The 55,952-nt window shown below is 65.3% G+C and carries 50 protein-coding genes and 2 riboswitches (1 of these 52 cut by a window edge); of the genes, 16 read left to right on the forward strand and 34 right to left on the reverse strand.

Annotation, left to right across the window (positions count from 1 at the left end):
• Nucleotides 1–508, forward strand: the final stretch of a protein-coding gene (locus ABC383_RS21135) for an alpha,alpha-trehalose-phosphate synthase (UDP-forming) (RefSeq protein WP_413016930.1). 1,751 nt of this gene lie to the left of the window's left edge; 508 of the gene's 2,259 nt are visible here — the last part of the coding sequence; its start codon lies beyond the left edge, outside the window; it ends in the stop codon at nt 506–508.
• Between the two features lies 1 nt (nt 509).
• Here the strand turns inward: ABC383_RS21135 and ABC383_RS21140 are convergent, their stop codons facing one another.
• Nucleotides 510–962 carry a DUF6647 family protein gene (locus tag ABC383_RS21140; protein WP_413016932.1) on the reverse strand — a complete coding sequence of 151 codons (453 nt, stop codon included), beginning with the start codon at nt 960–962 and terminating at the stop codon, nt 510–512.
• Nucleotides 963–1,152: 190 nt separating this feature from the next.
• On the opposite strand from ABC383_RS21140, the gene ABC383_RS21145 reads away from it, so the two are divergent.
• A complete protein-coding gene (locus ABC383_RS21145) occupies nt 1,153–1,521 on the forward strand; it encodes a hypothetical protein (RefSeq protein ID WP_413016933.1) in 369 nt (122 codons plus the stop codon).
• Here the strand turns inward: ABC383_RS21145 and gph are convergent.
• From gph to ABC383_RS21185, 8 genes are all read right to left on the reverse strand, one after another.
• Nucleotides 1,505–2,206, reverse strand: coding sequence for a phosphoglycolate phosphatase (gene gph, locus ABC383_RS21150; RefSeq protein WP_413016935.1), 702 nt, complete (start codon nt 2,204–2,206; stop codon nt 1,505–1,507). The two genes, ABC383_RS21145 and gph, sit on opposite strands and share 17 nt — an antisense overlap.
• A gap of 1 nt (nt 2,207) precedes the next feature.
• Entirely contained in the window at nt 2,208–4,211 is a 2,004-nt protein-coding gene (gene tkt, locus ABC383_RS21155) for a transketolase (RefSeq protein ID WP_413016937.1), read from the reverse strand.
• A 9-nt stretch (nt 4,212–4,220) separates the two neighbouring features.
• Entirely contained in the window at nt 4,221–5,105 is an 885-nt protein-coding gene (locus ABC383_RS21160) for a phosphoribulokinase (RefSeq protein ID WP_413016938.1), read from the reverse strand.
• A 17-nt stretch (nt 5,106–5,122) separates the two neighbouring features.
• Nucleotides 5,123–6,196: a class 1 fructose-bisphosphatase gene (locus tag ABC383_RS21165; protein ID WP_413016940.1), complete on the reverse strand. Its 1,074-nt coding sequence runs from the start codon at nt 6,194–6,196 to the stop codon at nt 5,123–5,125.
• 218 nt (nt 6,197–6,414) lie between these two features.
• A complete protein-coding gene (locus ABC383_RS21170; RefSeq protein ID WP_413017390.1) occupies nt 6,415–7,173 on the reverse strand; it encodes an HAD-IA family hydrolase in 759 nt (252 codons plus the stop codon).
• The gene (cbbX, locus tag ABC383_RS21175; protein WP_413016942.1) at nt 7,161–8,126 is read right to left on the reverse strand and encodes a CbbX protein; all 966 of its coding nucleotides are present in this window, start codon (nt 8,124–8,126) and stop codon (nt 7,161–7,163) included. The genes ABC383_RS21170 and cbbX overlap by 13 nt, the downstream gene beginning before the upstream one ends.
• Nucleotides 8,127–8,140: 14 nt before the next feature.
• Nucleotides 8,141–8,563 carry a ribulose bisphosphate carboxylase small subunit gene (locus tag ABC383_RS21180; RefSeq protein ID WP_413016943.1) on the reverse strand — a complete coding sequence of 141 codons (423 nt, stop codon included), beginning with the start codon at nt 8,561–8,563 and terminating at the stop codon, nt 8,141–8,143.
• Nucleotides 8,564–8,615: 52 nt separating this feature from the next.
• On the reverse strand, nt 8,616–10,079 hold the full coding sequence (locus ABC383_RS21185; RefSeq protein ID WP_413016944.1) for a form I ribulose bisphosphate carboxylase large subunit: 1,464 nt from the start codon (nt 10,077–10,079) through the stop codon (nt 8,616–8,618).
• A 174-nt stretch (nt 10,080–10,253) separates the two neighbouring features.
• Between ABC383_RS21185 and ABC383_RS21190 the strand changes: the two genes are divergently transcribed.
• Nucleotides 10,254–11,165 (forward strand): LysR family transcriptional regulator, encoded by a 912-nt coding sequence (locus ABC383_RS21190; RefSeq protein WP_413016946.1) that lies wholly within the window; start codon nt 10,254–10,256, stop codon nt 11,163–11,165.
• A 141-nt stretch (nt 11,166–11,306) separates the two neighbouring features.
• Here ABC383_RS21190 and ABC383_RS21195 read toward each other — a convergent pair whose 3' ends face one another.
• The 12 genes from ABC383_RS21195 to ABC383_RS21250 form a co-directional block, all read right to left on the reverse strand.
• Nucleotides 11,307–11,483: a transposase gene (locus ABC383_RS21195; protein WP_413016948.1), complete on the reverse strand. Its 177-nt coding sequence runs from the start codon at nt 11,481–11,483 to the stop codon at nt 11,307–11,309.
• A complete protein-coding gene (locus ABC383_RS21200) occupies nt 11,480–11,680 on the reverse strand; it encodes a hypothetical protein (RefSeq protein ID WP_413016950.1) in 201 nt (66 codons plus the stop codon). The genes ABC383_RS21195 and ABC383_RS21200 overlap by 4 nt, the downstream gene beginning before the upstream one ends.
• A gap of 170 nt (nt 11,681–11,850) precedes the next feature.
• Nucleotides 11,851–12,063 (reverse strand): hypothetical protein, encoded by a 213-nt coding sequence (locus tag ABC383_RS21205; protein WP_413016952.1) that lies wholly within the window; start codon nt 12,061–12,063, stop codon nt 11,851–11,853.
• A gap of 124 nt (nt 12,064–12,187) precedes the next feature.
• Nucleotides 12,188–12,883 carry a hypothetical protein gene (locus ABC383_RS21210; RefSeq protein WP_413016954.1) on the reverse strand — a complete coding sequence of 232 codons (696 nt, stop codon included), beginning with the start codon at nt 12,881–12,883 and terminating at the stop codon, nt 12,188–12,190.
• Nucleotides 12,880–13,674, reverse strand: a complete 795-nt coding sequence (locus ABC383_RS21215; RefSeq protein ID WP_413016956.1) for an N-acyl homoserine lactonase family protein — start codon at nt 13,672–13,674, stop codon at nt 12,880–12,882. Before ABC383_RS21215 ends, ABC383_RS21210 begins: the two co-directional genes overlap by 4 nt.
• Nucleotides 13,671–14,330, reverse strand: a complete 660-nt coding sequence (locus ABC383_RS21220; RefSeq protein WP_413016958.1) for a cysteine hydrolase family protein — start codon at nt 14,328–14,330, stop codon at nt 13,671–13,673. Before ABC383_RS21220 ends, ABC383_RS21215 begins: the two co-directional genes overlap by 4 nt.
• Nucleotides 14,323–15,234, reverse strand: coding sequence for a DMT family transporter (locus ABC383_RS21225; protein WP_413016960.1), 912 nt, complete (start codon nt 15,232–15,234; stop codon nt 14,323–14,325). Before ABC383_RS21225 ends, ABC383_RS21220 begins: the two co-directional genes overlap by 8 nt.
• Nucleotides 15,234–16,247 (reverse strand): fatty acid desaturase family protein, encoded by a 1,014-nt coding sequence (locus ABC383_RS21230; RefSeq protein ID WP_413016962.1) that lies wholly within the window; start codon nt 16,245–16,247, stop codon nt 15,234–15,236. Before ABC383_RS21230 ends, ABC383_RS21225 begins: the two co-directional genes overlap by 1 nt.
• Nucleotides 16,248–16,280: 33 nt before the next feature.
• On the reverse strand, nt 16,281–17,312 hold the full coding sequence (locus ABC383_RS21235) for an ABC transporter substrate-binding protein (protein WP_413016964.1): 1,032 nt from the start codon (nt 17,310–17,312) through the stop codon (nt 16,281–16,283).
• Nucleotides 17,313–17,361: 49 nt separating this feature from the next.
• A riboswitch (guanidine-I (ykkC/yxkD leader) is annotated at nt 17,362–17,474 on the reverse strand.
• A gap of 226 nt (nt 17,475–17,700) precedes the next feature.
• Complete coding sequence (locus ABC383_RS21240) at nt 17,701–18,417, reverse strand: cytochrome b/b6 domain-containing protein (RefSeq protein ID WP_413016966.1); 717 nt, start codon at nt 18,415–18,417, stop codon at nt 17,701–17,703.
• A gap of 55 nt (nt 18,418–18,472) precedes the next feature.
• Nucleotides 18,473–21,127, reverse strand: a complete 2,655-nt coding sequence (locus ABC383_RS21245) for a cation-translocating P-type ATPase (protein ID WP_413016968.1) — start codon at nt 21,125–21,127, stop codon at nt 18,473–18,475.
• Nucleotides 21,128–21,433: 306 nt separating this feature from the next.
• Nucleotides 21,434–22,783 carry an MFS transporter gene (locus ABC383_RS21250; protein ID WP_413016970.1) on the reverse strand — a complete coding sequence of 450 codons (1,350 nt, stop codon included), beginning with the start codon at nt 22,781–22,783 and terminating at the stop codon, nt 21,434–21,436.
• Between the two features lie 156 nt (nt 22,784–22,939).
• Between ABC383_RS21250 and cyoA the strand changes: the two genes are divergently transcribed.
• Genes cyoA through ABC383_RS21285 form a run of 7 tightly spaced genes read left to right on the forward strand, consistent with a single transcriptional unit; the run spans nt 22,940 to nt 29,751 of the window.
• Entirely contained in the window at nt 22,940–24,022 is a 1,083-nt protein-coding gene (gene cyoA / locus ABC383_RS21255) for a ubiquinol oxidase subunit II (protein WP_413016972.1), read from the forward strand.
• The gene (cyoB, locus tag ABC383_RS21260; RefSeq protein WP_413016974.1) at nt 24,006–26,000 is read left to right on the forward strand and encodes a cytochrome o ubiquinol oxidase subunit I; all 1,995 of its coding nucleotides are present in this window, start codon (nt 24,006–24,008) and stop codon (nt 25,998–26,000) included. The genes cyoA and cyoB overlap by 17 nt, the downstream gene beginning before the upstream one ends.
• A 7-nt stretch (nt 26,001–26,007) precedes the next feature.
• Complete coding sequence (gene cyoC / locus ABC383_RS21265) at nt 26,008–26,637, forward strand: cytochrome o ubiquinol oxidase subunit III (RefSeq protein WP_413017392.1); 630 nt, start codon at nt 26,008–26,010, stop codon at nt 26,635–26,637.
• On the forward strand, nt 26,634–27,062 hold the full coding sequence (gene cyoD, locus ABC383_RS21270; protein ID WP_413016976.1) for a cytochrome o ubiquinol oxidase subunit IV: 429 nt from the start codon (nt 26,634–26,636) through the stop codon (nt 27,060–27,062). The genes cyoC and cyoD overlap by 4 nt, the downstream gene beginning before the upstream one ends.
• Nucleotides 27,059–27,895, forward strand: coding sequence for an SURF1 family protein (locus ABC383_RS21275; RefSeq protein ID WP_413016978.1), 837 nt, complete (start codon nt 27,059–27,061; stop codon nt 27,893–27,895). Before cyoD ends, ABC383_RS21275 begins: the two co-directional genes overlap by 4 nt.
• Nucleotides 27,879–29,225, forward strand: coding sequence for an ATP-binding protein (locus tag ABC383_RS21280; protein WP_413016980.1), 1,347 nt, complete (start codon nt 27,879–27,881; stop codon nt 29,223–29,225). The genes ABC383_RS21275 and ABC383_RS21280 overlap by 17 nt, the downstream gene beginning before the upstream one ends.
• Entirely contained in the window at nt 29,215–29,751 is a 537-nt protein-coding gene (locus tag ABC383_RS21285) for a response regulator transcription factor (protein ID WP_413016982.1), read from the forward strand. Before ABC383_RS21280 ends, ABC383_RS21285 begins: the two co-directional genes overlap by 11 nt.
• 41 nt (nt 29,752–29,792) lie before the next feature.
• On the opposite strand, the gene ABC383_RS21290 is transcribed toward ABC383_RS21285, so the two are convergent.
• From ABC383_RS21290 to ABC383_RS21300, 3 genes are all read right to left on the reverse strand, one after another.
• Nucleotides 29,793–30,260 carry an Lrp/AsnC family transcriptional regulator gene (locus tag ABC383_RS21290; protein WP_413016984.1) on the reverse strand — a complete coding sequence of 156 codons (468 nt, stop codon included), beginning with the start codon at nt 30,258–30,260 and terminating at the stop codon, nt 29,793–29,795.
• A gap of 478 nt (nt 30,261–30,738) precedes the next feature.
• Nucleotides 30,739–31,182: a YaiI/YqxD family protein gene (locus tag ABC383_RS21295; protein WP_413016986.1), complete on the reverse strand. Its 444-nt coding sequence runs from the start codon at nt 31,180–31,182 to the stop codon at nt 30,739–30,741.
• A gap of 89 nt (nt 31,183–31,271) precedes the next feature.
• Nucleotides 31,272–33,116, reverse strand: coding sequence for an AI-2E family transporter (locus tag ABC383_RS21300; protein WP_413016988.1), 1,845 nt, complete (start codon nt 33,114–33,116; stop codon nt 31,272–31,274).
• A gap of 276 nt (nt 33,117–33,392) precedes the next feature.
• On the opposite strand from ABC383_RS21300, the gene ABC383_RS21305 reads away from it, so the two are divergent.
• The gene (locus ABC383_RS21305) at nt 33,393–34,310 is read left to right on the forward strand and encodes a YihY/virulence factor BrkB family protein (protein WP_413016990.1); all 918 of its coding nucleotides are present in this window, start codon (nt 33,393–33,395) and stop codon (nt 34,308–34,310) included.
• An 83-nt stretch (nt 34,311–34,393) separates the two neighbouring features.
• Here the strand turns inward: ABC383_RS21305 and ABC383_RS21310 are convergent, their stop codons facing one another.
• Entirely contained in the window at nt 34,394–34,897 is a 504-nt protein-coding gene (locus tag ABC383_RS21310) for a hypothetical protein (protein ID WP_413016992.1), read from the reverse strand.
• Nucleotides 34,898–34,909: 12 nt separating this feature from the next.
• Complete coding sequence (locus ABC383_RS21315; protein WP_413016994.1) at nt 34,910–37,027, reverse strand: leucine-rich repeat domain-containing protein; 2,118 nt, start codon at nt 37,025–37,027, stop codon at nt 34,910–34,912.
• A 144-nt stretch (nt 37,028–37,171) separates the two neighbouring features.
• On the opposite strand from ABC383_RS21315, the gene ABC383_RS21320 reads away from it, so the two are divergent.
• Nucleotides 37,172–37,504 (forward strand): hypothetical protein, encoded by a 333-nt coding sequence (locus ABC383_RS21320; protein WP_413016996.1) that lies wholly within the window; start codon nt 37,172–37,174, stop codon nt 37,502–37,504.
• 60 nt (nt 37,505–37,564) lie between these two features.
• Here ABC383_RS21320 and ABC383_RS21325 read toward each other — a convergent pair whose 3' ends face one another.
• Nucleotides 37,565–40,915: an EAL domain-containing protein gene (locus ABC383_RS21325; RefSeq protein WP_413016998.1), complete on the reverse strand. Its 3,351-nt coding sequence runs from the start codon at nt 40,913–40,915 to the stop codon at nt 37,565–37,567.
• A 722-nt stretch (nt 40,916–41,637) separates the two neighbouring features.
• Between ABC383_RS21325 and pepA the strand changes: the two genes are divergently transcribed.
• Entirely contained in the window at nt 41,638–42,474 is an 837-nt protein-coding gene (pepA, locus tag ABC383_RS21330) for a flocculation-associated PEP-CTERM protein PepA (RefSeq protein ID WP_413017000.1), read from the forward strand.
• A 138-nt stretch (nt 42,475–42,612) separates the two neighbouring features.
• Here pepA and ABC383_RS21335 read toward each other — a convergent pair whose 3' ends face one another.
• The 4 genes from ABC383_RS21335 to ABC383_RS21350 form a co-directional block, all read right to left on the reverse strand.
• Nucleotides 42,613–43,950 (reverse strand): HD-GYP domain-containing protein, encoded by a 1,338-nt coding sequence (locus ABC383_RS21335; protein WP_413017002.1) that lies wholly within the window; start codon nt 43,948–43,950, stop codon nt 42,613–42,615.
• 308 nt (nt 43,951–44,258) lie between these two features.
• A complete protein-coding gene (locus ABC383_RS21340; protein WP_413017004.1) occupies nt 44,259–45,464 on the reverse strand; it encodes a polysaccharide pyruvyl transferase family protein in 1,206 nt (401 codons plus the stop codon).
• Between the two features lie 37 nt (nt 45,465–45,501).
• Nucleotides 45,502–46,644, reverse strand: coding sequence for a zinc-binding dehydrogenase (locus ABC383_RS21345; protein ID WP_413017006.1), 1,143 nt, complete (start codon nt 46,642–46,644; stop codon nt 45,502–45,504).
• Between the two features lie 44 nt (nt 46,645–46,688).
• Entirely contained in the window at nt 46,689–47,906 is a 1,218-nt protein-coding gene (locus ABC383_RS21350; protein ID WP_413017008.1) for an MFS transporter, read from the reverse strand.
• 139 nt (nt 47,907–48,045) lie between these two features.
• A riboswitch (FMN riboswitch) is annotated at nt 48,046–48,242 on the forward strand.
• Between the two features lie 165 nt (nt 48,243–48,407).
• On the opposite strand from ABC383_RS21350, the gene ABC383_RS21355 reads away from it, so the two are divergent.
• Nucleotides 48,408–48,911: a 6,7-dimethyl-8-ribityllumazine synthase gene (locus tag ABC383_RS21355; RefSeq protein WP_413017010.1), complete on the forward strand. Its 504-nt coding sequence runs from the start codon at nt 48,408–48,410 to the stop codon at nt 48,909–48,911.
• A 293-nt stretch (nt 48,912–49,204) separates the two neighbouring features.
• Here the strand turns inward: ABC383_RS21355 and ABC383_RS21360 are convergent, their stop codons facing one another.
• A complete protein-coding gene (locus ABC383_RS21360; RefSeq protein WP_413017012.1) occupies nt 49,205–51,310 on the reverse strand; it encodes an Ig-like domain-containing protein in 2,106 nt (701 codons plus the stop codon).
• Between the two features lie 570 nt (nt 51,311–51,880).
• Between ABC383_RS21360 and ABC383_RS21365 the strand changes: the two genes are divergently transcribed.
• Nucleotides 51,881–53,182, forward strand: a complete 1,302-nt coding sequence (locus ABC383_RS21365) for a diguanylate cyclase domain-containing protein (protein WP_413017014.1) — start codon at nt 51,881–51,883, stop codon at nt 53,180–53,182.
• A gap of 30 nt (nt 53,183–53,212) precedes the next feature.
• Here the strand turns inward: ABC383_RS21365 and ABC383_RS21370 are convergent, their stop codons facing one another.
• Together ABC383_RS21370 and ABC383_RS21375 are read right to left on the reverse strand one after the other, a co-directional pair.
• The gene (locus tag ABC383_RS21370; protein ID WP_413017016.1) at nt 53,213–54,535 is read right to left on the reverse strand and encodes a type II toxin-antitoxin system HipA family toxin; all 1,323 of its coding nucleotides are present in this window, start codon (nt 54,533–54,535) and stop codon (nt 53,213–53,215) included.
• A complete protein-coding gene (locus ABC383_RS21375; RefSeq protein ID WP_413017018.1) occupies nt 54,536–54,790 on the reverse strand; it encodes a helix-turn-helix domain-containing protein in 255 nt (84 codons plus the stop codon).
• A 299-nt stretch (nt 54,791–55,089) separates the two neighbouring features.
• Here ABC383_RS21375 and ABC383_RS21380 point away from each other — a divergent pair, with 299 nt between their 5' ends.
• Nucleotides 55,090–55,875 carry an enoyl-CoA hydratase/isomerase family protein gene (locus ABC383_RS21380; protein WP_413017020.1) on the forward strand — a complete coding sequence of 262 codons (786 nt, stop codon included), beginning with the start codon at nt 55,090–55,092 and terminating at the stop codon, nt 55,873–55,875.
• Nucleotides 55,876–55,952 lie beyond the last annotated feature (77 nt).

Raw genomic sequence — 55,952 nt, forward strand, 5'->3', positions numbered from 1 at the left:
GTACCAGAATTTCGAGGCCAGGGTGCGGCAGCTGACGCAGCGCATCAACCAGCGTTTCGGCAGCGGCAGCTACCTGCCCATCATCCTCAAGGCCGAGCATCATGAGCAAAACGAGGTCAACCGCTACTACCGCGCTGCCGATGTCTGCATGGTCACCAGCCTGCACGATGGCATGAACCTGGTCGCCAAGGAGTACATCGCGGCGCGCGATGATGAACAGGGTGCGCTGATCCTGAGCCAGTTCACCGGCGCGGCAATGGAATTGCATGCGGCGCTGATCGTCAATCCCTACCACATCGAACAAAGTGCGGAGGCGCTGTACCAGGCGCTGGTGATGCCAGTGGCCGAACAGAAGGCGCGCATGCGCAGCATGCGCACGCTGGTGCGGGACTTCAACGTCTATCGCTGGGCTGGCCGCATGCTGCTCGATGCTTCCCGCCTGCGCCAGCGCCAGCGCGTCATGTCGAGCATTCACGCCCACGGCGGCCGGTCGGTGCGCATCGACTGATTCAGGGCGGCGCCTCCGCCGCCGGCTCGCGCGGGCAACGGGAAAACCGCAGCATGCTGCCTTGCCGCGCCGGCCGGTTGTTCTGCCGCAGATACCGGTTCTGCACGTCATACGCCTGCTCCTCGCTCTGCAGCACTGCGGTGCAGGACGTGAAGCCGGCGCTGCCGGTCTGCTTGAACTGCAGCACATGCACCATTTCATGTACGAGGAAGGAAGCGTCCACCGGATCGTCGAAGTCCAGCTTGTCATCGGCGACGATGCGGTAGCGCTGGGTGTCGAAGGCCGCGATCAGCCCGGCGCAGCGCACCGGCGCGCTGCTGCACACGGTCTTGTTAAGTTCGGCGCGCGGCAGCAGCAGCACCGGCGGCAATTGGCTGACATGGATGCCGGGCAGCCCGGACAGCTGTATTGCCACGCTGAGGAGCTGGGTGAGAAGTTGCTGGCTGGGATCCATGGATATTCCCTGGACGAGGATATGGTCAATCCAATGTAGACCACAAAAGACGTTTCCACACGCGCAGCGGTAACGCGGTGATGATCCAGTCAAGCCTGCATGCTGCGCTGCCGCTTGCCGGTAAGATGGCGCAAACCTTGCATGGTACTTGCCGCCGGGCCGTGATCCCGGCATTCCAGGAGGAAAATGCATGAAGGCACTCATCTTCACTGTGACAACGATGGCGGCCTGGCTGACGCTGGCGCCGCTGGCTCATGCGCAAGCCGACGAGCCGAGCGAGTCCGACATCCGCGCTCTGGCCGAGCGTGACGTGGCCCGCGCCAACATGCCCATCGTCGAGTACCACCAGCGCCTGGGCAAGGGCGATGTGCCGCCGGACATGCTGGTGAAGCTCCATGCGGCGCGCAAGAAGGGTTGTCAGCCAGCCACCGAACTGCAGAGATGGCAGTGCGAGGTGCAGATGGAAATGACCGTGCCCAACGGCGGCTTCCGGTCCAGCACGGTGCTGCTGCGCATTGCCAGGAACGGCGATGGCTGGACGGCTAGCCGCTTGCGCTGACCGTCGTCTCAGGCTGTTTTAGCAACGCCGGCAATTCGTCGAGCGAATCGATGTAGCGGTTGCAAGGCGCCGCATCCGGCGCAGCGCCGTTGTGATAGCCGTAGCGCACCAGATACACCGGCATGCCGGCCCGGCCCGCGGCCCTGGCGTCGACGCCTGAGTCGCCCACCATCACGCACTGCGCGGGCTGCGCGCCGAGACGGCGGCAGGCAGCCAGCAGCAGCGCCGGATGCGGCTTGAGCGGCAGCGCGGGGTCGCCGCAGGCTACCGCGTCGAAGCAGGGCGACAGGCCCAGCGCATCGAGCAGCGGCTCGGCGTAGGGCCGCGGCTTGTTGGTCACGCAGGCCAGCGCATAGCCCAGTCCGCGCAGCATGGTCAGACCCTGCAGCACGCCCGGAAATACCGTGCTGTGGCGGCCGTTGCAGTCGAGGTAGTGACGCTCGAACATGGCAAGGGCGCTGCGTTCATCTGCTGACCCGGCGCCCGACGCATGGGCCAGCACCTGGCGCACCAGATGGCCCACGCCCCAGCCGATGAAGCCGCGCACTGTCTGAAGCGGCAACGGCGGCGCGCCTATCTGCGCCAGCATCCGGTTTACTGCCGCAGCGATATCCGGCGCGCTGTCTATCATGGTGCCGTCCAGGTCGACCAGCACGGCCTGTGGCCGCTTTTCCATGGCAAGCATCTCAGTCTCCCAGCAGCGCCTGCGCGCTGGCGGCGATGTCGGCCGGCGTCAGCCTGAAATAGCCATACAGCGCGCCGGCCGGCGCCGATTCGCCGAAACGGTCGATGCCCAGCGCCACGCCGCTGTCGCCCACCATGGACTGCCATAGCCAGGTAATGCCGGCTTCGACGCTGACCCGCGGCACCCCAGGCGGCAGCACGGCATCGCGCCAGTCCCCCGGCTGCGCATGGAACAGTTCGACGCAGGGCATGGACACCAAACGCACCCGGTAGTCCTTGTCCCGCAACAGCGCGGCAGCCTCGGCAGCAATCCCCACTTCCGAGCCGGTGGCGATCAGCACCAGTTGCGGTTTGTCGCAGTCCTGCAGCACGTAGCCGCCGCGTGCGATGCCGGCGATTTGTGCCGCATCGCGGGCAAAGGGCTGCAGCGCCTGCCGCGACAGGGCCAGGCAGGTCGGGCCGTCCTCACGCCCGATTGCAGCGCGCCAGGCAGCGGCCGTCTCGACGCCGTCGCAGGGTCGCCAGACGCGGTTGCCCGGGATCAGGCGCAGCGTGGCCAGATGCTCTATCGGCTGATGGGTCGGACCGTCCTCGCCCAGGCCGATCGAGTCATGGGTCAGCACATGGATCACCCGCTGCTTCATCAGCGCCGCCATGCGGATCGCATTGCGCGAATAGTCCGAGAAGGTCAGGAAGGTGCCGCCGTAGGGGATGAAGCCGCGATAAAGCGCCATGCCGTTCATCATCGCCGCCATGCCGAATTCACGCACGCCATAGCTCAGGTAATTGCCCGCGCCGTGATCGTTGACCCGGACCGACGCCGGCACATTGGTCAGGTTCGAGCCGGTCAGGTCGGCCGAGCCGCCGAACAATTCCGGCAACAGCGGGCTGATGGCTTCCAGCACCAGCTGGGAAGCCTTGCGGGTCGCCACTTTCCTGCCCAGTTCGCCGGGCGCCGCCAGCAGCGCATCGAAGCAGTCATCGATGCCGGCAGGCAGTTCGCCCCGGAGGCGGCGCAGCAACTCGGCAGCCAGCGCGCCATGCTGCGCCTGGTAAGCCGCGAAGCTTGCATTCCATTGCGCTTCCAGCGCGGCGCCGCGGCCGCGGCCATCCCAGGCATCGGCCAGTTCCTGCGGAATGGCGAAGGGCGGATGCGGCCAGCCGCCGAGGTCGCGCATTGCCTGGATTTCCTCCGGCCCGAGCGGCGCGCCATGCACATCGTGGCCGCCGGCCTTGCCGGGCGCGCCGTGGCCTATCGTAGTCTTGCAGCAGATCAGGATCGGCGCTTCCCGCTGCGCCCTGGCCGCATGCAGCGCAGCATCGATGGCCGCGGCGTCATGGCCGTCGACATCCGCGATCACATGCCAGCCATAGGCGCGAAAGCGCTGCGGCGTGTCGTCAGTGAACCAGCCGGCCACGTCGCCGTCGATGGAAATGCCATTGTCGTCATACAGCGCGATCAGCTTGTTTAGCTTCAGCGTGCCGGCCAGCGAGCAGGCTTCATGGCTGATGCCTTCCATCAGGCAGCCGTCGCCCAGGAACACATAGGTATGGTGGTCGATCAGGTCGAAGCCCGGCCGGTTGAACTGCGCGGCCAGCATTTTTTCAGCCAGCGCCATGCCGACCGCATTGGCCAGGCCCTGGCCGAGCGGCCCCGTGGTGGTTTCGACGCCGGGCGTGACGCCATGCTCCGGATGGCCAGGCGTTCTTGAATGGAGCTGGCGGAAGCGCCTGATCTCTTCCACCGGCAGGTCATAGCCGGACAAGTGCAGCAGCGCATACAGCAGCATCGATGCATGGCCGTTGGAAAGCACGAAGCGGTCGCGTCCCGGCCAGTGCGGATTGGCCGGGTTGTGCCGCAGGTGGCGGCGCCACAGCACTTCGGCGATGTCGGCCATGCCCAGCGGCGCGCCGGGATGGCCCGAGGCGGCCTGTTCGACCGCGTCGGCGGCCAGGAAGCGGATGGCATCGGCCGCGTTCGCGGCCACTTTGTCGGGTGCGTTCATCGCGGTCTCCTAGAGTTGGTTCATTGCGCGCTTCTTGCGCTCCATCATCCGCCAGATGAAGGGGGTGAAGATCAGCTGCATCGCCAGCTCCATCTTCCCGCCCGGCACCACGATGGTATTGGCACGGGACATGAAGGAATCCTTGACCATGTTGAGCAGGTATTGAAAATCGATGCCCTTGGGGTTGGCGAAGCGGATCACCACGAAGCTCTCGTCCGGCGCCGGGATGTCGCGCGCAATGAAGGGGTTGGAGGTGTCCACGCATGGCACCCGTTGGAAGTTCACATGGGTATGCGTAAATTGTGGGCAGATGTAATTCACATAGTCGGGCATGCGGCGCAGGATGGTGTCGGTCACGGCTTCGGTCGAGTAGCCGCGCTTGGACTTGTCGCGCCACAGCTTCTGTATCCATTCGAGGTTGATCACCGGCACCACGCCGATCAGCAGGTCCGGATGCCTGGCGATGTCGATATCGCCGTGCACCACCGCGCCGTGCAGGCCTTCGTAGAACAGCAGGTCGGTGCCGCGCTCGATCTCTTCCCAGGGCGTGAAGGTGCCGGGCTTCTGGTCGTAGGGCGCGGCCTCCTCGGCGTCGTGCAGGTATTTGCGGCGACGGCCGGTGCCGCTTTCGCCGTAGCTGCGGAACAGGCCCTCGAGTTCGGCGAACAGGTTGGTGTCCGGCCCGAAATGGCTGAAGTTGCGGTCGCCGGTCCGTTCCGCCTCGATCTGCCTTTCCTTCATTTCCTCACGGTTGTAACGGTGGAAGCTGTCGCCCTCGACGATAGTGGCGCTGAGGTTCTCGCGCCGGAAGATGTTCTCGAAGGTGCGGGTCACCGAGGTGGTGCCGGCGCCGGAGGAGCCGGTGATGGCTATGATGGGATAGCGTTCTGACATGATGCCTCCGGGTGGTCTCAGGCGGGGGTGCGGAACAGGCTGCGCTCGCAGAACAGCGGCTCGGGCAGCTCCATCGGCGGCGGCGCGTTGTGATAACGCTCGATCAGCTCGACCTCGTGGCGCGAGCCGAAGATCAGGCCGACCCGCTGGTGCAGCGCGGAGGGCGCCACATCCATCACCGGCTGGCGGCCGGTGCTGGCGCGGCCGCCAGCCTGCTCGATCACGAAGCCGATCGGATTGGCTTCATACAGCAGGCGCAGCCGGCCGGGCATGCGGCTGTCCTTGCTGTCGCGCGGATACAGGAAGACGCCGCCGCGCATCAGGATGCGGTGCGCCTCGGCCACCATGGAGGCAATCCAGCGCATGTTGAAGTCGCGGCCGCGGCTGCCGGTGCGGCCGGCCATGCATTCATTCACGTAGCGCTTCACCGGCTCTTCCCAGAAACGGCTGTTGGAAGCGTTGATTGCGAATTCGCTGGTGTCGGCCGGCACGCACAGGCGCGGATGGGTCAGCATGAACTCGCCCAGCTGCGGGCAGAGCGTGAAGCCGTTCACGCCATTGCCCACGGTCAGCACCAGCATCGTGGTCGGGCCATAGATCGCATAGCCGGCCGCGACCTGCCGGGCGCCGGGCTGCAGGAAGTCGCGCTCTGTCACAGGCTGTTCCGTTTCCGGCGCACGCAGCACCGAAAATATGCTCCCTACCGATACATTCACGTCAATGTTCGACGAGCCGTCCAGCGGGTCGAACAGCAGCAGATAGCGGCCCTTCGGGTAGCAATCCGGTATTTGATAGGGTTCATCCATCTCCTCAGAAGCCATGCCGGCCAGGTAGCCGCCCCAGTTGTTGCCTTCGATGAACAGGGCGTTGCTGATCAGGTCCAGCTTCTGCTGGGATTCGCCCTGCACATTGACCGCCCTCGCGTCGCCCAGCACACCGCCCAGCGCGCCGGCGGCAACCTTGCGGGCGATGCGCTTGCAGCACAGTGCGACATTGAGCAGCAGGCTGTTGAAGTCGCCGCTGGCGCCGGGAAAGCGGCGCCGTTCCTCGATCAGGAACTGGGTCAGGGTGATGCGCATGTCCGGGTTCATCTTCTGTCTCCTGTTGTCGTTTTCTGTCGGGAAAGCACCTGCCGTCATGACCACCATCCTCGCCAGGCGCGGCAGCCGTAATCAGGAACCATGCCCAGCGTCCGGTCCAGATGGTCCGAATGCTGGCTGGCTTCCGGATCCAAGGTGATGACGTCGGCCCCAGTCGCGCGAAGTCGGCCGACAGGATGGAGGGCGCAATGCGAATCGGGGCGCCCATCTCAGCTGGCCTCGAACAGGGTGCCTTCATGCCAGCGCGTCAGCGCCGCCAGGTCGACCCAGCGGTGGTCGGCGCCGGGAATGCGCTGTGCCAGCGGATGCGCGGGGTCGCCAAGATGCGGCAGCACCAGCAGCGCGTCGCTGAAGGAGTGCAGCGCGGTGTAGGCGGTGGGCGTGACGATGGCCGGGATGCCGGCCGCGCTTGCGGCGGCGAGGCCATTCGCGGAATCCTCGAAGGCAATGCAGCCATAGCCCGGCAGGCCCAGCGCATGCAGCGCGGCGAAATACACATCGGGCGCGGGCTTCTTGCGCTGCGTGGTGCCGGCGTCGCAGACCGCGGCGAACAGCCGGCGCCAGTTGCGGCCCAGCGGTTCGCGCAGCAGCGCGTCCACATTGACCGGCGTGGTAGTGGTGGCGATCGCCATCGGCAGGCCGGCCTGTGCCGCCTCGGTGATCAGCCGCTCGACGCCGGGCCGCAGCGGCAGCCTGCCGCCGCTGACCTGCGCTTCATAGATGCGGGTCTTGATGGCATGGATGCGGTTGATCGTCTCGCCGCTTCTCGCCGCGTGCAGCGGGTCCAGGCTGCGCCAGTAATGGGCGATGCGCTCCTTGCCGCCGGCCACGTCGAGCAGCCTGGTGTAGAGCGCTTCCGACCAGTGCCAGTCGAGTCCGGTCTCGGCAAACGCGGCATTGAAGGCGGCGCGATGCGCGCTCTCTGTGTCGGCGAGCGTGCCGTCCACATCGAAGATCAGGGCTTGCAGCATGATGTCTCCTGTGCGCTTTCCGGCAGCGCCGGGTTGTCTGCAAACACCCGGCTGGCCAGCAGGTCGGGCGCGGTGATGGTGACCAGCGCCTCGTCGTCGATGTCGCCGCCGGCGGCCAGCAGGCGCGATGCGTGGCGCAGCCTGGCGCGGTCCAGCGCATTGCGTACGCTGCGCGCGTTGGCGAAATGCGGCATCGTCATGCGCCGCTGCAGGTACTGGCGGAACACGTCCCCGGCCTGGTCGTCGAAGCGGTACTGCATGTCTTTCAGCATCAGCTCCGCGATGCGCTCCAGCTCGCCGGCGCCGTAGTCCGGGAAGTCGATATGGTGGGCAATGCGCGAGGACATGCCGGGGTTGGACTCGAAGAAACGGTCCATCCTGTCCTTGTAGCCGGCCAGGATCACCACCAGGTCGTCGCGCTGGTTTTCCATGATCTGCAGCAGGATCTCGATCGCTTCCTGGCCATAGTCGCGCTCGTTTTCCGGCCGGTACAGGTAATAGGCCTCGTCGATGAACAGCACGCCGCCCATCGCCTTCTTCAGCACCTCGCGGGTCTTGGGCGCGGTGTGGCCGATGTACTGGCCCACCAGGTCGTCGCGGGTCACCGCCACCAGATGGCCGCGCCGCACATAGCCGAGCCGGTGCAGGATCTGCGCCATGCGCATGGCCACCGTGGTCTTGCCGGTGCCGGGATTGCCGGTGAAGCACATGTGCAGGCTGGGCGGGGAAGCCGACAGGCCGCGGTCCTGGCGCAGCCGGTCCACCAGCAACAGCGCGGCAATGTCACGAATGCGCGACTTCACCGGCGCCAGCCCCACCAGCTCGCGTTCCAGCTGGGCCAGCAGGTCGGCGATGCCGGAAGCGGCCAGCGCGGATGCCAGGGAGCCCGGGACGGCGGCATCCGTCTGCGCCGGCGTGTGGGGTGCCACGGGCGTGTCGATCACGGTCATGATGCCTCCCTGGCCTATTGATAGCGCGCGCCTTCCGGCTGCGACTGGGTGGCATAGCTCTCGATGCTGTAGCGCATCGAGCGGCCGTTGATCTCCTGCCGCACCAGCCGGAAGCCGGGCTCCCGCTGCGGCCGCTGGACGATGAAGGACAACACCACGCTCTCCACCGTATGGGTGGAGTCGAAGGCGGTGACGCGGATGTAATGGGCCGGATAGGTCTTGCGGCAGCTGTTCAACTCCAGCATGATGCCGGCCGCGTCGTGCAGGTCGAACATCGGGTTGCCGAACATTTCCCAGTAGACGTTGCGCGGATGCGGGTCGTCGGTGTATTCAGTGCCGACCGCCCAGCCCCTAGCCAGGCAGTAGTCGAGCTGCTTGATGATCTGCTCGTCGGAAAGATCGGGTAGGAAGGAGAAGGTGCCTTGGGTGATGCGCATGATGTCCTCTTTCGTTGGGTTCCTGGTGTCGTGCAGTCGTGCCGGTAGTTAGTCAGGCGACCGACGCGGTGGGCACGAAGTCCGAGCTGTCGGTCGGCGTGTAGTTGAAGGTGATGTCGCCCCAGGTGTCGAGCGCCGCCTTCAACGGGCTGCACCACCTGGCGGCCTCGCGCAGGATGTCCGGCCCCTCGTTGCGGATGTCGCGGCCTTCATTGCGCGCCAGCACCATCGCTTCCAGCGCCACCCGGTTGGCGGTGGCGCCGGCCTGTATGCCCTGCGGATGGCCGATGGTGCCGCCGCCGAACTGCAGCACCACGTCGTCGCCGAACAGGTCCAGCAGCTGGTGCATCTGGCCCGCATGGATGCCGCCCGAGGCCACCGGCATCACCTTGCGCAGGGCGGCCCAGTCCTGGTCGAAGTAGATGCCGCGCGGCAGGTCGACCGTGGTCTTCGCGTCGCGGCAGACGTTGTAATAGCCCTGCACCGTCATCGGGTCGCCTTCCAGCTTGCCCACCGCGGTGCCGGCATGGATATGGTCCACCCCGGCCAGGCGCATCCATTTGGCGATCACCCGGAACGACACGCCATGGTTCTTCTGCCGGGTGTAGGTGCCATGGCCGGCGCGGTGCAGGTGAAGGATCATGTCGTTCTGGCGGCACCAGTGAGACATCGACTGGATTGCGGTATAGCCCACCACCAGGTCGATCATCACGATCACCGAGCCCAGTTCCTTCGCGAACTCGGCGCGCCGGTACATCTCTTCCATGGTGCCGGCGGTGATATTGAGATAGCTGCCCTTGATCTCCCCGGTGGCGGCCGACGCCCGGTTGACGCCGTCCATCACGCACAGGAAGCGGTCGCGCCAGTGCATGAAGGGCTGGGAGTTGATGTTCTCGTCATCCTTCATGAAGTCCAGGCCGCCCTTCAGTCCTTCGTACACCACCCGGCCATAGTTGCGGGCCGACAGCCCGAGCTTGGGCTTGGTGGTGGCGCCCAGCAGCGGCCGGCCGAACTTGTCCAGCCGCTCGCGCTCGACCACGATGCCGGTCGGCGGGCCGGCGAAGGTCTTGATATACGCCACAGGGAACTGCATGTCTTCCAGCCGCGCCGCCTTCAGCGGCTTGAAGCTGAACACATTGCCGATGATGGAGGCGGCCACATTGGTGATCGAACCTTCCTCGAACAGAGACAGGTCATAGGCGACGTAGCAGAAGTACTGGCCGGGGTTGTTCGGCACGGGATCGACGCGGTAGGCCTTGGCGCGGTACATGTCGCAGGCAGTGAGCCGGTCGGTCCAGACTACGGTCCAGGTAGCGGTGGAAGATTCGCCGGCCACTGCGGCAGCGGCCTCGATCGGGTCGACGCCGTCCTGCGGCGTGATGCGAAACAGCGCCAGCACGTCGGTCTCCTTCGGCTGGTAGTCGCTGTCCCAGTAACCCATCTGGGCATATTTCAGCACGCCCGCCGAGTAGCGTTTCTTCTGGTCCGTAATTTGCTGCAGCTCACTTGCACCCATTGCCATCTCCTGTACGCGGCTTGCGCCTTTTGTGAATGTTTCGGGGCCGGGGCTTGCGGCAGCACAACCGTCATGCCGATTGGTCCGCAGGTCCGTTGAAGCCAATGTACAAGGGGCATTCGATAAGGTCTAATCAACAATGCGAGTCCACGCATCAGGAAAAACTGATACATCATGCGACGCTATACCCTGAGGCAACTCGACACCTTCCTGGAGGTGGCCCGCAGCGAATCGGTTTCGCGCGCCGCAGACCGCCTGCATGTAACCCAGCCGGCGGTATCGATGCAGTTGCGCCAGCTGGAGGAAAGCCTGGGCCTACCTTTGGTGGAAGTCATTGGCCGCCGTGTGCAACTGACCGATGCAGGGCGCGAGGTGGAGCGCTGCGCGGCTGCGGCGCTGGCACGCCTGAAGGAGCTGGACGATCTGGTGGCCTCCCAGCGTGGCTTGAAGCATGGCAAGGTCGACCTTGCAGTGGTCAGCACCACCAAGTACTTCATGCCGATGCTGCTGATGCGGTTTCGCAAGAAGTTTCCCGACATCGCGATCACGCTGCAGATCCATAACCGGGAAAGCATGATGAAGCTGCTGGCGCGCAATGAAATCGACCTGGTGATCATGGGAAGGGCGCCGCAGGGGCTGGACTGCTGCTCCACCGAGTTCGCCACCAATCCGATGGGCGTGGTATGCGCGCCCGACCATCCGCTGTCGCGCCGGCGCGGCGCCGCGATGTCGGTGCTTGATGGCCAGGACTTCGTGGTGCGGGAGCAGGGCTCGGGCACCCGCAGCACGATGGAGGCGGTTTTCGCCGAGCATGGCGTCACGCCGCGAGTAGTGATGGAGATGCCCAGCAATGAAACCATCAAGCAGGCGGTGATGGCCGGCATGGGCATGGCCTTCCTGTCGCTGCGCACGGTGCGCCATGAGCTGGCATCGGGTCACCTGGCCTTGCTCGACATTGTGGGCTTGCCGGTGATACGGCAGTGGTATGTGACCCACCTCGGGGCAAGGCGGCTGTCGCCTGCGGCCGAGGCGCTGAAGGGTTTTCTGGTGGAGGAGGCGGCGGCGCTGGTGAAGGTGTGGGCATGAGGCCGGGGAGCATGTCCAGACAATCCGCGCCCTTACAAGTTGCAGCTTTTTATGGGGCAACATCCGGCAGGGCATTGCACATAGGGGAGCCGCTGAGTTGCGGTAGCAGTAGCACTTGCCGTTGCCGTTGCTTGTGAAGCGTCAGTTGCCGTTGCCGTTCTCGAACCAGCGGAAGAATGACTCGATGCTCCATCGATAGCGGTACGCCAGCGCAATCAGATCGGCGGGCATTTGCAGTTGGTCCGTCAGCAATACCAGGCGACTGGTACCGGTTTGTCCACTCCGTTCTTGTAGCAGCGACTCATGGCGCCTCGTCATGGCTTCACACTCATGCCACGCATTGCAGAAATTTTGCAAAGTACCTGTAAAGGAATACTTTCACACTCTCTGCGCTCCACCCAGGCCACGTTTGCTTCGGCGACATCAGCACCGAGTTGGTAGCGCAGCCGAATGAAAGCAAAACGCGACGGCGGCGAATAGTCGCCGCCGTCGCGTTTTGGGCTACGGTCAATCATCAATCAGCAGCGGGCCATCTGCTGCTTCAGGCAACAGGCTGAGGACTCCGCTTCCTGCAACAGTATTTCCAACGGTACTTCAACGATACGTCAACGGTATCTCGACGACTGCCCGCCATGCAGGGCGGGCTGCAGGCAGGCGACGCCGCGCTGCCTGCTTTGCAGTTTAATTACTTCGCGTCCACCAGCATGGCGCGGACCTTGGCGACATCCTTGGCGCTGATGCGGCCGACGTCCGGAATGGCGCGGGTCATCGCAAAGCTCTGCTGCAGCATCGCGAAGAATTCCTTGGCGGAGAAGCCGGCGCCAGCCTTGGCTGCCTTGACGGTACGGGTAGCGGCAGGGGCGTTGAAACCAGCGTGGGAGTGAGTGATAGCGGTCATGTTGTTCTTCCTTAACTTGCGTTGTCGATGGGAAGAATATAGGCCTTACCTATCACTATTTCCAATTCCCATGTGTGTTAACAATTATCATGGAAACGTATATGACTCTGTCGCTGGTTCTTGCTCAGAAGTTAGGAAGGAGCATAACGCTCCCTTCCAGCCAGGGCAAGGTGGAATGCTGTACGGTCCAGCCTATATCGGTTATTTTCACCAGTGATATCTCGAAGTCGAGCAGCGCGGTTGCCTGCGCGTCGCCGGCGGCCATCACGGCTTCCAGGGACGTGCCCGCCGGCAATCCGTCAGGCCAGCAAGCGCGGCGCGGAACGACGCGCATCGCCCACCCGCCCGCGCGCAGCAGCAAGGTGCCGTTGGACGGATCATGCGCCAGAACCATGGTGTCCCGATCGCTGCCGGACAGCCGTTCCCAGTGTTCCAGGTAATCGTCGTGCAGGCCGGTTTCCACCAGAAGCTCGCCATCCAGGCGCAGCGCGCCGGCATCGGGCGACGATGCCGGCGGCTGGAAGTCCGCCAGCCTGTGCCAGCGGCAGATGTCGGGCCCGGCGCCGGTATCGACTTCGGTCAGCCCGTGGAATCCCTGCTGCCTGGCCAGGAAGAGTCGCTGCACCTGACTGCATTGCGCCAGCGAAGTAACGCCGTCGAACGACGGGCGGCCGGCGGGAATGCGGATGTCGGCATGCCAGTGTTCCGTCTGCAGCCAGTAGACCGTGCTGGCGGTGTCGCGCAGGCTGCCGGCCTGCAGCAGCGTGCGGCGCCACAGGCCGCGGTAGCGCGCCGGCACCGGCAACATCGCCGGCCTCATTCGTGGCATCCCGGAAAGCGGCGCAGGCCGTTGTAGAAGGCCATGTCGTGGTTGGGCCAGATCACGCCGCCCTGTTCCCGCGCCAGCGCCTTCAACTTGCGGATGCTGTCCTCGGCCTGGGCATAGCCGCCGCGCCAGCAGCCGCCGGGCGCGACCTCGTCCTCGATGTTCTCGGTCAGGTCGGCGGCGTCGCCGGCCAGGATCACCGGCGGGCCTTTCGGCAGTTCGATCCACATCGACATGTGGCCGGCGGTATGGCCGGGGGTGGCGACGGCGCGCACGCCGCCGGCCACCTGGTATTCGCCGTCCTGCACGCAGAACGGGCCGTGACCGCGGAAGTCGTGGGTGAAATACACGCCGTCCTCGCCGCTGTCAGCGGCGTCGAGTTCGGCCTGCTGCACATGCACCTCGGCGCCGCAGCCGCAGGCGCGCAGCTCGCCCAGGCCGCCGGCATGGTCGAAATGCAGGTGGCCGATGAAGATCAGGTCGATGTCTGCCGGCGCCAGTCCCATGCGCGCCAGATGCCGCGGCAGGCGCTGTTCAGGCGCCATCTCGGGCGCGCCGAATGCGAAGGTGGCCGGATCGTAATAGCGCGCCCGCAGCGCTGGGTCATGGATCTTGCGGTAGTCGCAGCCGACGTCGTACAGGATGCGGCCGTTGGGCGTTTCGATCAGGTAGGCGAGGATAGGCGCTTCGATCATCTGGCCCATGCCGCGGCCGTGGGTGGAGATCGACTTGTCATAGCGATGGGTCGCGGTCAGCAGCGGCCAGATACGGTTGGCGCGCTTCATGTCGCCTCCCATGCCGCTTCCCGCTCCGCCAGCATCGCCAGGCAGTGCGCGCTGCCGGCGACCGTGCCGAGGATGCCGCCTTCCACCGCGATCATCGCCAGCGCCGGCTGCTGCAGCGCGGGCTCGCTGGCGGCGCAGGCGTCGGCGACGGTGATGCAGTCGTAGCCCCGGTCCACCGCCTCGCGCAGCGTCGAATGCACGCAGACCTCGGTGGTGACGCCGCACAGCAGCAGCCGCGCTACGCCCATTCGTTCCAGCACGGTCTGCAGGCCGGTTCGGTAGAACGCGCCGTAGCCGGGCTTGTCGATCACGATTTCGCCGGGCGCGGGACGCAGGGCGTCGATGATGCCGTGGCCAGGCTCGCCGCGCACCAGCAGCCGTCCCAGCGGGCCACGGCTGCCGATCTCGGCGCCGGCGGCCCGGCTGCGCTGCAGCTTGGCCGGCGTGCAGTCCGACAGGTCGGGCAGGTGGCCTTCGCGGGTATAGATCACCGGCGTACCGGCGTCCCGGGCGGCGGCGATCAGCCGGGCGATGTTGGCGGACACCGAGGCCAGCCGTGCCACATCCAGGCCAGCCTGCGCGGCATAGCCGGCGGGGTCGCAGAAGTCGCGCTGCATGTCGATGACCAGCAGGGCAGTGCGCAGGGGATCATGCATGGGATGCTCCTTCCTCATCGTCGCCGCCGGCTTCCAGCAGCGTGGCGGCCACCACCATGGCGCCGCCTGTCCATTCCTTCCATGCCAGCATTTCGCCGCCGACCAGCATGGCCGAGGCCACCGCCACCAGCAGCTCCACCACCTGCAGCACCGAGGCGCGGCTGGTCTGCAGGTGGGTCACGCCATAGGTGGTGAGCAGGGTGCCGCCGAGCAGCCAGACGAAGGCGAACAGCACCAGCAGCAGCCAGGTCGCCGCGCCCGGCGCGGGCAGCGGCGCCGGCAGCAGCAGCTGGCCGGCGCCGGCCACCAGCGCGCAGCCGATGAAGCTGACCATGGTGCGGCTGGCTACCGGGATGCGGGTGGTGCGCCGGTTGGCGATGCCGGCCGCGGTGTAGCACAGGCCGGCCGCCAGCGCCGCCGCGTCGGCCGCCGAGAAATTGCCGAACGACGATGCGCCGCCGCCCAGGATCACGAACACCCCGGCCAGCGACAGCAGCACCGCCGCGACCCGGCGCGGCGCCAGGCGCTCGCGCAGGAACAGCGCGCCGCCGAGCGCGCCCCAGGCCGGCAGCAGGTAGAACAGCAGCATCGCGCGCACCACCTCGCCCATCATCAGCGCATTGGTGAAGGCAATGTTGGCGGCGCCGAAGAACAGGCCGATCAGCATCAGCAGCCGGCCCTCGCCGCGCCAGGCAGCGCGTTCGCGCCACAGCACCGGCAGCGCGGCCAGGCCGACCAGCGCATAGGCGGTGATGCCGACCAGGTTGCCGGTCAGGCCGGCCGCCGCGAAATGCTTGAGCGGCCACCATGACAACCCCCAGACCAGGCCGCTGGCCAGCAGCGATGCCAGCGCCAGCCTCGCCGGCGCGGCTGCCGGGGCCGCGATGCCGTGTGCAGCGCCCATCACACCGCCGTCAGGAAGGACACGCCGACCGCGCCGACGAAGCCGTCGGCCCGGCCCCGCATGCCCGGCGCGCGCACGCTGCCGTAGTCGGGCGACAGCACGCGCGTCACCCGGTGCCGGTGGAAGCTCTTCAGCAGCGTGCCCACCGTGAGCACCTGCGCATGCTGCTCGCCGTAGAGCCTGCGATGCTGCGCCGGCAGCTGGTGCCAGGGCATCGTGGGCCGCTCGTGGTGGGCGTTGTGGAAGCCAAAGTTGAGCCAGACCAGGTTGAGCCAGCGGCTGTCAATGCCGACGATGTCGCTGTAGGTGTTGGCCTGCTCATAGGCGCGGTCGCGCACCTTGTCGGCCGGCACCGGCGTGTCGTCCAGGATCGGGTAGGCATCGTAGGTATGCTGGAAGCAGTCGGCAAAGCGCAGCACCGTCACGAAGACCAGGTAGCACAGCGCATACAGCAGCAGCGCCTTGGCCGACACCCAGGCCAGCGCGGCAAAGGCGGCCGTGCGCAGCGCGAAGATCGCGACGATGCGCAGGCGCGACCTGCCGCGCCCACGGGCCGTGAACGGCAGCGCCATCACGAAGCCGCGCATGATGAATTCCACCACCGGCACATAGGCCCATTCCAGCGCCAGCACCATACCGCGCAGCCAGGCCGGCAGGCTGCGCAGGAAGCCATGCACGTCGAAGGTGATCACGTCGGCCCGCTCCACGTGGTGGCGCATGTGCTTCTTGCGCATGTCGGCGAAGGTGGCATAGCAGCTGCCATTGATCCAGCTCATCAGCGTGCCCCAGCGCTCGTTGGCGCGCGGCGTCCTGAAGATCGCATGGTGGGCGAACTCGTGGATGAAGTAGGCCGACCAGATCAGCGCCAGCGTGAGCAGCGGCATGCCGGCCACGGCCAGCCAGCCGGGCCGGGTCAGCAGCCAGACGCCAAGCGGAAAGCCCAGCAGCACGAAGGCCAGCGCCGCCACGTTGGGCGCGACGCCGTCCTCATAACGGAAAGTGCGTGACAGCATGGTTGTCATCCGTAGAAGCATGGCGGGATGCGCTTACTTCTTCTGCAGCGCGCGCACGAACTGGCCGTCGAAGGTGGATTCCGCCGGCGGCACCGCGCCGATCTGGCCCTTGGCCTTGAGCAGGCCGCCGATGATCTCGCCGCTGGCGTGATAGGACTTGGTGGAGGCCGACTTCTCGAACGCGGCCGGCATTTCCGCCAGCGGAATGTTGTAGACGCCCGCCATCTGTTCCTTGGCTTCCTTGGCCGACACGCCCATGAACTTGCCGATGATCTTCGCGCTCTCGTCCGGCTTGGCCTTCATGTAAGCCATGCCGTCGAGGTAGCCCTGGATCACCGCCGAGATTTCCTTCGGACTGGCCTTGATGGCCTTGTCGTCGAACACCAGCACGTCGGCGATCAGGCCGGGCGCATCCTTGGACGAAAACACCACCTTGAACTTCTTGCCGCCGCCCTGGCCCAGCACCTGCGACAGGCTGGGCTCATAGGTCACGCCAATCGGCATCTGGCCAGAAGCCATCGCAGCCGGCACCGCTTCCGGCGTCATATTGACCGGGGTGATGTCCTTCTCGCCCAGGCCCGCCGTCTTCATCGCATACGACAGCAGGAAGTCCGACGGCGACAGCGGGTTGTAGCCGATCTTCTTGCCCTTGAAATCGGCGATCTTCGTGATGGAGGCATCGGCCACGATGGCGTCGCCGCCGTTGGAATAGTCGATCGGCATCACCACCTTCTGCATCTGGCCCTTGGCCACCTGGCCGATCACCTGGTCGTAGGTCAGCATGGCGCCCTGCAGCGAGCCGCTGGCGAGCGCCGGCGGGATCAGCGCCGGGTCGGCGAAGGGCTGCAGCTTGACCTTGATGCCGTATTTCTTGAAAAGGTCGAGCGACTCGGCCACATAGAATGGGCCGTAGCCTATCCAGACCACGGTGCCGATATTGAGGACGGGCGTTGCAGCATGGGCGGACATCCCTACGGCCAGCGCGGCGGCGCCGGCAGCCAGGCTGCGCAGGAACAGGCGTTTGGCGGGGAAAGCGTGGCGGGCGGTACGGTCGGCTGCGTTCATGAAAGCTCCTGGTCTGGGGTAATGGGCGTGGGAGAACGTCATGCTCAAGTTCTCCCGGGCTTTTATCCCTCCGTGGAGCCTCGTCGGAACGAAGCCGGCCCACTCTCGGACCAGTCACCCGCGACATTGCTGCCGCCGGCCGGAACCCTAGTGCGCCTCAGTCTGAACAAGGCGACTAGTGTCAGCTGCCCGTTCTCCCTGCATGGTCTGTTAAGCAATTGGGATGCCAGCCCGGATGGCGCGCAACAGCGGTTGCAATGCACTTGCACAGTGCAAAACGCCAGGGCGTTTCCCCATACGCAGGCGGACCCTGCCGGGATCGGTGCATGTTCCGCAGCGGTTGGCTGCCGGCAATGCCCGAACTCCTCCGCAAATCAATAAAGGGCTGCTAGCGCCGGATTGCCTGCAGCATGGACACGGGCGGGCCGCCGTGCGCGGCGGTGGCGCTGTGCCATTGCCACCACCAGAATCCCAGCACCGCGACCAGCATCAGCGCGGCCACGCTGCGCCAGGCATACCGGATCGCATCGCCCGGCCTGCCGGACTTGTAGCCGCTGAACATCGCGGCGACCAGGTTCTCGTGATGCAGCCGGCTGCTCAGCAGGACCGCGGCGACATGGAGGCCAACCAGCGCCAGCATGATATTGGCGGCCGCTTCATGGACTTCCTCCAGCGCCTTGCCGCCCATCTCGTGGTAGAGCGCCCAGCCGGAGGCGGTCACCGCGAGCGCCAGGGCCATCAGCGCGACGATGGCCAGGGCGCCGGCGGGATTGTGTCCAATGTAGTGTCGTCCTGGTTGCCTGCGCACCAGCGCGCGCAGGTAGGCCCGCACCTGCGCCGGTCCGTGCACGAAGTCCGAGAACCTGGCATAGCGCGTGCCGACGAAGCCCCAGAGGATGCGAAACAGGACCAGGCCGCCCATCGTATAGCCAAGCGTGACATGCAGCAGGCGCCAGTCGTCGCTCTCGGCGGTGAGGTAGGCGCCGGCGAAGCAGAACACGGTGAGCCAATGGAACAGCCGGACCGGGAGGTCCCACACCAGCACCCTGGCGTCAGCGGAAGCGCTGCCTTCGATGGGGCCGGCAGGTGCAGACTGATCGTTCATGACGGTTTCCTTTCTGAAAAAACGGTGGGCAACGATGTGCGGCGGGCTGGGTCTTTCAGTGCGCGCTGCCGGGCAGGGCGGGCCGCCCGGGCACGAGCCGCTTCAAGGCTTCCATGACGCCGAGGATGATCAGGCTGGCGCCGAGGCAAAAAGCGAGATCGTCCCAGTGCAGGCGGTCGAAATGGAACAGCTCTCGCAGCGAAGGGACACCCTGCACCAGGCCCAGGAACAGCAGGGTGATGCCGCTGATCCACCACCAGGCCGCATTCGGCGTGACCAGCGTGTCGCGCAATTTGCGGGTATGGGAACGGTTGACGAAGATCAGGCCGAGGTTGGTGACCACCAGCGTGGAAAACGTCAGCGCACGCGCTTCCTCCGCGCCCTTGCCATGGGCAAGCATGAAGCCGTAGATGGCCAGCAGCAGCGCCAGCAGCAGGCTGCCGTGCAGGCAGCCCAGGCCCAGCGTATGGCGGTCGAATACGGAGGCCGCTGGCGGACGCGGCGGCCGTGCCATCACGTCGGCTTCCTCGGGCTCGGCTTCGAAGACGATGGAACAGGCCGGGTCGATGATCAGTTGCAGGAACAGGATGTGCGCCGGCATCAGCGCCAGCGGCCAGCCCAGTGCCACCGGTATCAGCGACATGCCGATGATGGGAATGTGCACGGCCACCACGAAGGCAATCGCCTTGCGCAGGTTGTCGAAGATGCGGCGCCCGAGCCGCACTGCTTTCACGATGGAGGAGAAATCGTCGTTGAGCAGCACCAGGGCAGCCGCTTCCCGCGCCACGTCGGTGCCGCGGCCGCCCATGGCGATGCCGATGTGGGCCGCCTTCAGCGCCGGGGCGTCGTTGACGCCGTCACCGGTCATGGCGACGATCTCGCCGTGCGCCTTGAGCGCATTGACCAGCCGCAGCTTCTGCTCGGGCGCGACGCGGCAGAAGACATTCGCATGCCGGATGCGTGCGCTCAGTTGGGCGTCGGTCAGCGCGTCCAGTTCCGCGCCGGTGACTGCCTTGCCGTGGGCATCGAGTCCTGCCTGGTCGGCGATGCGCATGGCGGTCTCCTGGTAGTCGCCGGTCATCATCACCACGCGGATGCCGGCCGCCAGGGCCTCGGCAATCGCCGCCGGGACGTCTGCGCGCACCGGGTCGGCAAGTCCGATCAGGCCGATGAACTCGAACGCGAAATCATGCTGCAGCGCCGGCAGCCGGGTCGGGCTGAAGCTTGCCCTAGCCACGCCCAGCACGCGCAGGCCCTGCCGCGCCAGCAGGTCGACTTCACGGTTGAGCCGGGCTGTCGCGGCGGCGTCGAGGTGGCAGAGGTCGGCGATCGCCTCGGGGGCGCCCTTGGCGGCCACGACATACTGCCCGCGCTCGTCGGAGCGCCAGACGCGCGACATCGCCAGCAGGGCCGGCGAGAGCGGGTATTCATTCAGGAGCGTCCAGTCGCCGTGCAGGTGCTCGGTTTGCGCCAGCGTCGCCTGCGCGCTTCTGTGGATCGCTTTTTCCATCGGGTCGAAGGGATCGCGATGGCTGGCCAGGATGCTGAACTCGAGCAGTTCGTGATACAGCTCGGGCAGCGCGCCGCCGGGCAGGTCCGCGAGATCGACCGACTGGCCGTCGACCACGAGCCTGGTCAATGTCATCCGGTTCTCGGTCAGCGTGCCGGTCTTGTCGACGCACAGCACGGTGGCGGCGCCCAGCATCTCGATGGCCGCCACGCGCCGCGCCAGCACCTGTTTCTGCGCCAGCCGCCAGCCGCCCAGGCCCAGGAAGATCGTCAGCACCACCGACAGCTCTTCCGGCAGCAAGGCCATGGCGAGCGTCAGGCCGACCAGCAGTCCGTTGAGCCAGTCGCCCCGCGCAGCGCCGTACCAGAGCGCCACGACCGCCGCCAGGACGCCCGCGGCGCCGGCAAGCCGCCTGACGACCACGGCCGTTTCCCGCTGCACCCGCGTGACCTCGGGCTCGATGTCGTACAGCGCTCGGCCTATCCTGCCGATCGCCGTGTTTCCCCCGGTTCCGGTGACCCTGGCCATTGCCTTTCCCTGCACGACCAGCGTGCCTGAATACACCAGCGCCAGCCTGTCAGAGCCGGTCTGCGCGGCCGGCAACGCCCCGGCCATCCCAAGCCGCTTGCTCACCGGCGCCGATTCGCCGGTGAGCAGGGATTCGTCGATCATCAGGTTGGTGGTCTCCAGCAGCGCGGCGTCGGCTGGAACACGGTCGCCTTCGGCCAGCAGCACGATGTCGTCGGGAACGACTTCGCGTCCCGGAATGATGCGCAGTTCCCCGTCGCGCAGCACCCTTGCGCGTGGGCTGGCAAGGTTGCGCAGCGCCTCCAGCGCCCGTTCCACCTTGTTTTCCTGGAATAGGGTGATGCCGATCACCACGAACACGAAGCCAAGCAGCATCAGCGCTTCCTGCCTGTCGCCCAGCACCAGGTAGATGGCGCCGCAGGCGATGAGCAGCAGGAACATCGGCTCGCGCATCACGCCCGCCGCCACCTCGGGAAGGCCGCGCCGCCGGGCCGAGGCAAGCTCGTTGTAGCCATGGCGTTCCAGGCGCGCCGCGGCCTGCGCCCCGGTGAGGCCCTCCTGCGGATGGGCAGGCGGACGGCCGGCGCTTGCCGTCGCGGCGGATGTTTCAGCATGCAGCATGGCCATCGATACGGGTCCCCAGTCAGTCGGTCCGGCGTTCGCCGCGGCCATGCCCGGGGCCGGCCGGCCCAGCCTGCTGGCCGCCCGGCGCCGCTCAGGGATGGGAGCGCGAGGCCGACAGCGTTGGATGAAGCTGGCGGCATGGCGGTGCAGGACAAGCGCAACGCCGCAGGCGCCTGGCGCCCATGGTAGGAAGGCGTCCCCGCAGCGCGGTTGACATGGGTCAAAATTCTTCGGAAGGGGTTTTATTGCTGGAAAGGCAAGCCGGAAGAGGCTCCGGCCGGGCTGTAAACGCCATCAGGCCGGACAGTGCCGGCCTGATGAGGGGTGAAGCGTCGGCGCCGGGCGCCGGTGCTGCTAGTTCCTGATTTCCAGCGCGCGGTTCAGGCTCAGTGCCGCCAGCGAGCCGACCGCGCCCGACAGCAGGTACAGGCTGACATAGGCCAGGCCGAAGTGGGCCGACAGGCCCAGCGCCACCAGCGGCGCGAAGCCGGCGCCGACCAGCCAGGCCAGGTCCGAGGTCAGCGCCGCGCCGGTGTAGCGGAAGCGGGCCGGGAAGTTGGCCGTCACCGCGCCGGCCGCCTGGCCATAAGACAGGCCCAGCAGCGCAAAGCCCAGCAGCACGAACACGTTTTGCCCGAACTCGCCGCCGTTCATCAGGCTCGGCACCGTGGCGCTGAATGCCGCGATCAGCACCGCCAGGCTGCCCAGGGTGTTGCGGCGGCCGAAGCGGTCGGCGATCAGGCCGGACAGGATCACGCACACCAGCGCAATGGCTGCGCCGGCGATCTGCACCAGCAGGAAGTCGCCGACGTCGCGCAGCGAGTACAGCTGGATCCAGGACAGCGGGAACACCGTGACCAGGTGGAACAGCGCGTAGCTGGCCAGCGCGGCCAGCGCGCCGATCAGGATGTTGCGGCCCTGCGAGCCCACCATTTCAAACACGCCGGTCGGCTGCAGTTCGTTCTCGTCCAGCAGGTGCGCATATTCCGGCGTGGACACCAGGCGCAGCCGGGCAAACAGCGCCACCACGTTGATGGCAAAGGCGACATAGAAGGGATAGCGCCAGCCCCATTCCAGGAAGTCCTTGTCGGCCAGCGAGTGCAGCAGGAAGGCGAACAGGCCGCCGGCGAGGATGAAGCCGACCGGCGCGCCCATCTGGCCCAGCATCGCATACCAGCCGCGCTTGTTTTCCGGCGCGTTCAGCGCCAGCAGCGACGGCAGGCCGTCCCAGGAGCCGCCCAGCGCCAGGCCCTGGCCGATGCGCAGCACGCTCAAGAGGATCAGCGCCGCACTGCCCAGGCGCGCATAGGTCGGCAGGAAGGCGATGCCGGCGGTGGACAGGCCCAGAATGAACAGTGCCAGCGTCAGCTTGGCCTCGCGGCTGTAGCGGCGCTGGATCGCCATGAAGATCACGGTGCCGATCGGCCGCGCAATGAAGGCAAAGGAAAACAGGATGAAGGAATACAGCGTGCCCTGCAGCTTGTCGGCGAACGGGAAGAACACCGACGGGAACACCAGCACCGAGGCGATGGCGTAGACGAAGAAGTCGAAGTACTCCGATGCGCGGCCGATGACCACGCCGATCGCGATTTCGCCGGGAGCGATGTGGCTGCCCCGGGTATTGATATTGCGGGCGTCGTCGCCAGCTGTGGAAGCGCGCGGACCGCCGGCGGCGGACCCGTCGTAAGTTGCCGGTTTTGCCATGAACGTGACTCTTTCTGAAATGCCTTTTGTGGCCGATACCCCGAGCCTAGCCTGTGTGCCGGGGTGCGGGCAAGGGGGGTGGGACAAAACGTCCAATCGGCAAGGACGCCGGGGAAGGCTAAAGTAGCATGTCAGCCATCCTCCGTATTGCATAGCATGATTCCATCCAATCTTCGTCGCGGACTCGGCTTGTTGTCACTCGTATTGCTTGCAGGTTGCGATATGGTGGTGATGAACCCGTCCGGCGACATCGCCAAGCAGCAGGGCCAGCTCGTTGTCGCATCGACCCTGCTGATGCTGTTGATCATTGTTCCCGTCATCGTGTTGACGCTGCTGTTCGCATGGCGTTACCGCAAGAGCAACACCAAGGCCCGCTATGAGCCGGACTGGGACCACTCCACCCAGCTGGAACTGGTGATCTGGGGCGCGCCGCTTCTGATCATCATCGCGCTGGGCCTGCTGACCTGGATCAGCACCCACCTGCTCGACCCGTACCGCCCGCTGCAGCGCATCGACGAGAACCGGCCGCTGGCGGCCAACGTCAAGCCGCTGGAAGTGCAGGTCGTGGCGCTGGACTGGAAATGGCTGTTCATCTATCCGGAGCAGGGCGTGGCGAGCGTCAATGAGCTGGTGACGCCGGTGGACGTGCCGATCAATTTCAAGATCAGCGCATCGACCGTGATGAACTCGTTCTACATCCCGGCGCTGGCTGGCCAGATCTACGCGATGCCGGGCATGGAGACCCAGCTGCACGCGGTGATCAACAAGCCCGGCGTGTACGACGGCTTCTCGGCCAACTACAGCGGCGCCGGCTTCTCGCACATGCGCTTCAAGTACCACGGCGTGAGCGATGACGACTTCAAGGCCTGGGTGCAGAAGACCAAGGCGGCCGGCGGCGAACTGAGCCGCGACGGTTACCTGTCGCTGGAGCAGCCGAGCGAGCGCGAACCGGTTCGCCGCTACGGCGCGGTCGCCCCGGGCCTGTTCAAGGCCATCGTCAACCGCTGCGTGGACCCCAAGGCGGTCTGCATGGACGAGATGATGGCCGCCGACATGCAGCGGGCAAAGAGCAGCGTGGTACGCAAGGAAGAGCACACGCCGGGCGTGGCGGTTCCTGCCGGCGGCATCACCGGCAACCAGAACTCGACCGTGCCGTCGTCGGACGCAGGTCCGGCCACCGCGCCTTCGCCTTCACATTCTATGGATTCCAAGAAAAGTCACCATGACCGAGCACACTGATCTCATCTTCGGCCGGCTGAGCTGGGAAGCGATCCCGTATCACGAGCCCATCCTGCTGGTTACCTTTGCCGCCGTCGTCCTGGGTGGCGCGGCCTTCCTCGCCCTGCTGACCAAGTTCCGCCTGTGGGGTCCGCTGTGGCGCGACTGGATCACCAGCATCGACCACAAGAAGATCGGCATCATGTACATCATCCTGGGCCTGGTGATGCTGCTGCGCGGCTTTGCCGACGCGCTGATGATGCGCCTGCAGCAGGCGATCGCCTTCGGCGACAATGCCGGCTTCCTGCCGCCGCACCACTATGACCAGATCTTCACGGCGCATGGCGTGATCATGATCTTTTTCGTCGCCATGCCGCTGGTGACGGGCTTCATGAACTACCTGGTGCCGCTGCAGATCGGCGCGCGCGACGTCGCCTTCCCGTTCCTGAACAACTTCAGCTTCTGGATGACGGCGGTCGGCGCCGGCCTGACCATGGTTTCCCTGTTCGTCGGCGAATACGCCAAGACCGGCTGGCTGGCCTATCCGCCGCTGTCGGGCATCCTGGCCAGTCCCGATGTCGGGGTCGACTATTACATCTGGTCGCTGCAGCTGGCCGGCGTCGGCACGCTGCTGTCGGGCGTGAACCTGATCGCCACCATCGTCAAGATGCGCGCGCCCGGCATGACCATGATGAAAATGCCGGTCTTTACCTGGACCTCGCTGTGCACCAACGTGCTGATCGTGGCCGCCTTCCCGGTGCTGACCGCGGTGCTGGCCATGCTGTCCCTGGACCGCATGGTGGGCACCAACTTCTTCACCAACGACCTCGGCGGCAACTCGATGATGTACGTGAACCTGATCTGGATCTGGGGCCACCCCGAGGTCTACATCCTGGTCCTGCCCATCTTCGGCATCTTCTCGGAAGTGGTGTCCACCTTCTCCGGCAAGCGCCTGTTCGGCTACACCTCGATGGTGTATGCGACCGTGGTCATCACCATCCTGTCCTACCTGGTGTGGCTGCATCACTTCTTCACCATGGGTTCGGGCGCCAGCGTGAACTCGTTCTTCGGCATCACCACGATGATCATCTCGATCCCGACCGGCGCCAAGATCTTCAACTGGCTCTTCACGATGTATCGCGGCCGCATCCGCTTCGAGCTGCCGATGATGTGGACCGTGGCCTTCATGGTGACCTTCGTCATCGGCGGCATGACCGGCGTGCTGCTGGCGGTGCCACCGGCCGACTTCGTGCTGCACAACAGCCTGTTTCTGATCGCTCACTTCCATAACGTGATCATCGGCGGCGTGCTGTTCGGCCTGTTCGCCGGCATCAACTACTGGTTCCCGAAAGCCTTCGGCTACAAGCTCGACGAGTTCTGGGGCAAGATGTCGTTCTGGTTCTGGGTGGTGGGCTTCTACCTGGCCTTCATGCCGCTGTACGTGCTGGGCCTGATGGGCGTGACCCGCCGCATGAGCCACTTCGACGATCCGTCGCTGCAGATCTGGTTCCAGATCGCCGCGCTCGGCGCGGTCTGCGTGGCCATCGGCATCGGCTCGATGCTGGTGCAGTTCGCCGTCAGCTACCTGCGCCGCGAATCGCTGCGCGACAACACCGGCGATCCGTGGAATGGCCGCACGCTGGAATGGTCGACCTCGTCGCCGCCGCCGGACTACAACTTCGCGTTCACCCCGATGGTGTATGACAACGACACCTGGGCCGACATGAAGAAGCGCAACTACAGCCGTCCGCTGAAGGGCTTCCAGCCTATCCACATGCCGAGCAACACGGCGGCCGGCTTCATCATCGCCATGCTCTCCGGCGTGATGGGCTTCGCCCTGATCTGGCAAATGTGGCTGGTGGCCGGCCTGGGCTTCGTCGCGATGCTGGCAGCCATCATCATCCATACGTTCAACTACAAGCGCGACTTCTACATTCCTGCCGATCAGGTAGTCCGTACCGAAGAGGCGCGCACACGTTTGCTGGAAAGCCATGTCTGATATCACCATGAACCACAACGCGGCCGCGCTTGACGCGCGCGCCGACGGCGATGCGCCGTTCCACGTCACCGAGCATCATCCGGAGAACGGCACCCTGCTGGGCTTCTGGCTCTACCTGATGAGCGACTGCCTGGTGTTCGCCTGCCTGTTCGCCGCCTACGCGGTGCTGGGCCGCAGCTATGCCGGCGGCCCGACCGGCGCCGAGCTGTTCGACCTGCCGCTGGTGGCGATGAACACCGCGCTGCTCTTGCTGTCGTCCATCACCTATGGCTTCGCGATGCTGGAGTCGCAGAAGAAGCGGCTCAAGTCCACTCTGGTATGGCTCGGCATCACCGGCCTCCTGGGCGCGGGCTTCCTGAGCCTGGAACTGTACGAGTTCTCGCACCTGATCCATGAAGGCGCGGGCCCGCAGCGCAGCGCCTTCCTGTCGGCTTTCTTCACGCTGGTCGGCACCCACGGCCTGCACGTGACCTTCGGCATCATCTGGCTCATCACGCTGATGTTCCAGCTCGGCCGCCACGGCCTGATCCCGGAGAACAGCCGCCGCCTGATGTGCCTGTCGATGTTCTGGCACTTCCTGGACGTGATCTGGATCGGCGTCTTCACCTTTGTCTACCTGATGGGAGTACTGCCATGAGCGCGCATCCGCATCACGCGGCGCACGGCGCCGGCCATGATCACCACGATCACCACGGCCACCACGGTCATGAAGACCATGCCGACCACGGCAGCCTGAAGACCTATGCGATCGGCTTCGTGCTGTCGGTGATCCTGACCGCCATTCCGTTCTGGCTGGTGATGAACAAGACCTTCGACAAGTCCAGCACCACCGCGCTGGTGATCCTGGCCTTTGCCGCGGTGCAGATCGTGGTGCACATGGTGTACTTCCTGCACATGAACACCCGTGCCGAAGGCGGCTGGTCCCTGCTGGCGCTGGTCTTCACGCTGGTGCTGGTGGTGATCACGCTGTCCGGCTCGATCTGGGTCATGTATCACTTAAACACCAACATGATGCCGGGGATGGCGCCGGGCGGCGCGCACCAGATGCACCAGATGCCATGACAGGCGACACGGCGCGGCAGGGCCGCGCGGCTTCCCCGGAGGCCGCGCAGCATCCGCGCAGCAAGGCAAAAAGGCTGGCGCTGGCGATCTTCGCGGTGCTGGCCTTTGCTGTTTTTGCGGCGCTCGGCACCTGGCAGGTGGTCCGGCTGCAGTGGAAGCTGGCACTGATCGAGCGCGTCGAGGAGCGTGTGCATGCCGAGCCGGTGCCCGCGCCCGGCCCGGAGCGCTGGGCGCAGATCAGCGCCGAATCCGACGAGTACCGGCGGGTACGCTTGGCCGGCGCCTACCGGTATGACAAGACGGTGCGGGTGCAGGCAGTCACGGACCTGGGCGCCGGCTACTGGCTCATGACGCCGCTGGCCACCACGCAGGGCAGCATCGTGCTGGTCAATCGCGGCTTCGTGCCGGCCGGGCAGGGCGAGGCCGGGTCCGCCGCTTCCAGGCCGGGCAGCGCCGCCGCCGAAGTCACCGGCCTGTTGCGCATGAGCCAGCCGGACGGCGCCTTCCTGCGCAAGAACGATCCCGCCGCCGGACGCTGGTATTCGCGCGATGTCGAGGCCATCGCCAAGGCCCAGGGCCTGGGCGGCGTCGCGCCCTACTTCGTCGACGCCGATGCCGCCAGCGCCGAACGCGACGCGCGCCAGGCGCCGGGGCCGGGGCCGGCGCCGGTGGGCGGCCTGACCGTGGTCTCCTTCCATAACAACCACCTGGTTTATGCTCTCACCTGGTATGCGCTGGCGCTGATGGTGGCGGGCGCGTTTTACTGGGTGGCGCGCCAGGAACGCCGGCGCGCCGCCCCCGACCGGGAAGAGGCCGATGGCAGGAACAACTGAAGCAGTCGCTGACAAGCCGGAACTGAAGCGCGCCAGCAGCGCGGCCGGGGTGGAGCACGTCGCCAGCCGGCTCAACATGGTGCAGCTGATCCAGCTGCGCTGGTTTGCCGTGATTGGCCAGGTCACCACGATCGCGATGGTGAGCATCGTGCTGCGCATACCGCTGCCGCTGCCGCAGATGCTGATGGTGCTGGCCTGCCTGATCGCCTTCAACCTGGGCAGCCAGCTGCGCTGGCATGAAGGCCGCCCGGTCAGCAACCGCGAACTGTTCCTGGCGCTCTTGGTGGACGTGGGCAGCCTGACGGCCCAGCTCTACTTCAGCGGCGGCGCCTCCAATCCCTTCGCCTTCCTGTACCTGCTGCAGGTGATCCTGAGCGCGGTGCTGCTGGAAGCCTGGACCACCTGGCTGATCGTGATCATCACCAGCGCCTGCCTGGCCGGGCTGTCGCTGTGGTCGGTGCCGCTGTCGCTGCCGCCCGAGCACGACATCGGCTTCTTCAGCCTGTATGTGCAGGGCATGGTGATCTGCTTCATCCTCAATGCCTCGCTGCTGGTGGCCTGCATCACCCGCATCAGCGACAACCTGCGGCGCGGCGCGGCGCAGCTGGCCGACCTGCGCCAGCGGGCCGCCGAGGAAGAGCACATCGTGCGCATGGGGCTGCTGGCCTCGGGCGCGGCGCATGAACTGGGCACGCCGCTGGCCACGCTCTCGGTCATCCTGGGCGACTGGCGGCACATGCGCGAATTCAAGGACAACCCCGACCTGCTGGAGGAAATCACCGAGATGGAAACCCAGCTGCAGCGCTGCAAGGCCATCGTCAGCGGCATCCTGCTGTCCTCGGGCGAGACGCGCGGGGAATCTTCGGCGCGCAGCACGATCAGAACCTTCCTGGACCAGCTGGCCGCCGAATGGCGCGAGACCCGGCCAGTGGTGTCCTTCCTCTATGAGAACCGGCTGGCGCAGGACCTCCCGGTGGTGTTCGATTCCACCCTCAAGCAGATGATCTTCAATATCCTCGACAATGCGCTGGAAGCCTCGCCATCGTGGCTGTCGCTGGTGGCCGAGCGGGAAGCCGGCGCGCTGGTGCTGACGGTGTGCGACAGCGGTCCGGGCTTTGCGCCCGGCATGCTGGAACAGGTGGGCACGCCCTACCAGTCGACCAAGGGCAAGCCGGGCCATGGCCTCGGGCTGTTCCTGGTGGTGAACGTGGCCCGCACCCTGGGCGGCAGCGTGGCCGCCAGCAACCGGCCCGAAGGCGGCGCCCGGGTGCAGGTGACGCTGCCGCTGGCCGCCATCACGCTGGGCGAGGAGAGCGACGATGCCGCCTGAACGACTGCTGCTGATCATCGAGGACGATGCCGCCTTTGCCCGCACCCTGGGTAAGTCCTTCGAGCGGCGCGGCTACCGCGTGCTGATGGCCACCAGCCTCGACGAAGCCGTGGCGCTGCTCAAGCAGCACAATCCCGGCTACGCGGTGGTCGACTTAAAGCTCAACGGGAACACCTCGGGCCTCGCCTGCGTGCAGATGCTGCACAAGCACGATGCGGCCATGCTGATCGTGGTGCTGACCGGCTATGCCAGCATCAACACCGCGGTGGAAGCGATCAAGCTGGGCGCGGTGCAATACCTCGCCAAGCCGGCCAACACCGACGACATCGAGGCCGCGTTCGGCCATGTCGCAGGCAGCGAGCCGGTGGAGCTGACCAACCGCGCCACCTCGATCAAGACGCTGGAATGGGAACGCATCCACGAAGTGCTGGTGCAGACCGACTTCAATATTTCAGAGACGGCGAGAAGGCTGGGCATGCATCGCCGCACGCTGGCCAGGAAGCTGGAAAAGCAGCGCATCAAGTAGTCGCCGGCAGGCGCCGCCATTGGCCGCGCCGGGCGGGCGCTTCAGGGCACCACCGAATGCACCCGTTTCAGGCAGCGCAGCGCAAAGGTGGAGCGGCTGTGGCGTATGCCGGGGATCTTGTAGAGCTTCTGGCGCAGGAAGCTTTCATACCCTTCGGTGCCCGACACCGCGACCTTGATCAGGTAGTCGTACTCGCCGGTCAGCAGATAGGCTTCCATCACTTCAGGCAGCAATGCCAGCGCATCGCCGAAGCGCTGGAAGATCTCGTCGTCATGGCGTTCCAGCGTGACCTCGATGATCACGGTTTCGGGCAGACCCATCGCGCGCTGGTCCAGCACCGCCGCATAGCCGGTGATATAGCCGGCGCTCTCCAGCGCCCGTACCCGGTTCCAGCAGGGCGTCGGCGACAGGTTGACCTGCTCGGCCAGTTTCTGGTTGCTGATGCGGCCGTCGCTGCACAGGATGCGCAGGATCTTGCGGTCGGTGTCGTCGAGACTGGCATCCTTCATGGTGAAACTTTTCTCCTGAAATTCGATTGAGAAAAAGGATTATCCAATAAAAATGCATTAGGCAGAGGAAGTATCTGCATTTCTGCCGTATCTCTTGAAAAAGAAAAAGCACCTTTTTCGCATCGGCGCGTAAGATTCTTCCATGCCCACAAGGCGTCCACAGCGGCAAGAAGGTCGTTTCTTACCGGAAATGACTGCACACCGTTCGCAAGCATTGCGTTTGAAACCGCCAGGCCGCTGTATCCCAGCCGCCTGGCGGTTTTGTCATGAAACGGCGGGATGCGCGGTCTTGTGCAAGGTTTCAGTGAGCCGTCAGCCGGTAGTCAGGAGATTGTCAGGCTGCCTTTTCATAATGGACAGCGTCACTTCGGAACAGCCTTCCGGCGTGATATTTCATGATCCGACGTAACTCCATTACCGTTGCCCTTCACAGGCGCAACGGTTTTTTTTCGCCGGCTTGCAAGCGGTTGGCGGGGCCTTACCGTCGCGCGAGCGCCCGGTCGAGCGCATTGGCGAAGTTCTGCCGGTCGGCATGGCTGAAGGCGGCCGGGCCGCCGGTGTCCACGCCGCCGCTGCGCAGTTCCTCCATGAAGGCGCGCATCGTCAGCTGCTGGGCGATGGTGTCCCTGGTGTACCAGTCGCCGCGCGGATTGAGCGGCAATCCGCCCTTGTCCAGCACCAGCGCGGCCAGCGGGATGTCGCCGGTCACGACGATGTCGCCGGCGCTGACGCGCTCGACGATCTCGGCGTCGGCCGCATCCGCGCCGGCAGGCACCTGGAGCGCGCGGATGAAGCGCGAGCCGGGCACGCGGATGAGCTTGTTGGCCACCAGCGTGACGTTGAGCTGCAGGCGTTCGGCCACCCGGAACAGGATGTCCTTGATGACGGCGGGACAGGCGTCGGCGTCGACCCAGATATGCATGAGAAAGGCAGGAAGTCAGCAGAGTCGTGCATTGTAACGGCAAGCCATGCGGCAGCGCCGGCACGGCGCGGCCTGGCCGGGCGGCCCATTCAATGCTGACCGGCAGCCGCTGCCTCGGCCGGTGGCTTGCCCGCCACCTGCTCCAGCAGATCGGCCGCCGCAGCCAGCTTGCCGGCGACCGCCTCGGCGCCGGTTTCCGCGGCCAGGTCAATGGCGCCATCCTCCTCGGCGGCAGGATTCCATGCGCCAAGGACGATCTTCAGGCCCGGCGCCCGCGCCTTGAGCCGCCGGATCACGAAGCGGGCGTACGTGCGCGGCCGCGGGCTCAGGTAGGACAGGCAGACCGCCTTGCAGCCCGTCAGGTCCAGGCTGGCTATGCCCTCCAGCGTGATCGCGGTAGCCGGCAGCAGGCGAGTGGCCACGCCGCGGCTTTCCAGCACATGCGTCAGCAGCAGCGCGGCAACCGTGTCGAGCGCGCCGCGGCCGCCGATGCACAGGATGTCGGCCCGCTCCGCGGGCGGCAGCGGCGCGGGTGCGGCAGCGGCATCGCCGTCCTTCGCGCCTTCCCGCTGCCGGTCGAGTATCTCGCGCAGGTCTTCCACCAGCATGCGCATGCCGTCGGCCACCTTCTGCCGGTCTTCGATCGACGAGCCGCTCTTGCGGGCGCCTTCCGCCAGGCGCAGCGAGGCCAGCGCGATATTGTCATGGAAGGCCAGCACCGAGCTGGCAGCCACCTCGGCCTCGGCCAGTTCGATGGCTTCCTCGATATCGCCGGCCAGCAGGCGCTGGTACAGCCGCTCCTCCGGCGACAGCACCGGCTCGCTGCCGAGCAAAACCTCGATGAAGGCCAGGCGCGGCACATAGCGTCCCATCACCACCAGGCACACGGTCAGCGGCGTGGCGAGGATCAGGCCCGGCGTGCCCCACAGCAGGGTCCAGAAGATGGCCGACAGGATCACCGCCATCGGCGTCATGCCGGTGCTGGAACCGTACAGCCAGGGCTCGACGACGTTGTTGCTGACCAGTTCGATCGTCAGGATCAGCACCAGCGTCCATAGCAGCATCGACCAGCCGGGATCGACCACGAAGGCAAGGGTAAGCGGAAAAACCGCGGCAATCACCGGACCCAGGTAGGGAATGAAGCGCAGCAGCGTGGCTAGCAAGCCCCACAGCAGCGCGCCCGGCACGCCGATGAAATACAGGCCCACGCCCAGCGGTATGCCATAGGTGGCGTTGACCACGAGCTGCATCAGCAGATAGCGGCTGACCCGGCTGGCGGCCTCGCTCAGCGCTTCGGTGGTGCGGTGCAGGTCGCTGCCGGCCAGGCGGATGAAGCGGTCGCGCAGGTCGCTAGGCGCCAGCAGCACGAAGAACACGAACACGATCACCAGTCCGGCGGTGCCGAGCGGCTTCAAGACCGGGTCCACGATGTCCTGCAGCGTGCGCAGCGGGTCCGCCACCGGTTCGACACGCACCGGCACCGGCTCCCGCGCCCGGCCCTGGGCGCCGGTGTCGGCCGGCTTGGCGGTGCCGGTGGCTTCGGACAGGTCGCGGCCGATCTCCTTGACCACCTCCGCGCTGCGCTTGAGCGCGCCGCTGCCGGGTACGGCGCCGCTCATGGAACGGATCTTCTGGTGCATGGTGCGCTGGTACTGCGGTATGTCGCCGATCAGCGTCAGCGCCTGGCGCCCGACCACGAAGCCGGCGCCGGCGAGCAGCGCGAAGACGGTGGTGACGACCAGCACCACGGCGGCCACGCGCGGCATCCTGGTGCGGCGCAGCCAGGCCACCGGCGGCGCCAGCAGGAAGCTCAGCAGGATCGCCAGCGCGAACGGCACGAAGATATCGCGGCCGACATACAGCACGGCGACCGTGATGAGCATCAGCGCGATGGTTGTCAGGTTGCTGCCAGGCCGGGAAGGCGTATCAGCCATAAATGAATGCCTTGAAAGCGTTGGTTCGCGTGCGTCCGGCGGACGTGCAGAGCCGGGCGGCAGCCGCGAGAGCGGACAATGGTCCGGCCCTCATTGTTATTTAAAATGCAAGAACATGCGTTGCGCCTTCGCAATCGGCCTCATGGGCCTTTTTGCATTTCCGGTTCGCTGCCTGTATCGGTTTTGCCGCAGGGAGTGCATCCGATGTCGGGCATCTGCGCATAAAGGTGATTGCGGATAAGGTGCGCGCCACCTGAAACTGGAATGCTAGGCAGCATGCCAATCGCATCTCTTCGAGGCCTGGTCAGCGTGATCGACATTGCCATCCCCGGCCTGCGCGGCATCGGCGCGGCCACGGTGCTCAGGCAGACCGTGTCCCGCTTCATGGCGCATGACATGGTCACGCATGCCAGGGCAGTCACTTTCCAGGTGCTGTTCTCGTTTTTCCCCTTCGTGATCCTGTTCATGGCGCTGCTGGGCTATCTGGAAATAACCAACCTCTTCGATTACCTGCGCCGGCAGTCGGAAGTGTTTTTCCTGCGCCAGACCGCGCCGCAGATGAATGCCGTCATCGACCAGCTGCAGCAGCGGCGCCACGGCATGCTGTCGTTCGGGATCCTGTTTGCGCTGTGGGCATCCTCCTCGGCGATGCGGGCGATGATGAACGCGATGAACGTGATCTATGGCGTTCGGGAAGAGCGGCCTGTGTGGAAGCGCTATCTGCAGTCCGTGCTGGCCACGCTGGCGGTAGGCGCGGCGCTGGCATTCGCGGTGACGCTGCTGCTGGTGCGGCCGGCGGCGATGGCGGTGCTGGCCGAGGACCTCGGCCTGCCGCACTGGTGGGCCGGGATGTGGGCCTGGTATCTGCGCTGGCCCGCGGTCCTGCTGCTGCTCACGGCAGTGGTGACGGTGATCTACTGGGTCACGCCGGATGTCGAGCAGCGTTTTCGCTTCGTCACCCCCGGCGCCGTCGTCGCGGTGCTGGTCTGGTTTGCCGCCTCGCTGGGGTTTGACTTCTATGTGCGCAATATCGGCAGCTACGACAGGCTGTACGGCAGCGTCGGCACGGCCGTGGTGCTGCTGCTGTACTTCTTCCTGACCTCGTTCATCCTGCTGTTCGGCGCCGAGCTCAATGCCGCGATCGAGCACTTGGACCCGGCCGGCAAGAATCCGGGCGACAGAAGCGCGGACTGAGCGGCGTGGCGCGGGCGGCGTCGGCGAGGTGGGGGCTGGCTGCGCTGCGCCTGGCCCGGCGCAGCATTTGGGCATCGGACTGATCAGCTTTCAAGTTGCAATCCCATCATGGCAAACAAGAACTTCCTGTCAACAAATAAGGCGTCAGGTACTTTTTCACCGTCATGCAGGCGGCTGTTGCGTCGCAGCGCAAATTCGATGATGGCTAGCAATCGCTCTGTCGGCATGAAATAAAAAGACATATCCCGTTCCTTTGCAAAGAGCTCATGGTTTTGCCGAAGCCACGTGATTTCGTCATCGGTAGGAAACCTTTCCTCCTGCAGGTCGTTTACTTTCCGATCGTTTTGTAGGAACGGAGAAAATGGCAAGGGGGTTGGCCCGGCGAGAACGCCAGGCACTTGCAAAACATCATTCGGCTTGGGTGAATCGAGGAAATTCAGGGATAAGGTTGAGGGCGCGTTTGGTTGCTGAGACGGTGGCATGTTTTCGGCGTCAGCGGCATGCAGGTGCGTGAGCAGGAAGCCGAGATCCAGATCAGTTTCTTCTGGCTGAAAAGGAGCGACTTCTGATGGTTGATCGGTCGACATATCACTGGGCGATCAAGGACGGCAAGTTGCCTGCCGGTCAATTGCCAGCGCCGGTAATCCAGAGACATGCACCTGCAAGGCGGATGGCGGAGTCGGTTGCAAGGACGCAAGCGCTTCATGAACAGCCTGATTGCTGCTGGGTAAAAGATCATTCGGTAATTGGGCCGGCCAACGGGGGGGATCTGGCAAAAACATTGATGGCGACATTAGCTCGTGCGACAGCAGCAGCGCGCGCAGGGCGGTATTGCTCATTAACACCTCGCTGAGAAATGCCAGGTCGGACTTCGACAGGGCGCAGCCTTTCAGGGACAGGGTAGTGAGTGCGTGATTGCCGCACAGCTGCCGGGCGATGTCGGCCATGTCCTGACTTGTCAGCGCGACCTGATCCAGTCGCAGCTTGATGTAGCAGGGCGCAGCGCGGGTCCAATTGATCAGCCAGCTAATCTCGCCAAACATGAACTGGCCTTGGCGTAGGTCAAGCTCGCCCTTGGAAGCGTGGACGACCAGCCAGTTCAGAGCCTCGGTTGCCCGATGACGGATGCAGAGCAAGGCAATGCTGCGCATGACGTCTGGCGGCAGGGGCAAGGCCTGCTTTCCGGATAGCGCAAGCCGCTGCGCGTCCGGATGGCTGGCAAGGTCGAGGTGGGGAGGAAAGTCCGGTTTGTGCTGAGACTTGACTTCCTTGTGCAAGGCGAGCATGTGCAGGGTGCGGTAGCTCGGCAGCCCGGACGCATCGGTTTTGAGCAAAAAGCGGGCGATATGGGCACTGACCTCCGGTGGCAGATAAGGCCGGTTTACGGGCAGGGTGGAGAGGGCCAGTTTCGCCATGAAATATTGATCGGCAAACAAAGGCAGCTCCCGGTTCTCCGCGAGGCGCTGCCTGACATGTGGCCGCAGCGACCAGGGATAGGGCTCCTCGTTTGGCCAGGGTCGATAGAACCTAGGGGGAAGAATGAACTCGCACAAGGTCAGATTTACCTGCAGCATTTTCCACAGAATGGCCATGTCGCTGAAGGGTGCCTTGTCGGCGCTGATTTTCAGCACGCCATAGATGGGTTTCAGGTCTGAAGCGTCGCCGGGAAAACCTGGAATGTGAACAGAAGACATCGTGTCGTTGTTTGCCAAGGCGCTGGCGAAGGCCGTAATTGCTCCGGGCGCAAAGCTGCAACGCCCTAAAAGCACTTCGGTCAGCGCCTTGCCTGGTGCGGCTAATGCATGGGCCATCGCCGGGGTAATGAGCCAGTCGTAGAGTTCGATTCTGGTCAAGGAGCGATTGGCCAGCAGGCCCACGCTGAAATCCAGCGCCGGATCATCGTTGTAGATGTTGCGGTTTCTTATCGCCAGCTTGCGAAGCGAGCTGGCGCGTGGCAGATAAGCGTTCAGCGTAGTTGCAGTGGCCGGGCTTAAACCGATATAGAGTTCGCATAGCACCGGATGGTCCTCGATCGCTGCGAATAATTGCGCAAGCTCTTGTTCAGAGTAGGAACGCCACGGATCGTTAATTTCCCTGATGCCTTTGCTGCTGGGTAATGCATCGATGAAGGCGTCCCAACATTGTTCTGGCCAAAAGCGGGTGTCGTCGAAAATCAGCTTGACCGGCGCGGGCAGACGGTCAAGGCAGGCGATCAGGTAGCGGACCTGCTGTGGATTAAGATCTGATCCCCTGGGCCAGAACCGTATGCTGTCCGACTGCAGCAGAAACCAAAGCAAGGCATCCGCGCACGCGTGTTTCGTGCAGAAGCGCAAGAGCTGGGCAAGGTCCGTGTCGCTGTTGGCTTGGGCGAATCCCGTTCGCGCAATCCTGGCTACGACAGCACAGGTGGTGACATCAACGCCTCCGGGAAAAGGGGGCAAGGAAAGCTTGCGTAGCGCCTCGATTGTCAGACCGGTTGCATGCCGGCTCTCGGCGTCGGAGGCATTGGCATCTATTTGTCCGGTTGCCGGATTTATGGAAGGATAGCCCTGTCGATTCTGGAACTCCGAGGCAACGCGTTTCATTCGGCTCTCCCTTTGTAAAAAGAAGCCGGCTTCGTAACGAATCTCGGTGAAAGTGTTTGAAAAGTCCGTGGCGCAAGCGGAAACAGGTGCAACGCCGTGGCGTTGTTCATGCAACCGGTCGTATTCAGGCATGCGCGGCGCAAGACACGTTGTGTGTCCAGCGTGATCGGGTCAGGCCTGCGGGCTGCCGGATAGCCTCATCGATGGCACCCTGTCGTGTTTCCCCGGCGCTCGGACAGGGAAGGGATGGTCAAGGCGGGCGCGCCTGGAGGCAACATGTTCCATCCGCTCAACGCGCCCGGCAGGTCTGGCCTGAGCCGTATCGGCCCGCGCGGTGCAGCGTGTCAGCCAGCCTTGGCCGTGCTGCGTACCGCCGGCGGCGCGGCGCTCGAACTGTCTGTTTGCGCGCTGGGGGTGCCGGCCAGTACGGCTGCGGCAATGCTCAGTGCGATGCAGCCAAGGACGGCGAGCGCGGAAGACAGGACGATGCTTTTCATGATGCGTAGGAAATGTGAAATCAGAGGGGAAACGCAGCGTAATGATAGCGACCGGATTTCTAGTTGGAAAGGCTTATGGCGCGATGAGGTAAATAAACGACGTTTTTATTAACGTCTCGGCGTCATTTCGTCATTTGCATCGTGCCCCGGGACGGGAAGATGGTTTTTACTGTCAGGCGCTTCTGTTCCAGCGCCGGTCCCAGCCTGCCGCCCAGGCCCGGAATTGCGCCGACGGCATCGGCGCGGCAATGAAATAGCCCTGCGCCATGTCGCAGCCGAATGCGGCCAGCCTGTCCCATTGCGCCTGGCTTTCCACGCCTTCGGCCACCACCTTGCGTCCGAGGTCGTGCGCCAGGTCGATGGTGGAGCGCACGATCACCGCCGAATCACGGTCCCCCAACATCCTGGCCACGAAGGACTGATCGATCTTGATGCAGTCCACCGGCAGTTTCTGCAGATAGCTGAGCGAGGAATAACCGGTGCCGAAGTCGTCGATGTAGAGGGTGATGTTCTTGGCGCGCAGCGCGCGGAGGATCTGCAGCGCGTGTTCGGCGTCTTCCATCAGCACGCTTTCGGTCAGTTCGATTTCCAGCAGGCCCTGCGCCAGGCCGAGGGCGACCCGCATGTCGTGAATGGCGTCGAGCAGGGACTTGTCCTGCAGATTGCTGGCCGAGAGATTGATGGCTACCGGCATTGCTGCGTCCGTTTCCGCCAGGTTGGCGTTGAAACGCAGCGCCGCGGCGATCATCCATTCCGTCAGGGGGCGGATCAGTTCGGTGCGTTCGGCCAGCGCGATGAACTCGCCAGGCGCCATCAGGCCGCGCCGCGGATGGTGCCAGCGCACCAGCCCTTCGGCGCCACAGACGCGCTTGCTGCGCATGTCGACCTTGGGCTGCAGGTACAGCGCCAGTTCGTCGGCGTCGATCGCATGCCGCAGTTCACCCACCATGACCAGGCGCGCCGCCTGTCGCTGGCCCTGGTCGGGGGATGGCTCGTAGAGCGCATGCCGCAGTTTCTGCTCCCTGGCGCGGCCGACGGCGACATCCATCTGGCGCAGCAGGTCATGCGCCGTTCTCGCATGCCGCGGAAAATGCGTGATGCCCATTCTCGCCGCGACTTCCACCGGCAGCCCGGCGATCAGGAAGGGCGTGGCCAGCAGGGATTGCATCTGTTGCGCCAGCAACGCCGCCTCCGTGGTGCTGCTGGCCGGCAGCAGCATGGCAAACTGGTCGCCACGCAGCCGCGCCGCGCTTGCGCCCGCGGGCAGCACCGCTTGCAGGCGCTGGCCGAATTGGCGCAGCAGGTCGTCGCCATGCTGCAGGCCAAGGGCCTCGTTGATGTCGCGCAGCCGCTCCAGGCGAACCTGTACGGCCGCCACGCCCGGCTCGCCTGCTTGCACGGCGTCGATCGCCATCGCGGCCAGCTGCGTGAAGCGCGCTTCATTCGGCAGCCCGGTCACCGGATCGAAATAGGTCAGCTGATGCATCTGCTCGCGTGTGCGGATCGCGCTGATGCCAAACGCCAGGTCGTCGGCGCACTCGGCCAGAAGCGTCGCTTCTTCCGTGCTGAAGTCGTCGACATTGGCGGAATAGATCGCCAGTGCGCCGGCGACGGCGCTACCGAGGCGCAGGGGAATGGCGATGCAGCAGCCATAGTCGGTCATGCTTTGGCGCCACGGCGCATAGGCCGGATCGTCGCCGATATTGCGCACGATGCGCGTCTGGCCGGTGCGGACCGCCACCGCCACCGCGGTGCTGGCGTCCGGGTTGTCGCCGTCGCCGGCGGCGATTATTTCCCGCAGGGCGGCCAGGCCGCCCGGATAGCCCTGCTCCGCGGCCGGAAGCAGCGCCCCGTGGCCGTCCTGCTGCCGGTACCAGACGCAAGCCAGGCGGTAGCCGCCGGCGGCGACGATCTCGCGGCACATGCTGTCGAGCAGGCCGGGTTCATCGGCTGCGCGCAACATGCTGCGGTTGACAGCGCTCAGGGTACGCAGCGCCCGGCCCAGGTGCTCCAGCTCATTGACGTGCCGGGCCAGCGCGGTGTTGAGAATGCCGATCTGCTGTTCCGATTGCTTGCGCTCGGTGACGTCGGTGGCCAGCACGTAGTAGCCAAGCACTTCCCGGCCAGCGCTGAACCGGGGCACGTAATTGACCTGCAGCCAGGTGCCGGGAAAGGGCTGCCAGTCATAGCCGAGCGTCTCGCCGCGCAGAGCCCGGGCAATCAGCGGCGCGATGATGGCGTAGCGTTGTGGTCCCATCACCTCGGCAACCGTGCGTCCGGTCATGCCGGCGTTGTCGGCGGCGAAACGTTGCAGGTGTGGCCGGTTGGTATAGACATAGCGCTGCTGCCCGTCGATATAGGCAATCAGCGCCGGCACGTTGTCGATCACGCTCTGCAGATGGTCCTGGCTTTCCTGCAGCGCCGCCGTACGTTCCCGCACCCTTTCTTCGAGCAAGGCATTCTGCTGACGCACCAGGCGCCTGGCCTGGCGGGCCGCGCCTTCGTCGCGGAACACCAGCACCACGCCGCCAATATTGCCGGCGGCATCGTGGATCGGGGCTGCGCTGTCGGCAATTGCATGTTCCCTGCCGTCGCGGGAGAGCAGCGAAGTGTGTTCCGCCAGTTCCTGGATGTTCCCGCTGGCCAGCACCCTGGCGATCGGCGTCTCGACAGGTTCGCGAGTCTCCTCATGAACGATATGGAACACCTGTTCCACCGGCCGGCCGCGGGCCTCCTCGAATGGCCAACCGGTCAGGCGCTCCGCCACCGGATTCATGTGCAGGATGCGGCCCCCGGTGTCGGTGGCCAGCACGCCGTCGCCGATGGAACGCAGGGTAATGGCAAGCCGTTCCTCGCTATCGGCCAGGGCGCGCCGGCTGGCCTCGGCCTGGCGTCCCTGGCGCCGGATGGCCAGATAATTCACCACCAGCAGCACCCCGAGCGCTGCGCCGGCCGCTGCTTCGGTCAGGATCACGCGGCGGTTGGCAAGGGCTTCATTGGCGGTGCGCACTGCAAGCAGGCGAAGCTCTTCCGCCTCCATCTCGCGCAACAGGCGATACATGCGTTCCCGGGTGGCTGCCAGCGGCGTGCCCGCGACATAGCGCGCCGCGGCTGCCGCTCCCTGGGAGCGCGTGATGGTTTCGATTTCCCGGGCAATCGCCAGACGCTCGTCGACGACGGCGCGCAACTGTGTCCAGCGTGCCTGCTGCTGCGGATTGTCAGCGGACATGCCGCGGATGCGGTCCAGCAGCACCTCGCGCGAGGCAATGGTGGCGTCCCGTTCGGCAAGCAGGGCGGTGTTGCCGGTCAGCCGGAAGTTCTGCGTGGTGAGTTCGATCTTGAGCGCATCGGCCTCTGCCTGGGCGAGGCTGTTGAGGATGGCATGGGTATGGCCCACCCATCGGGCAGCCTCGGCGGCGTTCCTGCTGATGGTCCAGGTGCCGCAAGCCAGCCCGGCGATTACAGCCATTGATGCGACGAATCCGAGCAGCACCCGGTCTGTCAGCCATCCGCGATACGTCATTCGCCTTCTCCGGGCAGGCCTGACCGCTGGGTCAGTTCACTGGCGTTTCATTGATTCCATTCATTGGCGTCAAATGGAACTTGCGTTTACCTCGTAATTCCGTGAATTCTACGCAATCAATGCCAATACGGGTAAGCAATTCCTTCATCTATTTCCTCGCTTTAATAGGGATTGCTTATCTTTATCGGAATTTCCTGCCGGATCTAGCCATCAATGTTTTATCGAAGTCAATGAATCTGGTTAACATTAATTTTTATTCAATAAAAAATATTCGCAGGGGCAAAATAGGTGATGAAGGATATTTTTGTGCGGATAAAAATGAATCGGAGGAAAGTAAAAATTGAATTGATGAAGAATGGCAGAGAAAAATTGGTGTTTTTGATTGAGGCAATGCTTTGCATTAATTTAACTTTCATCGCGCCCAGTAAATTGGTTTTCCTATAAGATACAGATACTTATGAATTTTTGGAAATCATGATACACAGTATTGTTTTACAAATGACAATGGGGTTTAATGTGGGAAAATCCGCATGTCGGGTTTTTTTACAATCTATTTCATTGCAGGCGATGGAAATTTATTAAGCTGTTGATTTTTCTGGTTTGCTTATCCATGGCACGCACTTTGCAATGGAATTCTTGGGGAATGGGTAAAAGAGATCAGCGGGAGCCTTTCCTTTTTTGCGAACTGGCTTGTACTCAAGATTTTGATCGGAGAAAACACCATGCGCTTTACCATGAAGAAAAAAGCTTTGGCATGCAGCATCGCGGGAGGGCTGGCCTTGCTTGCCTCAAGCGCGGGAGCCCAGACATTTCCGGACTTTACCGTAAGCGAGATTGCCGTTCCCGGCGCGAATGCGGGCACCGTCAATGCTGACAAGGTGACCGGCAATTACGTCGAGGTGATTACCTTTAGCGGTAATAACTTCAATGTCTCGTTGCTGTGGCAGGCCGGCCAGTTTGTGGCCAATAACGGCGCGACGCCGGTCGCGTCCCAGCTGGGCGGAGTCACCGCCAACCAGTACGGCATGTACGCGCTGTACCAGGGTAACGGCACCTTCAGCGCCGGCGCCAATGGCACCACGAACTTCAGCTTCAGTCCTGGCGGCAGCCTGTCGGTATTCCTGGATCCGAGCAGCAACACCACCTTCACGCAGCCTGGCAATGGCTCCACCGCCTGGGGCTCCGCCAACGCGGGCGAAGACATCCAGATCGCCAACGGCGTGCCGACCTCGGGCCAGGGCACGCTGGACCCCAACCTGCCGACCTGTTCCGGCACCGGCGGCAGCGGCATCAACTGCGGCAACTTCGGCGCGTCGTCGTCCTGGGTGCTGACTTCCGCGGGCACCCGCTATTTCACCGCGCCCAATCCGTTCTACAGCGTGTCGTTCCAGTCCGGTCAGCTCAATAACTTCAACCTGAGCGGCACCCAGGTCATCAATGGCTCGCTGGACGTGGTCTTCAACGGCGGCGGCGGCGGCCAGGTTCCCGAACCGGCCACGGTGGCCCTGCTGGGCCTGGGTGTGCTTGGCCTCAGCCTGGCGCGACGCAGAAAGGCCTGATCCCCTTCTGTTCGCAAGCCGTTCTCAAGGGAGGCCGCCAACTGGCCTGATGCAACGCAGGCCAGCCGGCGGCTGAGCAGGCTGCCACGACCGAGCGTGGCAGCCTTTTTTCCATGTCGGGGCCGTTCATCGCGTCGATCAGACGCATTCGCCGTCCGCGGTCCGCGCGACGTGGGCGGCCGTCCTGCCGGAAAGGTTTCCGCAGAGGCCCATCAGCGACGCCCAGTGCGGATTGCCGGCGTCGACCCGGCGCCGGATCTTGGCGGCCAGCGCCATCAGCAGCCGGTCTATCTCATCCAGCGTCACATGCAGTTCATGCACGACCTGCTGGTCTGCCTTGTAGGGCCGGAACATGGCGAGAAAGCCCGGCCCCATGCCGGCGCGCCAGGCGACGATCTGGATCTGCTCCACCTGTTCCAGCACGAACGCCAGAGCGCCGGACGTGCGCAAAGCCGGCTTCAATGCCTCCCATTCGCCGAGCAGCTGCTCCAGTCGGTGCAGGCGCTTTATCAGCGGCATGGCCGGCGTATATGGCCCGTCCGCGGAGGCGCGGTCATCCGGCGCGAAGGCTGGCAGCAGGTCCTTCAGGGCACTGACGACGGCCTGGTCCAACTGCCCCTGCTCCACTCTCAGGATCACCTTCAAGCGGTTGAGGTCGCCGCCGCGCGCCACGGCGTCGTACAGATCCGCCACGGCCAGGACCCGGGCGGCCGGCTGTATCCTCTCGCCGCTGATGCCATGCGGGTAGCCGCTGCCGTCCAGGCGCTCGTGATGCTGGAGCACGGCCAGCGCCACTGCGCGCGGAACATGCGCTGTCTGGGACAGGATCACATAGCCCGTCACGGGATGGACGTGGATGAACCGCAGGTTGTCGCCGCCGATGGCGTGACCGCTTTCGAAAATGGCAGGGTCGGTATGCATTTCGCCGATGTCATGGCATAGCGCGGCGAGAACCAGTTCCGCCAGTTGCGGCCCGGACCACTTCAGGCGCAGGCCGATGCAGTGGGCGAGCACGGCCAGGCGCAATGCGTGGTGATACATGTCCCGTTTCTGTTCGCGCATGACCTTGAACCGAAAACCCAGCGGCGGCGGCAGGTCGAGGTTGCCTGTCAGCGCTTTCCAGGCGAGCGGGTCGCCGGTACGGTTGACCAGTGCCGCAATGCCCGGTTCGGCGGCAATGATCTGGTCGGTGTCCCTGACCAGCGTCGCTGCATCGACCGGGTCGGCCGCGGTCAGCACGGCTTCCAGCGGCAGGGACAGGGTATGCCGCGTCAGCTTTTCCCAGGTTGCCTGGTCGATCCGACTGCCGCTCGCGATCAGCTTCATGCCATTGGATGCATAAATATCCTGGGACGCGCGCATGTCAGTGCTCTGCGCCACGCGCTCGACGCAACGCAGATATTCAGGATTGGCATTGACCTCCTGCTTCTCTGTCGTGCTCGGCTCGGTATCGGGACTGATGAATGGCGCGTTCATGGATGGATTCTTTTCCCTGAGACATCGTTGCAGCGGTCAGGACTGGCAAGCCTGGCCGGACGGTCGGCAGTAAAAGCGGTCAAAAATGCATTATTTGAAATGACTGGGAAAGTGCCCTGGCGTGAACTCATTCGAATTTTTTTCGCATTTTATTGAATCAGAACGATTCATTTAATGCTTTTAAGAAATAAGCGTGCATTCTTGCATGAAATGTGTTCGTCCAACAACATCGCGTGTCGCCGGCTGGGTGGATCGTTTTGGTCGGCCTTCCGGTGGTAGCGCAGGCTCCTGGTCAGGCCCAAAGCGCTCTAAGGACGTTGGCTGTTTGCACCCCTTGTGCTGCCCAATGCCTGCAAGTATCCGGCAAGACAGCACGCCGCCAGCCGGTCGGCCAGTTCCCGGCGTGCCTGCGTGTCGGTGCCCATCGCACGCATCAGTCCTTCCGGCAGCGCATGCACGGGCAGCACGCCCGGCATGGCCGGCATGTCCCAGGTGGCCGCATAGGCCGACTGCTTGGACGGCACGCCTTCCTGGCCGGGCAGGCCCAGGTTCAGGCGCGGCAGCGCATAGGCCATCGCCACGATGCGGCCATGCAGGCTGCTGCCGAGGTAGCAGCGGGCGCCGGCAATGAGCGCGCAGATATCCCAGAGGTTCAGGCTGTGCAGCATGGCGGCCGGCGTGCGCAGGCGGCGGATGAGGCGCCGGTAGCAGTCGATGTCGTCATGCCAGTATGCGGCGCCGGCGCGGAAGAACACGATGCCGCAGCCGGTTTCCCGGGCCGCCTGGTCGAGGGTGCGGGCAAGGGCGTCGAGCGTGACGTCGTCGCCGAAGTCGGCGCTGAACTGCACGGCCAGATAGCCGCGCGGAAAACGCCGCCGCAGCGCGGACAGTGCGCTGCCATGGGCGTGGCGTCGGACGCGGCGGTCCAGCAGCCTTGCCGTCAGCGCCGCCGGGTCGGGCATCAGCCGGCTGGCGATGCCGGCGCGGCCCAGCAGCGCGTGGGTGATGCGGTCGCGCACCGACACCGCACTGGCCTGGCGCAGTTTGTCCAGCACCTCGCGCTGCATCGCGGCGTCGCACTGCGTTAGCCCGACGCCGCCGATGGCGACATGCAGTACGCGCAGCCCGGCAGGCGCGGCCAGATACGGCGCCAGGTCGGAAGAGCGCAGCCGGTCATGGGCCCAGGCGGCGCGGCCCCGGAGGTCGTGATCCAGCCGGCTTGCCAGCGGCGCCGCCTGCGGCGGCGGCAGCAGCATCACCGCAGCCTCCCAGGCGCTGCAGGTCAGCAGTTCGCCGCCGGCATGGATCAGCGCGCCGCCATGCCGTCCAACGCGCGCCAGCACGTCGGACAGGCGCTGCACCCGCTTGCCGCCGACCGGGCGCAGGTCGACGTCGGCCAGCCCGGCATAGAGCAGGCGGCGCGGCCGCAGCAGCGCAGCGGCGACCTGGGCGAACAGCAGGTCGCCGAAATTGTGCCGGTCGAAGGCGCCGAAGACGATGGTGACGGCCTGCATTGCCGCGTCGGCGTACTGGCCTGCAGGCCGCGCCGCGTTATCCGCGCGACGGATTGATCAGGTATTTCTCCCCGGTGCTGCGGCGGCCATAGGCCGCCACGGCATCGGCGCCCAGCGCTTCGGACAGCGACACTTCCTTCGTGTAGTGGCTGGCGAAGGTCGTGGTCAGTTCCGCGGCAACCCGCTGCTTCAGGCGCGCCGCCACCTCGGGGCCGGCCTTTTGCAGGAAGGGGAACAGCAGCCAGCCGCCCATGCTCCAGGTCATGCCGAAGTCGCGCACGATCTCGGTTGGCCGGGTGTCGAGGCCGCCGTAGATATAGACCTGCTTGAAGGTGGTGGAGCCGTAGCGGCTGTATTCCTTGGCGGTGCGGTTGGCCGCCGCTTCCATGCCGGACAGGATCTGGCCGGCCAGGCGGCCGCCGCCGATCGCGTCGAAGGCAATGGTGGCGCCGGTGGCGACCAGCGCGTCGGTCAGTTCCTGCATGAAGTTGTCGGCGGTGGAGTCGACCACGTAACGCGCGCCCATGCCCCTGAGCAGGTCGGCCTGCTGCTGCGAACGCACGATGTTGACCAGGCCGATGCCGTCCTTGATGCAGATGCGGTTGAGCATCTGCCCCAGGTTGGATGCCGCTGCGGTGTGCACCAGCGCCTTGTGGCCTTCGTTGCGCATGGTTTCCACCATGCCCAGCGCGGTGAGCGGATTGACGAAGGCGGATGCGCCCTGCGCCGCGGTGGCGCCTGGCGGCAGCGGCAGGCACTGGTCCGCCGGCACGCAGCGGTATTGCGCATACATGGCCCCGGCCAGCACCGCCACCGTCTTGCCCATCAGCGCCTGCGCGGCCGGCGAGGCGCCTGCCGCGACCACCGTGCCGGCGCCTTCGTTGCCCACCGGCAGGGACTGGTCGAGCCGGGCCGCCATGCTTTTCATGCTGCGCTCGGGGATCGGCGCGGTGACGACAGGGCCGCTGGCATTGCGGCTGAAGACCGCGCTGGACATGTCGGCAGCGCCGAACAGCAAGCCGATGTCCGACGGATTGATCGGCGACGCTTCGATACGCACCAGCACTTCATTCTCGGCCGGCGTTGGCACCGGCACCGGCGCCAGCGACAGTTCCAGCTCGCCGCTGGCCTTGACCAGCGAGCGCAGTTCCAGGGCGGTATTTTCGGTCGGGGTAGTCAATTGTCGTCTCCTCGTGTGATGGGGCGCTGTAAAAGCGGCAAAGCTTAACACCGGCCCGGCTTGCCGGTTTGTGCCAGGTCCATTGCCGAGTTCGCGGTGCGCTGCTCTTCCGGCAGCCATGCCACGATGGCGGCGGTGCAGACCGAGATGCCGGCCATGATCATGAGCAGCGTGGCAAAGCCGCCGGCCTTGACCACCGGGCCCAGCAGCCAGACCGCGATGGAACTGATGCCGAACGATACCGCCAGCCGCATGCCGGTGGCGCGCGAGCGCATGCGGTCGTCGACATAGCGCACGATCAGCGCATCGGTGAAGGGAATCGCGCCGAAGATGCAGACCATGACGCCCAGCAGCAGCGCATACAGCGTCCAGCCGCTGGAAAACGCGGCCAGCAGCAGCAACGGCGCCTGGGCGCAGGCAATGCACAGGTAGAGGCGCTTGATGCGCATGCGGTCGATCAGCCGGCCGACCACCAGCTGTGCCAGCGACGCTGCCGCGTACACCGCGGCCAGCAGCATGCCCAGCCGCGCCGGATCGTCGATCGTGCCCTGCAGCCGTTCGGCCAGCAGGCGGGCGTTGCCGTTGGTGGAGAAATTGAACAGCAGGCTGCTGGAGACGGCGGCGGCGGTCATCACCACGAAGGCGCGCGCCAGCAGCGCGGGCGGCAGCGCCGCGGCGGCGCCGGCGGCGCGCCTGGCCGGCGGCGCCATCTCGGCCGGCGCCACGCGCCAGAACAGCAGGCCGCAGGCCATTGCCAGCACGCCAGGCACGACGAAGGCCGCGCGCCAGCCGTATGCCTGCATCAGCAGGCCGGTCAGCACCGCCGCCAGCGCCACGCCGAGGTTGCCGGCCAGGCCGTTGATGCCGATCACGGCGCCGGGGCGGCGGCTGCCCTGCACCACCATCGGTATGCCGACCGGGTGATAGATCGAGGCAAACGCCCCGAGCAGCGCCAGCGCGCCCGCCAGCTGCCAGGCATTGCGGGTGCAGGCCACCAGCAGGGCGGAAGCGCCCAGGCCGATGAAGAACACCGTCATCATCGGCCGCCGGCCCCAGACATCGCCTAGCCGCCCCGCGGGCAGGGAGCCGAGGCCGAACAGGAAAAAGGCGCCCACGCCGTAGGGCATCAGGTCTTCCCAGCGGGCGAAGCCGAAGTCGGCCGCGATGGACGTGACCGCGGTGGCGAAGATCAGCATGAACAGGTGGTCGAGCGCATGGCCCAGATTCAACAGCAGGAAAACCGGGCGGGTGGGAGCGGACATGGCAACTCGTGGGCGATGCGCGGGCGGCGCGACAGCATGATTCTGCCGCGAAAGCCGGTTAACGACAAATTGTTCGATTGGGCAGCGATGCCGGTGCTGTGCTACATTGCCGGCGCGGTTCCCGGCCATGCCGGACCGCATACGTTCTCAGGGCGAGGTGAAATTCCTCACCGGCGGTAATGGTGTAGTCCCGTGCCGATTTTTGGATCGGCACATCACTGGACCTAGTCCGCGAGCGCTTGCCGCAGCGCCGGTTTTCCGGCATCGCGGCAAGGTCAGCAGACCCGGTGCGATCCCGGGACCGACGGTCACAGTCCGGATAAAGAGAGAGCGGGATAGTGCCTTCCCGGCCGGCTGTTGCGGCGCGGGCTGCCGGGTCGCGCCATGCCGCGGCCGGGTTTGCCGCGCCGGGCCGGCGGCCATGCTGCAAGCGCATGGCGTGCATCTTCCCCATCGATCGCAAGCCCTGTTTTTTGTCCATCGAAAACAGGAGTAACAACCATGCAAACCTTCCATTCCACCGATGCCGCCGCTTCCCTGCCGGGCAGCCGCGTTGCCTTCATCCAGGCCGGCTGGCACAGCGAGATCGTGAACCAGTGCCGGCAGTCCTTCATTGCCGAGATCGGCCGCCTCGGCCATGCCGAAAGCGACATCGATTTCTTCGAGGTCGCCGGCGCCTTTGAAATCCCGCTGCATGCCAAGCTGCTGGCGCAGAGCGGCCGCTATGGCGCCGTCGTCGGCGCCGGGCTGGTGGTCGACGGCGGCATCTACCGGCATGAGTTCGTCGCCCAGGCGGTGATCTCGGGCCTGATGGAGGTGCAGCTTGCCACCGGCACGCCGGTGATTTCGGCAGTGCTGACGCCGCATCATTTTCATGCCGGCGCAGAGCACCGCGATTTCTTCGCCGCGCACTTCGTGGTCAAGGGCGAGGAGGCGGCCAGGGCCTGCCATGCCACCATGCATGCGGTGCGTCAGCTGCGCGGCCTGCCCGACCTGCGGCGTTGAGCAGGCAGCCGGCCCGGCGTCGCAGCCTGCATGCAACGCCGGGCCGGTTTCGTGATCCAAGCCGCTGGCGCTGATGCGGGAGGACGCGATGTTCGTATTCTTTTCCAGCCGGCTGGGTTGCCTGGGTTCGATTGCCGTATCCGTGGTGCTGACCCTGCTGCTGCTGTTATTGCTTGGGGTGTTCTGAGCCCCGATCCTGGATGTGACAACGCCTGGCCGCCGCGATGGTGGCCAGGCGTTTTTGCCGACACCGCGTCGGCAGCGCGTGATCCGCGCCGCCGACGCGTTCCCGGTCAGGGGATGAAGTTCAGCGTTTCCGGCAGGTCCTTGCTGGGCACTTCAAAGATCGGGCCGTTGCCGTCCGGATCGATCACGTTCGCGCCATTGCTGATGAAGAACTCGGCAATCTGCTGCTGCGCCCCGATGGCGAAGGGCGCCGCCGCGGGAGTGAAGATGTTGGTCAGGAAGGTGTGCGGATTCTTCGGTATCCCCGGGTTGGCCGCATAAGCCAGGTCGTTGCGGTACTGCACGGCGACATCAGCCAGCTTGCCCGCGCGCAGGATCGCGGTGGTGGTCGGATTCGGCACCGTCTGGTCGCCGCGCGCAAACTGGATCAGCACCGGCTTGGCGCTGTTGCCGTGAAGCGGATTGGAGCGGATGAACGGCGCATAGGACACCGGGTTGCCCGCCTGCTGCGCCCACTCGTTGCGGTCCAGCAGCTGCTGAATCGCCATCGCACCCGGCACATTGTTGATCACGGTGGCCTGGTTGCGCAGCGGGATGTTTTCATTGAAGTTGATCCCTCCCGCCGGCGGCAGGTTGATCAGCGACGGCAGCCGGGTGGCCAGCGCAAGGCCCGTCAGCGGACGGAAGGCGCCCAGCCTGGCCACCTCGGTGATCGAGCCGCCCGGCACGTTGGGCACGCCGGCCTTGATGCGCGGCTCCACGCCCAGCAGGATGGTGCCGTAGATGCCGCCGAAGGACTGGCCGCTGTAATAGATGCGTTCGCCGTCGAGATCGGCGCGCCCGTCGCCGTCCACGTCCATGCCGGCTTTGACCACGCTCACCAGCTGCATCAGGTCGACCACGGTCTGGCGCAGGCCGTCGCGGCTGCCCAGCACGGTGTAGGGCGCGGCTGCATTGACGCCTTCGGTCGAGTCGATCGCGCCGTCGCCGTTCTGGTCATAGCCGCGGCCGCCGGCCGGCAGGGTGACCGTGCCGCCGCCGCTCGTGACCGTCAGCATGCCCTGGTCGCCGCCGCCATGGCCCACCACCTGGATCGCCAGGGTGGCGATGCCCCTGGAGGCAAAGGTCGACGCCACCGTCCAGGGCGCGCCGTACATGCTGTCGGTAAAGCCGTGGCCGAAGATGGCGACCGGGTAGCCGCCGGCCGGTTTGGGGCCGGATGGGAGGAACAGCTGGAACACCAGTTTCTCGTTGCGTAGCGGCACGGGATGGCCGGTGCGGGTCGGCGTCGCCGGAATGTATTTGGCGTCGTTCAGGTAGCTGGGCGAGTCGAACGTGCCATAGGCGATCTTTTCAACCGCGCCCGGCACGGCCTGCAGTGCCGCCATGGGCAGCTGGGAGGTGGTGAACCCGGCAACACTGGTCTGGCGCTTGAACGCAATGCTGGTGCCGGCCACCGGGAACACCGCGCGGGCGGCGCCGCCGTTGCCGATCATGAAATTGGCGCCTGGCTTGGCGCTCCTGACCGACTGCATGATCTTGTACAGGTCGGCGCTGATGCTCTGGGTGGAAAACAGCGTGGCGGCGGCAACCTTCAGGTTGGCCGGGATGCGGGAGCGCAGCGCGTCGCGCAATTCGCGCCGGTATTCGCTGGTCTCGCGACGCTGGTCGCTGTCGTCGTTGTCCATGTCGATCGACTTGAGCTTCTTGCCGCTGGCGTCGCGCACGCCGTCGGTGACGATCAGCACATAGCGGGAATGCTGGTTGAGCAGTTCGTCGGATTCGAAGGCCAGGGTCTTGCTGGCCGGGTCCCATACCACCTGGTTGATGCCGACCTTCTGGCCGGCGCCCATGCCGTTGACGGTATCGCCGAGATTCATCAGGAAGATCGTGTTGCTGTTGACGGTGCGCGGGTCGATGTCGCCGTTGAAGGGCAGGGTGATGCGGGGCTGGGTGGAAAAGCCGTCCAGCGTGTTGAGCACCTTGATGTCGGCGCAGTCGCTGGGACGGGTAGCGCAGTTCGGCAGCGGCAGTTCCACGCGGCGGCCAGTGTTCTGGCTGGCGTCGGCGACGGTGAAGCGGTCGCTCGGGAAGGGACTGCCTGCCGGGTCCGACAGGTCATAGCGGATGGCGACGCCATCGGCCAGCACAGTCAGTGGAAGGGCAAGCAAGATCACGGCGGACGCCATGCGGCGGCCAGTATTTTTCAACATGCATGTCTCCTGATTTTTGGTATTCCAGGCTAGGGCCTGATGGCGGGCCTTCACCGTGCCTGCGAATCCGCCGCAAATATTTTCCTATGGGAAATATAAGTCGTTGTTTTATAACGGAATTCGTTGCAAGATAGTATTGCGAAATTTAGTGCGCGGCAATCGAAATAATGTGCGGGTTAGGCCTTTATCAATAGTAATCTGCACAGTCGTTCGTAAATTTTCCCGGCCTGCGATTGAAACAATTGGTTAACCTGGAGCGCCCTGCTCAAGCGTGCAAGCCGCCGGGACCGACTTCCCGACAATGGCCGCGGCACTGCTTTCCCTGGCGAACGACCGCCGCCGGCACTCCTCACGCCGGAGTGCGGCAATGACAGGGGTAAGGCGTGCGGCAGGCTTGCATCCCTGGACCGGGGATTACGTCCTGGCTTCAACGCCTTTGGGCTGCATCTACCTGCATCGCAGGGCGTTGCCGCAGTCGGCAAGGCCGTCCGGTTCCAGGGACCCGATCAAGCGTGGGAGCCGGCACGGTGTTCCCATTTGTTGTTCCCGGTAAACGAGTATCATGCCGCGATGGATATCAACAGAGACCTGCTGCCGCCGTTCGTGGATCTGCTGCTGGATGCTGTCTTTCTCGTAGGCCTGGACGGTCGTGTCGTTTATGTCAGCGCAGCCTGCGAACGCATTTTTGGCTACACGCCGCAAGAACTGACGGGACAGCGGCTGATCGACCATGTCGCGCCGCAAGACCGTGCGCGCACCATTGAAGAGGCCGCCAAGGTCGTGTCCGGACGCCCCCGGATCGGCTTCGAGAACCGTTACGTGCACAAGGACGGCCACCTGGTGGCGATCATGTGGTCAGCCCGCTGGTCTGATACCGCACAACTGCGCATCGGCGTCGCCCGCGACATCAGCGAACGCAAGCATGCGGAGCAGATGCAGGCGGCAACCTATGCCATCTCGGAGGCAACGCACGATGCCACCGACCTGCGCCAGCTCTTTCAGGAAATCCACCGCATCATCGCCACGCTGGTGCCGCTGATCGGCTTTGCCGTCGTTACCTGCGATACGGTAACCGGCGAGCCGGCTTTTGCCTGCCGCGCCGGCCCGCATGCCTATCCGGGAGCCGACTGGGACGCGGAGGCGCTGCGGCATTGCGCCGCCGTGATCCACACCGGCCAGGCCACGGCGCTGCCCGACGACCAGCCGGGCGCGCCGTCATGGCTTGCGATGCCGCTGGTGGCCCAGAAGGAAACCATCGGCGTGCTGCTGGTCAAGCAGCCGGCCGGCATCGTACACACCGAGAAGGACAACGAGCTGCTGCATTTCGTCGCGGCGCAGGCCGCCATGGCGATCAGGCGCAGGAATCTCAGCGATGAACTGCTGCGGCTGGCGCGCTACGACCAGTTGACCGGGCTGGCGAATCGCCGCCTGTTCGAGGACCGCATGGAGACGGTGCTGGCGCGCTGCCGTCGCAAGCAATGCCGCACTGCGGTGCTGTTCATCGATCTCGACGGCTTCAAGCAGGTCAATGACACCCTGGGACATGCCGTCGGCGACCTGCTGCTGCAGCACGTGGCGCAGCAGCTGAAGCGTTCGGTGCGCGAAGTCGACACGGTGGCCAGGCTGGGCGGCGATGAATTCGTGATCCTTCTGGAAGAGGTGGAACAGGAACAGCAGGCAATGGTGGTGGCCGACACGGTGCGCAGGGCCTTGCAGCGGCCGGCCACTGTCAACGGCCAGCTGCTGCAGGCGCGCGCCAGCATCGGGCTCGCCTTCTATCCCGACCATGGCCTGGAAGCCGGCCATATCCTCAGGCATGCGGACCAGGCAATGTACCTGGAAAAGAAGACCGGCCGTTCCGTTTCGGATTGAGCCGCCGCCCGGCCCCGCAAGCGCCGAATCTCAGCCCTGCCGCTGCAGCGCCGCCAGCTGACTCCGGATGCCGCTGAAAACCGGTTCCGACACCGAAGCCGGAAAGTCCGCCGGCAGGCGGGCGGCCACCTCGTCCAGGGCGGCCGGCGCGCGGCGGATGAAACGCTCGATCACCGCTTCGAAATCCGCGCCCATCGCATTGCGCCTGGCCGTCTCGTTCCAGTGCCTGCGCTGGATGTCGGCCATCCGGTAATGGCCATTGCCGGCGCGTAGCGCCATCGCCATCGCCACCTTTTTCCAGGGCAGCCGGTTCGGGCCGTCGCCGATCACGGGCCAGGCGGACAGCACGTCGTACAGCGGCGTGAGCCGGTAAGCGCCGCCGCGCTCCAGGAAGATGCTGAAATTCTTGGCATGCCCGTCCGGGGCGGCGAGCAGCCAGAACAGCAGCTGCGCGGCGAGAAAGGTCTCGCGGTCCCGGGTTGCGGCGCTGCTGCCGCGCAGCCGGTCGAGGATGGCCGCCATCCCCGGCCCGCCCCGGTTTTCGTACTTCAGCTCCACCGGGCAGCCCAGCGCCTGGCAAAAGTCTTCCTGCGGCAGCCTGGCGATCCAGCCATCCATCCGGCGGCGGTCGAAGCGTTCCACCACCAGCACCTTGTGCCGGCCGAACCGTTCGATGTGGCTGTTGGCGGCTTCCAGGCCGAAGGCCCTGGCCAGCAGCGAACAGAGCCATTCGTTTTCCACCGAGGTCGAGAAGTCGGCGCGGGCGCCGCCGACTTCGCCCAGCGGCAGCTTCAGGATGTGGCTGGTGGGCGTGGCCGCCAGCGGCCGGCACCATGCTCCCTGCCAGAGCAGCGCGGTTTTTTCCTGCGCGCCGGCAATCGAGATGCGCAGTTCCTCGCCGTCGTCCGCCGCCAGCCCGGCGCCGCCGATGGCGGCATCGAGCAGGCGTTCCACCTGGCTTTCCGACAGGGGTTGCGCGTCGATCCTGCGCACCTCCGGCGCGGCGGCGTCGGCCGGCAGCAGCATCACCGCGCCGACGCAGTCGCGCCCGATCTTTTCGATCAGGTCGAAGGCGCGTGTGGACGCGGCGCCGAAGCGGCCCGCCAGCCGCTTCCGGATCGCCAGGCTGTCCGGCAGCAGGTTGTCGAAGTAATGCTCGACCGCCTCGCCGCCGAAGGCATCGCTGCCCTGCGCCAGCGGCAGGGACAGCGACAGGGGCCGCGCGTTGGGGCTGGACAGCCATGCGGCGTGATAGGCAAAGCGGTGGCTGGCGCCGGCCAGCGTCCAGCGGCCGACCCGCTCGCCGTTCATCCAGACGTCGAGCGCGCGCGTGCGGGAAGGCCGGCCGGCCATCTACCACTGCTCCCCGGATGCGGGCGCCGTCGCCGCTTGCACGCGCGCGCCGATGCTCAGTTCGGCGTCCAGCGCCATGGCGAGCGTCAGCAGGGTGTCGAGATTGACCTTTTCCGGCCGGCTCTCGATGGCGGAGATCCGTTCCTGCGACAGGCCGACCCGGCGGCCAAGCTCCGCCTGCGACCAGCCCCGGGCCTTGCGCAGGCTGCGCAGCACCGGGCCAAGCTGACCGGTCGTACGGATGGGCGTTGTCATTCGGGCTCCTCGGGCAGGTGGTGACTGCATGGAACAGGCGACGTCATGGACCTGATTGTCTGTTCGTATTTTATATGTTTAAACGAATAAATCGGGATTATTCGTCAAAAAGAATAATTTAGTTTTATTCGTCAAGGAGCGTACTGCCAGCGGAACCATCCTCGTAAAAGTGCGATGTTCAACCACCCCAACCGCACAATGGACGAATAAAGCGATTACGGGCAACATGGACGGCAACCACTGCCTGATGCAGGCGGCGCCGTTCCATTGAACTTCACAAAAAGAAGAGGAGAAACGTCATGAGTGTATCCAATGCACCGGTCGTGCTGCGCCGTGAGGGCGGCGTCGCCTGGCTGATCCTGAACCGCCCGGAAGGGCTCAATGCGCTCGACATTCCGACCGCCAATGGCTTTCATGACGCCTGCGCCGAACTGGCGGCCGACGCCGGCGTGCGTGCCGTCGTGCTGCGCGGCGAGGGCCGCACCTTTGGCGTCGGCGGCGACCTGGCGGCGTTGCGGCAGGACCCGGTCGGCACCGCGATGGCGCTGATCGAGCCTATGCACAAGGGGGTCAGGCTGCTGGCGGCGATGAATGCGCCGGTGATCGCCAGCCTGCATGGCAGCGTGGCGGGCGGCAGCCTGAGCCTGGCCATGGCCTGCGACCTGGCGATCGCCGCCGATACCGCCCGCTTCAACCTGGCCTATGTGAACGTCGCCGCCAACTGCGACGTGTCCGGTTCCTGGAACCTGCCGCGCCTGGTTGGACTGCGCAACGCGATGGCCATTGCGCTGCTCGGCGATAGCTTCGACGCCGCCGAGGCATTGCGGCTGGGCCTGATCAACCGGGTGGTGCCGGCTGCCACGCTGCAGGAGGAAACCGACGCGCTGGCGCGTCGCCTGGCCGACGGCCCGACGCTTGCCATCGGCCGCATGAAGCGCCTGCTGCGGCAGTCGCTCGACAATGACTTAGGCACCCAGCTCGACCTGGAGCGCGACAGCTTCCGCGCCAGCGCCGCCACCGAGGATTTCGCCGAAGCGATGGATGCGTTCTTTTCCCGGCGCGCGCCGCATTTCAAGGGCAGGTGATTCGCGGCGCCGCGCCGGGTTTGTCCAAACCGTACGGCCATGACGGCAGTCTGTCTGGCTGCCGATCGGTTGAACTC

The sequence above is a fragment of the Noviherbaspirillum phoenicis genome (assembly GCF_047237965.1).
Taxonomy (GTDB): Bacteria; Pseudomonadota; Gammaproteobacteria; order Burkholderiales; family Burkholderiaceae_D; genus Noviherbaspirillum_A.

Excerpts from the sequence above, each read along its gene's own strand:
- ABC383_RS21190 (WP_413016946.1), top strand. The coding sequence starts at position 10,254 with ATGCGACGCTATACCCTGAGGCAACTCGACACCTTCCTGGAGGTGGCC.
- pepA (WP_413017000.1), top strand. The coding sequence starts at position 41,638 with ATGCGCTTTACCATGAAGAAAAAAGCTTTGGCATGCAGCATCGCGGGA.
- ABC383_RS21275 (WP_413016978.1), top strand. The coding sequence starts at position 27,059 with ATGACAGGCGACACGGCGCGGCAGGGCCGCGCGGCTTCCCCGGAGGCC.
- ABC383_RS21300 (WP_413016988.1), bottom strand. The coding sequence starts at position 33,116 with ATGGCTGATACGCCTTCCCGGCCTGGCAGCAACCTGACAACCATCGCG.
- ABC383_RS21195 (WP_413016948.1), bottom strand. The coding sequence starts at position 11,483 with ATGACGAGGCGCCATGAGTCGCTGCTACAAGAACGGAGTGGACAAACC.
- cyoC (WP_413017392.1), top strand. The coding sequence starts at position 26,008 with ATGAACCACAACGCGGCCGCGCTTGACGCGCGCGCCGACGGCGATGCG.
- ABC383_RS21225 (WP_413016960.1), bottom strand. The coding sequence starts at position 15,234 with ATGGGCGCTGCACACGGCATCGCGGCCCCGGCAGCCGCGCCGGCGAGG.
- ABC383_RS21340 (WP_413017004.1), bottom strand. The coding sequence starts at position 45,464 with ATGCAGGCCGTCACCATCGTCTTCGGCGCCTTCGACCGGCACAATTTC.
- ABC383_RS21230 (WP_413016962.1), bottom strand. The coding sequence starts at position 16,247 with ATGCTGTCACGCACTTTCCGTTATGAGGACGGCGTCGCGCCCAACGTG.
- ABC383_RS21375 (WP_413017018.1), bottom strand. The coding sequence starts at position 54,790 with ATGACAACGCCCATCCGTACGACCGGTCAGCTTGGCCCGGTGCTGCGC.
- ABC383_RS21245 (WP_413016968.1), bottom strand. The coding sequence starts at position 21,127 with ATGGCCGCGGCGAACGCCGGACCGACTGACTGGGGACCCGTATCGATG.
- ABC383_RS21365 (WP_413017014.1), top strand. The coding sequence starts at position 51,881 with ATGGATATCAACAGAGACCTGCTGCCGCCGTTCGTGGATCTGCTGCTG.
- ABC383_RS21250 (WP_413016970.1), bottom strand. The coding sequence starts at position 22,783 with ATGGCAAAACCGGCAACTTACGACGGGTCCGCCGCCGGCGGTCCGCGC.
- ABC383_RS21160 (WP_413016938.1), bottom strand. The coding sequence starts at position 5,105 with ATGTCAGAACGCTATCCCATCATAGCCATCACCGGCTCCTCCGGCGCC.
- ABC383_RS21380 (WP_413017020.1), top strand. The coding sequence starts at position 55,090 with ATGAGTGTATCCAATGCACCGGTCGTGCTGCGCCGTGAGGGCGGCGTC.
- ABC383_RS21240 (WP_413016966.1), bottom strand. The coding sequence starts at position 18,417 with ATGAACGATCAGTCTGCACCTGCCGGCCCCATCGAAGGCAGCGCTTCC.
- ABC383_RS21145 (WP_413016933.1), top strand. The coding sequence starts at position 1,153 with ATGAAGGCACTCATCTTCACTGTGACAACGATGGCGGCCTGGCTGACG.
- ABC383_RS21220 (WP_413016958.1), bottom strand. The coding sequence starts at position 14,330 with ATGCATGATCCCCTGCGCACTGCCCTGCTGGTCATCGACATGCAGCGC.
- ABC383_RS21140 (WP_413016932.1), bottom strand. The coding sequence starts at position 962 with ATGGATCCCAGCCAGCAACTTCTCACCCAGCTCCTCAGCGTGGCAATA.
- ABC383_RS21355 (WP_413017010.1), top strand. The coding sequence starts at position 48,408 with ATGCAAACCTTCCATTCCACCGATGCCGCCGCTTCCCTGCCGGGCAGC.
- ABC383_RS21335 (WP_413017002.1), bottom strand. The coding sequence starts at position 43,950 with ATGAACGCGCCATTCATCAGTCCCGATACCGAGCCGAGCACGACAGAG.
- cyoA (WP_413016972.1), top strand. The coding sequence starts at position 22,940 with ATGATTCCATCCAATCTTCGTCGCGGACTCGGCTTGTTGTCACTCGTA.
- cyoD (WP_413016976.1), top strand. The coding sequence starts at position 26,634 with ATGAGCGCGCATCCGCATCACGCGGCGCACGGCGCCGGCCATGATCAC.
- ABC383_RS21305 (WP_413016990.1), top strand. The coding sequence starts at position 33,393 with ATGCCAATCGCATCTCTTCGAGGCCTGGTCAGCGTGATCGACATTGCC.
- ABC383_RS21185 (WP_413016944.1), bottom strand. The coding sequence starts at position 10,079 with ATGGGTGCAAGTGAGCTGCAGCAAATTACGGACCAGAAGAAACGCTAC.
- ABC383_RS21370 (WP_413017016.1), bottom strand. The coding sequence starts at position 54,535 with ATGGCCGGCCGGCCTTCCCGCACGCGCGCGCTCGACGTCTGGATGAAC.
- gph (WP_413016935.1), bottom strand. The coding sequence starts at position 2,206 with ATGCTTGCCATGGAAAAGCGGCCACAGGCCGTGCTGGTCGACCTGGAC.
- ABC383_RS21325 (WP_413016998.1), bottom strand. The coding sequence starts at position 40,915 with ATGACGTATCGCGGATGGCTGACAGACCGGGTGCTGCTCGGATTCGTC.
- ABC383_RS21235 (WP_413016964.1), bottom strand. The coding sequence starts at position 17,312 with ATGAACGCAGCCGACCGTACCGCCCGCCACGCTTTCCCCGCCAAACGC.
- cbbX (WP_413016942.1), bottom strand. The coding sequence starts at position 8,126 with ATGACCGTGATCGACACGCCCGTGGCACCCCACACGCCGGCGCAGACG.
- ABC383_RS21210 (WP_413016954.1), bottom strand. The coding sequence starts at position 12,883 with ATGAGGCCGGCGATGTTGCCGGTGCCGGCGCGCTACCGCGGCCTGTGG.
- ABC383_RS21285 (WP_413016982.1), top strand. The coding sequence starts at position 29,215 with ATGCCGCCTGAACGACTGCTGCTGATCATCGAGGACGATGCCGCCTTT.
- ABC383_RS21295 (WP_413016986.1), bottom strand. The coding sequence starts at position 31,182 with ATGCATATCTGGGTCGACGCCGACGCCTGTCCCGCCGTCATCAAGGAC.
- ABC383_RS21360 (WP_413017012.1), bottom strand. The coding sequence starts at position 51,310 with ATGTTGAAAAATACTGGCCGCCGCATGGCGTCCGCCGTGATCTTGCTT.
- cyoB (WP_413016974.1), top strand. The coding sequence starts at position 24,006 with ATGACCGAGCACACTGATCTCATCTTCGGCCGGCTGAGCTGGGAAGCG.
- ABC383_RS21320 (WP_413016996.1), top strand. The coding sequence starts at position 37,172 with ATGTTCCATCCGCTCAACGCGCCCGGCAGGTCTGGCCTGAGCCGTATC.
- ABC383_RS21290 (WP_413016984.1), bottom strand. The coding sequence starts at position 30,260 with ATGAAGGATGCCAGTCTCGACGACACCGACCGCAAGATCCTGCGCATC.
- ABC383_RS21215 (WP_413016956.1), bottom strand. The coding sequence starts at position 13,674 with ATGAAGCGCGCCAACCGTATCTGGCCGCTGCTGACCGCGACCCATCGC.
- ABC383_RS21180 (WP_413016943.1), bottom strand. The coding sequence starts at position 8,563 with ATGCGCATCACCCAAGGCACCTTCTCCTTCCTACCCGATCTTTCCGAC.
- ABC383_RS21205 (WP_413016952.1), bottom strand. The coding sequence starts at position 12,063 with ATGACCGCTATCACTCACTCCCACGCTGGTTTCAACGCCCCTGCCGCT.
- tkt (WP_413016937.1), bottom strand. The coding sequence starts at position 4,211 with ATGAACGCACCCGACAAAGTGGCCGCGAACGCGGCCGATGCCATCCGC.
- ABC383_RS21200 (WP_413016950.1), bottom strand. The coding sequence starts at position 11,680 with ATGATTGACCGTAGCCCAAAACGCGACGGCGGCGACTATTCGCCGCCG.
- ABC383_RS21165 (WP_413016940.1), bottom strand. The coding sequence starts at position 6,196 with ATGAACCCGGACATGCGCATCACCCTGACCCAGTTCCTGATCGAGGAA.
- ABC383_RS21315 (WP_413016994.1), bottom strand. The coding sequence starts at position 37,027 with ATGCCTGAATACGACCGGTTGCATGAACAACGCCACGGCGTTGCACCT.
- ABC383_RS21280 (WP_413016980.1), top strand. The coding sequence starts at position 27,879 with ATGGCAGGAACAACTGAAGCAGTCGCTGACAAGCCGGAACTGAAGCGC.
- ABC383_RS21350 (WP_413017008.1), bottom strand. The coding sequence starts at position 47,906 with ATGTCCGCTCCCACCCGCCCGGTTTTCCTGCTGTTGAATCTGGGCCAT.
- ABC383_RS21310 (WP_413016992.1), bottom strand. The coding sequence starts at position 34,897 with ATGTCGACCGATCAACCATCAGAAGTCGCTCCTTTTCAGCCAGAAGAA.